The organism is bacterium, assembly GCA_021372615.1.
Classification (GTDB): Bacteria; Armatimonadota; Zipacnadia; order Zipacnadales; family UBA11051; genus JAJFUB01.
Map to the genome: position 1 here is coordinate 1 of JAJFUB010000043.1, position 57,671 is coordinate 57,671.

Sequence of the window (57,671 nt, forward strand, 5' to 3'; positions counted from 1 at the left end):
TCGGAGACCCAGCCCCAGATCAGCCCGCACAGCAGGCTGGCCCACCCCATGACCATGAACAGGCGCCCCGCTCCCACCTGGGTGTACCCACCCTCGGCCATCAGGCCCTTCACGAAGAACGTGACGTAGATGATGTACGAGAAGCCGTAGGCGATGTAGACGAAGCCGAGGTGCCAGACGGCGCCGGAAGCATAGACGGTGCGCCAGGTGGGGCCCGGTGCCGGCGGCGCGGCGGAGGGAGACGCTGTCGGGGGCGCGGCGACCGCCCCGGTGTCGCCAATCGGGCGCAGACCCATCGGGCCCGGGCTGTTGCGCAGCAGCAAGACCGCCAGCACGGCTACCACGAACGCGAAGGCGCCGAAGCCATACCAGCACAGGCGCCAGCCCACGCCGGGGTAGGCGGCCAGGACCAGGGGGACCGTGGGCCCGACCAGGATGAGCCCGATCGAGGAGCCGGTGACGGCGATGCCCGTGCCCAGGCCGCGGCGGCTGGGCGCGAACCAGGCGGAGAGCAGCCCCATCGCCGGCACGTTGGTCGCCCCGGTGCCCACGCCGGTGACGGCCCGCCACAGGGCCGCCGCGGCGAAGCTCTGGGCGTGCCCGGTGGCCAGCAGCCCCACTGCCACCAGGAACAGGCCGGAGGTGATGACGACCCGCGGGCCCAGGTGGGAAGCCAACGCGCCGCCGACTAAGGCCAGCACCAGGTAGGTGGTCAGGTTGGCCGTCGCCAGCAGCCCGGCCTGGGTGTTGTTCATCCCCAGCCCGGTCTGCATGGCCGGGAGGATGATGCCGTAGCCCTGGCGCGCCACCCCCATGGCGCTGACGACGGCGAGCGTCGCCACCCCCAGCAGAACCCAGCCGTAGTGCAGTCGTGTGGTCAACGGTGACCTCCCTTGGCCGACAGCCTGCACGATAGCAGAAATGGCCGCTCGGGTACAGGGCCAAAGGGCCTCAGGGGGCGCTCAGGCTGCCCTGGAACCAGGCCGGGCGTAGTGCGGCGCGGCAAGGTCAACGCCCCTCGCGACGCGAAGGACTCGCATGGCCGCGCGATTCACGCCCCACGTGGAGCAATGACATGAGATCCTCTCTCGGCCAGTTCCCCGCCGTCGCGTTGCTCAGCCTGCTCGTGCTCATGCCCGGCGCCGCCCGGGCGCAGCAGGACACCGACCGAGACGGCCTGCCCGACGCGGTCGAGGAGCAGTTGGCTACCGACCCCCAGTTCGCCGAGCCGCTGCAGGCGGTGGGCACGTTCACCCGCCCGGTCAGTGACAAGGGGGCCATGCAGTTCGCGCAGGTCCAGTTCGGCAACGCGGGCCAGCACCGGTGGCTGTGGGCCATCCACTTCCAGAAGCCTTACTCGTTCGCCAACTCCACGCTCATTCTGTACCTCGACGCTGACAACAACCCCCAGACGGGCCGCACCGGGATGGGCTGCGAGTACATGTTCTCGCACAACGAGGGTCTCGGGGGCGTGACGGCCTTCGCACCCGATGGCGGCCCCGCCGTGGGCAGCAATGCGCGCGTGGCCCTGCACGCCGGTGTGCTCTACATGTGCGTGGACTGCCCGATCAAGCAGGAGCATGGCAAGTCGGTTTTCCGCTACACCGTCCTGTCCGAGTACCGCGAGCCACACACCGGGGCCGACAGTACCGCCTGGGTGAACGCGACCGGCCCGGCCGATAGCGACAAGAAGGTGATCCTCACGATAGATCAGATCGCCTCCGATGAGCACTTCCTGACGACCGAGGGCCTGGACCTGATCTGGAAGCTGCAGGCCGACCCGGCGAACGTGTGCCTCCGCACCCCCGACGCAGAGCTGAAGAACATGCGCTACCACGATACCGAGTACCGCTGGTGGGCCGTGACCGGCGCCAATGGCAGTCTCACCGTGACGGTGCCGAAGGCCGGAACGTTCTTCCCGGCGGTCGTGGCCTACGACAGCGCCGGGGCGGAGACATACCAGGTGTTGCTCGACGGCCAACCACTCGGGCACTTCGTCGCGGCCGAAGATGACCGCCGCCAGCGCATCCACTTCCTGGACAAGCCAGTCGCCTTCAAGGGCGGGGAGAAGCTGACGGTCAAGGTCGGCAGCGTAGGACCACACATCACCGAGGATGTCATGCTGCTGGCCCAGCAGCCGCCGATCCGTGGGCGCAAGTTCGAGATCCAGCAGATCGAGAGCGGCCTCACCCGCGTCGAGGGACAGGACGTGATGCGCCTGACGTGGATCACCACCTGGCCGGCGGCGTGCAAGGTCGAGTATTGGCCCGTAGGGGCGCAATTCACTGCGCCCGGGGAGGGCGCGACGGCGGAGGGCGCGATGAATCGCGCCACTACGGAACCCGTCCCCGTGGCCAACCATCGTGTCTTCCTCTCCGGCCTCCGGCCAGGCACGAAGTACGGCTTCCGCATCCTCGCCCCGAAGCCTGACGGGACACCCGTGCAGAGCCCGGACCAGAGCTTTACCTTCCAACTCCCCAGGCCACTCGTCGGCACAGCCAAGCGCGAGCGCACGCCACTGCGGATCGAGAACCCGTACGACTTCCCGGTCAACGATGCCTGCATCTCGACGGGTGTGCCGTTTGCACAGGGCGAGCTGGGCGATCCCACACAGGTGCGCCTACTGGCCGGCGACGGCACGGAGAAGCCCGTGCAAGTGAAGCCCACCGCGTATTGGCTCGATGGCAGCATCAAGTGGCTGCTGGTGACGTTCCTGGAGAGCGCCGGGCCGAAGCAGATCGTGACCGATCAACTGGAGTACGGGTCGCAGGTCCAGCGCCAGGCGTTCGGCAGCGGCCTGGAGCTGAAGCAGGAGGGGAAGCAACTCACGGTCAACACCGGCCGCCTCCGCGTGTCCTTCGATGCGGGCAAGTCGGCGCTGCCGACGGCGGTCAGCTTCGACACCGACAGTGGCCGGGAGACGGCGACGCAACTGCCCTGGGCGACGATGAAGGACGCGTCCGGCAACCCGTTCGACACGCTGCACGCGCCGGAGCGGATCGAGATCGAGGAAGAGGGACCGATCCGGACGATCGTCAAGGTCGTCGGGCATCATCAGGATGCCGCGGGCAAGCCGTTCATGGCCTACATCATCCGCTACGTCTTCGCCAATGAGCAGACCGCGTTCCGGGTCTACTACACGTTCGGCAACGACGAGGCCAGCGACATGACCGGCTTCAAGGGGCTGACGCTGAGCCTGCCGGTCGGGCCGGACGGAAAGTGGACGACATCCGTGGACGGGCAGGTTCGGGCAGGGACGAAGCATCTGAGTGTGCGGCAGATAGATGATGGCGTCTGCAGCGTCAACGGCGAGGGCGGGGGCAGCCCGACCACCCGACGAGCCGACGGTTGGGTGGATGTCAGTGGCGCGAAGACCGGGCTGACGGTTGCCGTACGCGACTTCTGGCAGCAGTACCCCAAGGGCTTCGAGGTCTTCGAGAACCGGATCGAGGCGCGGCTTTGCCCCGAGTTCGTGTCCGGCACCTACGACCAGCGCGACATGATGGACGAGGTGAAGCTGTACTACTACCTGCGCAACGGGCAGTACACGGTGCGGCAGGGCGTGCAGAAGCAGCATGAGCTGCTCATCGCCCCGCACTCCGGGGGCGTGGCCAAGGAGCTGCGTGATGAGTTGACGGCCTTCCAGGAGCCGCTCATCGCCACGTGTACGCCGGAGCGCTACTGCGGCACGCAGGTCTTCGGGGACATCCTGCCCGCGACGGCCGGCCGCTCGGCGGAGTATGAGCGCATCTGCGAGAATGTGCACCGCGCGTACACGACCAACCGGGATACCTCGCGCAACTTCGGGATGCTCAACTTCGGCGACCAGTTCGGCGAGCGCAGGATCAACTGGGCCAACGGGGAGTACGACCACCACCATGCCTTCCTGATGCAGTACATCCGCACGGGCGACCGCAAGTGGTACTTCCTGGGCGAGAAGGCGGCCCGTCACGCGATTGACGTGGACACGTGCCACTATGGCCCGCGCCTGGGCGGGGAGTGGATCCACGCGATGGGCCACACCGGCGGCTACTACACCAAGGACCCCTTCGGCGGGCTGGGCATCTCGGGCGGGGGGTTCTCACCCAGCCATACCTGGACCGAAGGCTTCTGCGATTGGTTCGCACTCAGCGGCGACGTGACCGCCTCCGAGAACGCGGCCTTGGTGGCCGACCACTATGGCGGGGCGTACCTGAACAACTACGACTACGGCAACTGCCGCGACAACGGCTGGCACCTGCTGCTGACGATGGCCGCCTACCACGCCACGAACGACCCGTACTACTTGAACGCCGCGCGGATCATCGTGCAGCGCACGCTGGAGCGCGTGACGCCGGGCGACAAGCCGGGCACGTCCGTGGGCTGGCACCGACAGATGGTGCCGGGACACTGCCTGGACATGCCGCGCCACCGGGGCGAGGCCAACTTCATGCTCGGGGTGCTGGCGAACGGGCTGGAGGTGTACTACGGCGACCTCCCCGACCCGCGCGTGGCCGAGGCGGTCAAGGGGGGCGCCACCATGGCGGTCAAGGAGATGTGGGTGCCCGAGTGTGACGGCTTCCGCTACACCTCGTGCCCCAACATGAAGGGCTACACCGCCAACAACGACATGACGGCCGAGGTGCTCTTCTTCGCCTACCGGCTGGGTGGCGATCCGCAGTATGGGGAGATCGCCATGCGGGCGATGGCCGCGGCGTTCCGCGACGGCATCGGCTCCATCGCCCATCTGCGCTGGACGCCGCGCATCATCAACAACATGGACCTGCTGCGGCGCGAGGGGCTGTGGTTCGCGCCGACCCAGGGGTCGGTGGCCAGCCGGCCCGCCGTGCGGATCGTCCTGCGCAGTGACAAGGCCCAGAGCTTCAACATCAGCCTGACCGGGCAGAAGCCGGTGCAGTGGAGCAGCCTGGCTACCCTCGCCACGCCCGATGGCAAGACACTGCAAGCCGACGACGACGGCCTGCTGGCGTTGGAGAATGCCCCACCGGGCTACTACACCCTCACGGTCGCCGCCGTGCCGACGGCCTGGCAGATGGACACGACACTGCGGTACTGGGTCGTGGACGCAAGCCAGGGCGTCGTGCTGCAGGTGGGCAAGATGCCCTCCCTGCTGCGCTATCATGGGGGCGCTACGGCCGCGCTCACAGCCAGGCAGGGCAAGCCCACCATCGGCAAGCCGGCAACGACCGGCGGCGTCGCCAGCGTGACGGTCAGCGGCCCCGGGCAGATCGTGGCGAAGCTTGGCGGGCAGCCGTGGCTGTCGCTGGGCTGGGGGGAGTTGATGGACCCCTCCGTCCCTTTAGTGTCCATTGAGGGCCCTCGGGCGTTGCTGCCGGGGGTCCTCAGCGCGGAGTACCGCGCGCAGGTCACGGACCTGGACGATGACGCCGTGAGCTACGTCTGGGACTTCGGTGACGGGCAGACGGTGCAGGGCCAAAGCGTCCGGCACACCTTCGCCGCCATGGGCCGCCAGAGGGTCAGGGTGACTGTCACCGACAAGGCCGGTCACCGGGCCGACGCGGAGATTGGCGTCTCCCTGCCGCCCGCGGAGCTCGCCACCGCGAAGCCCGAGCAGGTCATCGCGCTGGAGGCCGAGGACTTCGCCGACCAGGGCGGGGACAAGGTGCAGGTCTTTGACCGCATCGGCAACAGCGGACGCATGATCAGCTACTGGGACGCGACCAGGGGGCACTGGCTGGAGTGGAAGCTGCCGGTGAGGACGACCGGGGACTACGTGATCTATCTACGGTACTGCTCGGGGGCGCCCCAGGCGCCGCGCCGCGCGCTGACCATTGACGGCAAGTCGCCCGGCGCGCCGTTCGATGAGATGACGCTGCCGCTGACCGGAGGCTTCTGCACCGGCGGGGACAACTGGGTGTACTACGCCGCCGGAGGCGGCCAGACCGTGCGGCTGGAGGCCGGTGAGCATCGTCTGCGCCTGACGAACCTCGGCGATGGCGTGGGACTGGATACCATTCTGTTGGTGCGCCGGTAGGCGCCTACTGCGGCTTGGTCGCCGGTACGTGCTCGCCGATGAATGCCGTCACTTCCTTGACGGCCTCGTCCTGCGGCAGCGTGTGCGTCGTCTCGTACCACACGATGCGCTTCGGCTCGCCGGCCGCGTCGAAGAGGCGTTGGGCCGCCCCGGGTGTGATGAGCGGGTCTTGCTTGCCGTTGAGCATCAGCAGTGGGTGAGGCGCAAAGGCGGCGATGTAGCGCGCCGGGTCAACGGCATCGAAGAATCCGGGCAGCAGGACGCCCAGCGAGCCCCCGAGCAGCAGCACCGCCGCGTCCACGCGGTCGTCCACGCCGCAGAGCACGCCCCCCATGATCGCTCCCATGCTCACCCCCATGTAGCCCACGCGAGACATGTCCAGGTCGTCCCGGCTGGCGCAGTAGTCCAGGCCCCGGCGCATGTCCACGACCGATTGCGCCCAGCCGCCGTTCTGGATCATGCCGATGACGAGCGCAACCATGTTGTTGCCGCCCGGCGCGCCCGCGGCGGCGCGTTCGCCGTGCGAGTGCGCGTCCATGCGCAGCGTTGCGTAGCCCCTCTTCGCTAGCTCCAGCGCCGGCAGGCGCACGTAGTCCACGTTCTTGTCCCCGCCCAGCCCGTGCTGCAGCAGGAGCAGTGGGTAGGGCTTCACGCCGGTCTTGGGGAGGCCGAGCAGCGCGGGCACGCGTTGCCCGCGCGTGCTGTCGTACAACACGTGGAGCACGGTCCAGTCAGCCGTATCCTCAGACGGCTTGACCTCGGCGTTGAGCGGCTGGCTCGCGTCGCGGTCATACAGGTGCACATCGGGAGCCGGTTGGGCCCCGGCGACGCCCGCCGCCAGCAGCACCGCAGCGAGGAAGAGAAGCGTCCTGACAGATCTCATGTGCTTGCACCCGAGCTCAACTGCGGGATGGCGCCTGCCCGGCACAACCGGCGTACGGCAGCGACAGAGGCCCTTTCGACCCGCCGGCGGGCCATTCCTGCGCCCGGCAGCGGAGGGCTGGGCGCGTGCCGGGGGGAATGGGAACGTATCACATGGAGGGTGACACCGTATGGCCCGCTGGCTCGCCGTCATGCTGCTGTTCGCCGCCTCCGCGCTCCACGCGCAGTCGCCTGCCGAGCTCGAACGGGGCTTCGCCAATCCCCCGCCCTCGGCCCGCCCCCAGACCTGGTGGCACTGGGTGGACGGCAACGTCACCCGCGAGGGGATCACGCTCGACCTGGAAGCCATGCAGCGGGTGGGCATCGGCGGAGTGGAGATCTTCAACGTGGGCTGCGGGCTGCCGCCGGGGCCGGTGCGCTTCCTGAGCGACGACTGGCGCCAACTGATCCAGCATGCCATCGGCGAGGCCGACCGCCTCGGGCTGGAGGTGTGCCTGCACAACTGCGCCGGCTGGTCGAGCAGCGGCGGCCCGTGGATCAAGCCCGAGCAGGCCATGCAGATGGTCGTGACCTCCGAGGTGCGGATCGGCGGGACGCGCAGTCAGGCGCGTGGTGGGCCGGATGGTACCCGGCCCCTCCAACTGCCCCAGCCGCCTACCCGCAAGGGCTTCTACCGCGACATCGCCGTGCTCGCCTTCCCCACCCCGCCGGCCGAGCGCGAGGCAATGGCGGACCTCAAGCCGCAGGTCACCTGCAGCATCGCCGGGCTGGACGCCTCGCGGCTGGCGGATGGGCGCGGGGACACGGCGGCGAGTCTGTCCGCCACCCAGGCGCGTCCGGCCACGGTGGACTTCGTCTTCCCGCGCCCCTACACCGTGCGGTCGCTGGTCCTGCAGGCCACGGCCGGGCGGACGCCGATGCGGGTCGAGCTATTGGCCTCGGACGACGGCGCCGCCTGGCGCAAGGTGACCCAAGTCCATATCGGCGAGACGACGTTGCTGCGCCCGCCGATCACGGCCTCCTTCGCGTCCACGACGGCACGGCAGTTCCGCCTGCAGTTGACTTCGGGCGGAGGACGCACGGCCAGTCTCAACATCACCGAGCTGCGCCTGGAGGCAGGGGCGCGTCTGGGCGACATCGGCGGCAAGGCGGGCTACACCCGGGGCGGCCCGGCAGAGCCGGCGACCGGCGACGCCCCGGCCGACGCGGTCATCGCCCGTAAGGACATCGTAGACCTGACCGACCGCCTGCAGCCCGACGGAACGCTCAACTGGAAGCCGCCGGCGGGGGACTGGACGATCATCCGCTGCGGCTACACACTCACCGGCAAGGACAACCACCCCGCGCCGCCGGAGGGCACCGGCCTGGAGTGTGACAAGCTCAGCGCCGAGGCCGCCGACGCTGCCTTCGCCGGCATGATGGGCCTGGTCATTGCCGACGCCGGGCCGCTGGCGGGCAAGGCGCTCAACCAGGCGCTGATTGACAGCTACGAGGTGGACTGCCAGAACTGGACGCCGAAGATGCGCGAGGAGTTCTCGGCGCGGCGCCAGTACGACCTCACGCCGCTGCTGCCGGTGCTGACGGGCCGGGTCGTCGACAGCGTGGACGTCTCCGAGCGCTTCCTGTGGGACTACAGGCGCACCATCGGCGACCTGTACACCGACAACTACTTCGGCCGCTTCGCCGAGCTGTGCCACAAGTCCGGCCTGAAGCTGGGGGCCGAGCCGTACGGCAACGGCAACTTCGACGACCTCGCCTGCGGCGCCAAGGCCGACATCCCCATGAGCGAGTTCTGGGTGGGCCAAGGCCGCGGTGTGTCCAACGCCAAGCTCGCCTCCTCGGCGGCGCACACCAATGGGCGGCAGGTTGTGGGGGCGGAGTCGTTCACCGCCACCGCCGAGGCCGGGCGCTGGCTGAACCACCCGGCGCAGGTCAAGTCGCTGGGCGACCTGATGGAGTGCGGCGGCGTCAACCGCTTCATCTTCCACTGCTACGCCCAGCAGCCGTGGCGCGACCTCGCCCCGGGCATGACCATGGGCCCGTGGGGCACGCACTTCAGCCGCACGAACACCTGGTGGGAGCAGTCCGTGGGCTGGATGCGCTACCTGGCGCGCTGCCAGTATGTGCTGCAGAGCGGACTGTTCGCGGCCGACCTGTGCTATCTGGTCGGCGAGAACGCCCCCAACGGCTCGCCGGGTCGGGGCGGCCTCTCCCCCGCCCCGCCAGTCGGCTATGACTACGACACCTGCAGCGCCGATGTGGTGCTCACGCGCATGAGCGTCCGCGACGGGCGGATTGTCCTGCCGGACGGGATGAGCTATCGCCTGCTGGTGCTGCCGCCACGCCGGACGATGACGCCGGAGCTGCTGCGCAAAGTGGCCGCGCTGGTCAAGGCCGGGGCGACCGTCATCGGCCCGAAGCCCTCGGCCTCGCCCAGCCTGCGCGAGTTTCCGCGGGCCGATGAGACGGTCCGCACGTTGGCCGACGAACTGTGGGGCAAGTGTGACGGCAAGGCAGTGACGGAGAACGCCTACGGCGCGGGGCGGATCATCTGGGGCCGGCCGCTGGACAAGCTGCTCGCGGAGTTGCAACTGCCACCCGACGCGGAGTTCGAGCCGGGGCAGGACATGGTCTACATCCATCGGCGGATCGGCGGCAGCGAGGCGTACTTCGTCTCCAGCCAGAGCGCCCGGCCGCAGGTCGTGCAGGCCACGTTCCGGGTCGAGGGGATGGTCCCCGAGCTATGGCGCCCGGAGACGGGGCAGGCCGAGCCCGCCCCGTTGTGGCGCAAGCTGCCGGGGCGCACACAGGTGACGTTGCAGCTCGACCCGGCCGAGGCGCTCTTCGTGGTCTTCCGGCGGCCCGCCAGCCCGGGGGATACGCTCGTGAGCATGGCGCGCGAGGCCGAGGCCGTACAGGCTGGCCCCCGCCCGACCCACAAGCTCGAGATCACCGGCGCCACCTATGGCGTGTTGAGCCAGGAGATCCCCGACTGTGTGGACGTGACAGCGCAACTGCGGGCCCTGGTGAAGAACGGCAGCCTGACCGTCGCCGCCACCAACTCGCTCGCCGGCGACCCGGCGCAGAATGTCGTCAAGCAGATGCGGGTGGACTACACGTACAACGGCGCGCCGGGGCGGAGGATCGTGGGGGAAGGGGAGACGCTGCGTCTGCCGGAGACGCCTGCCGCCCAACCAGGCGTGCTGGAGATCCGCAGCGCCCTGTATGGCGTGCTGCCCCCGGACGGTCCGCCGCCGCAGAAGCTCACCGTGGATGTGACGCAGGCGCTGGCGGCGCTGGTGAAGGACGGCACGCTGTCCGTGGTGGCCGGGAATGCGCTCGCGGGCGACCCCGCCTCGATGATCTTCAAGCAGTTGCGGGTGGAGTACACGGTGGACGGCAAGCCGCACAGCCGCACTATCGGCGAGAACCAGACGCTGGAGTTGCCCGACAGCCGTGACCTGCCGGATGAGCCCCCCGGCCCGCCCGTCGCGCGCGTCACCGTCGCGACGGACAGCGCGCTGGCGCTGACGGCCTGGGAGAACGGCCGCTATGTCGGCGCGACGGCGAGCGGCAAGCGCGTGTCGGCGGAGGTCACCGGTCTGCCCGCGCCGCAGGTCGTGCCCGGCCCGTGGGAAGTGCGCTTCCCGCCCAGGCTCGGGGCGCCCGAGCGCGTCACCTTCTCGCGCCTGGCGCCATGGACCGAGAGTGACGACCCGGGCGTGAAGTACTTTTCGGGGACGGCCACCTACGTGGGCACGTTCAACCTGCCCGCGCCCGCCCCCGACGCCTCGCGCCGCCTGCTGTTGGACTTGGGGATTGTCCGCGAGATCGCACGCGTGTCGGTCAATGGCAAGGACGTGGGCCTCCTGTGGCACAGCCCGTTCCGGGCGGACATCACGGCCGCAGCGCAGCCCGGCACGAACCGCCTGGAGATCCAGGTGACGAACCTGTGGGTCAACCGCCTGATCGGCGACGAGCAGCTCCCGCCCGAGGCGGAGTACCGTCCCGGCGGGCCGATCAAGGCGTGGCCCGACTGGGTGTACGGCAACATCCCTCGCCCCACGACCGGGAGGGTCGCCTTCCCGGCGTGGAACCACTGGGGCAAGGACGGAGCGCTGCAGGAATCGGGGCTGATCGGGCCGGTGACGCTACGCGTCGGGCAGACAGTGACCTTGAGCCTGCCCAGGGACTGACGGGGCGGTCACAGCCTTGGGACGGGACGTGGGGGGTCATGTGTCAACGCCGAAGCGGCGCCCGCGCATGTGCTCCGCGATGAGCTGGCGCACCTCGGTCTCATAGCCAGGCGCGTGCGCTTGCTCCAGTCGCACGCGGGCCTCCTCGCCGAGTTGACGGTACGCCTCCCGCATCTGGTGGCCCACATGCCGGTCCAGGTGGCGCAGCATGTCGAAGCTGACAGACTGCGCCCCCGCCTGTTCCGCGCCGTCAAGCAGGGCCGGCAGGTCACGCTCGGTGACGTACGGCAGCACCGGGGAGACGAACAACCCGGCCACGATGCCCGCCGCGCGCAGGGACCTGACGGCGGCCAGCCGGCGGGAGGGTGGGGCGGCGCCGGGCTCCAGCAGGGCTGCCATCTCGTCGCGAGGCGTCGTGATCGAGAAGGCGACCTTGAGTTGGCCTGCGGGGAACGCCTGCAACACGTCCACATCCCGCAGCACGAGGTCTGACTTGGTGAGCACGAACGCGGCTAGCTCGCCCTCGCGCTGCGCCGCCAGGGCGAGCACAGACAGGCACTGTCGCGTCAGCCCGTAGCGCGCCTCGAGGGGCTGGTAGACATCGCACGCCGTGGACAGGAAGACCTCCCGGGCGCGCTTGCGCGTCAGCTCCCGCTCCAGCACGCGCGCAATGTTCGTCTTAGCCTGCACCCAACTGCCCCACGGCTCGGTCTGCCCGCGCCAGTGTGTCAGGTAGGTCGCGTAGCAGTACACGCAGGCGTGCGTGCAGCCGCCGTACGGGTTGAGCGTATAGTGTCCGCCCGAGCCCGTCAGAGCGGACCGGCACGTGATCTCCTGGATGGCGGGGCCCATGGTATGCAGCTTTCTGCAGGTCAGCCCCGTGCAGTGACTGTCACGCCAGCCACACCACCAGCCCCTTGCCCTGGTCGGCAGTTCGCTGCACGAACCCCTTGAGCGTACCGAAGTACGACAGCAAGTACGCGAGCGCTTCCTCTCCTTCGTCCCAGATCGAGGGGTAGATGCTTTCCTCTGTCATCGTACCGGGGTCGAACCGCTGCCGCAACTGGGCCTCGGTCACCGCGGCGAGGGCTTCGGCCCAATGGCGCGCGGACAGACTGACTATCTTGTCCCCATTCCCACTACCTGGCATTGCGCCCGGCCCGTCGCTCGGGCTGCGGCGGCGATGTCGGGCACCCCCACGAGCGACTTCGCGCCAAAGAACGTCGCCGCAGGCTGAGGGGCGTCATACCGCTCGCCGGGCTTCAGCGACGTGTTCAGCTCCCGCCACACGTCGGGGTGCTGGCCGCCCTTCTCGCCGGGGTCGCGCCAGAAGTTCATGCGGAAGTCGCCCGGGGTGATGGTGAGGCAGCCCAGCGCTCCGTCGAGCTTCGTGTTGGTCCACGCCACGACCCCGGACGGCAGCTTGGTGGCCGCGATGTCGTTGGCCTGGTCGCCCCCGATGTTGGAGTGGGCGTAGTGGAAGTAGCTGGCCATCAGCCACGGCTCGGTGTCGGTGTTCTCGATCCACAGCAGGCGCGACGTGAAGCAGGGCTGGCCGGGGTACAGGGCGAGGCGGTAGCAGGCGCGGTAGTGGTGCGGGCGGGCACGCTGTGGGGCATAGGTCCCGTCCTGGCCGGCGGCGGTCTTCGTGTCCGCGCCGCCCCCCGTGGCCGCGACGATGAGGTCGGCCGTGAAGCGCACTGGGCCGTTGTGGCAGGTGATCTGCTCGGTCTTGTCGGGCGCCACCCACAACGGCTGGCTCAGTTGCTGGTGCACCAGCGCCCCCAGGCGGCCGAGCAGCAGGTCGCCCGCCGCGATGCTGGACAGCAGATCGCTGCTGCCGGCCTCGTGCTTGATCGTGAGGAGGCCATTGGTGGCTTCGAGGCCACCCTCCGTCACCTGCGTCTGGACCGCTGTCCCCGCCGGAGGTGAGGCCTTGCCGGGGTGCAGGATGAACGTGCGGCAGCCATACGGGGGCAAGGCTCCGGCCTCGAAGGTGAGTTCCGCCTGCTTGCCCTCGACGTCAACCTGGGACACGACGGCTGCCCCGCTCGCGGTCGTGATGGGGCCCGCGGTGAGGCCCGGCAGCATCTGGTTGACGCGGGCCTGCGGCAGGGGCTGTGACGACGGGTTGCTGACCACGATTGGGAGCGGACGCTGCCCGGGGGCATAGCGGCCGTTCGCCGCCGCTGCAGAGACCAGGCGGGTCGCCAGGTTGTCGCTGCGGTCGGTCTCGGCCAGTGTCCCTTCCGGATCGGCCACGGCGGCGATCAGATGCCCCGCGCCCGCGTCGGTCGGCTTGGGCACCGTCACCTTCGCTTTCGCCCCGGCGGCCAGGCTCTGCCGCGTCACCGTCGCCTTCCCATCCACCCACACGTGCAGCGCGAAGTCCGCCTTGGCTCCGCCGGTGTTCTTCAGCGTGAGGCTCCGGCCGTCGTCCGCAATGGCGACGGCGACCTCGGGGGTCTTGCCGGAGTGGATCTCGTACACGCGGGCGTTCACGCGCGTCGCCGTCTGCGTCAGCTCCGGCCACGGGCGGTCGTCCACGTCCACCAGCCCGTAGTTGCTGTCCTCGGGGAAGGTGCTGGAGATGCCCAGGGCGGGCTCATCCACCCACATGAAGTAGTTCGACCCCACCATGAAGGGGAAGCTCATCAGCGCGGTCTGGTAGATCTCGTAGCAACGCGCCTTCTCGGCCTGGGTCGCAACGCGCTGCCCGGCGCCATGCTGGCACGGCAGGCCGCTGTCATAGGCCGGGAAGCTCCATTCGGTGATCATCATGGGGCGCTGGCCGCGGGCCGCGTAGTCGGCGAAGATCTTGGGCATGTCGGTGCTGAGGCCGCGGTCGAGGTCTACGTGGCCGTAGTAGTTGACGGTGACGATGTCGCAGACCTGGCCGCACACCTCGATGACGCCCGGGGGCATGCGCCCGGCGAACCGGCACCCCAGATTGAGGTGGTGGGGGTCGTACTTCTTCATCGCCGCATTCGTGACGGTGAAGTACTTGTCCGCGATCAGGCGGATGAAGTCGAGGCGGTCCCGGTCGGCCTGCTCGGTGCTGCTGTCCAGCGCCGTGCTCTCACTGACGGCCTGCCAACTCGGAAGCTGCGTCTTCCAGGCGGCGTTGAGAGCCGCGATGGTCGGGTAGCGCGCCTGCAAGAAGGCGAGGGCCGCGGCCTTCGCCGTGTGGCCGGCGGGCTTCTTCATCGTCTCATCGAACAGCCCCCACGGCTTGCCGTTCTTGCCGTACCATTCCAGCTCGTTGTCTAGGAAGGTGCCGATGACCCACGGGTCGTCCTTGAAGGACCCGCAGTAGGACTTCGCGCGCTTGTCGCAGTAGATCGGCCACTTGGGGGAGAACACGTTGGGGAAGCCCGTCCAGTGCACCTTCGGGGCGATGTCGTCGACCCCCGCAAAGCCGCTGCCGAAGCTGGCGAACTCGCACCGTGGCAGCCCCTTGCCCTTCATGCCCTTGGACCAGCCGCAGCCCAGGGCATTGAAGTTCCACGCCTGCAGCCGGTCACGCGTGGACCGAGCCCATGCCTCCTCATCGTCGTTGTACTTCGCCACGCAGCTCTTGTGATACGGCGCGTAGCCCAGCTTCTCACACCAGTGGGCATTGTAGTTGGCGTGGTCGGTGCCGAGGGCGTAGAAGCCCTCACCCCGGGGGGTGATGAGCCACCAGCGACCATCCTGCTGCTTGAGGTGGAAGAACCCGGTGGCGGTGTCACGAACGGCAGCCATGCCCTTCACGTCGCAGGGCGCGTAGGTCACGACGGGCTTCGGCCTGGGCGGGGCTGTCTGCGTCACGTTGACCGTGAAGCGGCTGAACTCCGCGCGGAAGCCGCCACAGTCCAGGGCCGCGGTGCCGGTGTTGACCACGAGGGGATTGTCCAGCTTGAGCACAATGCGCCCGCGCAGCGTGCCGTCCAGCTCGCTGAAGGCGCCGGAGATCGTGTCGGCAGCCATCTCCAGCCGCAGCCGGTACGGGTGGTTCTTCTCCCATTCGAAGCTACGGCTCTCAACGGTGGTCAGCTTCGTTTTCGTGGCGCCGCTGGCGAGCCACTGGCCCTCGTAGGACTCCTGCAGCTCGATGTAGTGCTTCGCGCCCTGGGCGTCGGGAGACTCGACGAGGGCCAGGTGCCAGTAGTTGCGCTCATCGTCCTGGATGACGAGCCCGGCGACCTTCCAGTTGTCGCCGACCGAGGCCGTGACGGTCAGCGTGGCCTCGATGACCTGCAGACGGCCCCGCGCCGCCTTCGTGCACAGCGCCACCGACCGGCCCTTCATCTCGGCGGTGAACTTCCCGCCGGGCATGACGGTCCAGCCGAGGCCCTCGGTCTCCCAGGTCGGCGCGCCGTCGCTGTCGGGTGGGTAGGACGAGAAGTCATCCTCGAAGGACGCCTGGGCGAACACGCAGGTCGCGAGCAGCACGGCAACGAGGCAGACAGTACAGCGCATGGCGGCACCTCCTGGTATGGGTCGGACGGCGGACGGCAACGGCGTCCTCACCCCTACCCCTCTCCCTCGCTGCGCTCCGGAGAGGGCAACGTCAACGGCGTTCTCGCCCCCGGTCCCTCTCTCGCGCCCTGCTCCGCAAGGCTCTGGAGAGGGGGGAACATCCTCGGGTGTCACGATGGTGTCTCAGTAGACACACAGTGGCCGAACGAAGCTCCCCTCTCCGGAGCGTAGCGAGGGAGAGGGGTAGGGGTGAGGATGCCGTTGCCGTTCCTCCAGCTACTTGCCCACCTTCTTCAGCTTCAACGCCACGTCGGTCTTCAGCTCCGGCAGCCGCAGCAGGAGCTTGCCCTGCCGCACGGTCATCTTGTCGGTGCGGCTCAGGCTTCCCTTCCACGTCTCCCACCACTCAACAGCGTACTGCCCGTCCGGCAGACCGCTGAGCGTTACCGTCACGGGGTCCACCGGCGGGACCTGGCCCTGACCGTGGTTGAACCAGTCGCTCGTACCGTTCTGCAGCCACAGGATCGCGACGCCCGGCGCCTGCATGCCGGCGGCAATGACGTTCGGCGTCCGCCGCACCTGACAGCCGGTGAAGGTGTAGCGGTCCACCGACACCCAGTCCTTGCCGAAGTTCTCCAGCTTGATCTCATGCGGCCCGGCCGGGATGTCGAAGCTGTAGTCCTGATCGTACGTCGTCTCCCACAGCTTCCACTGCTCGCGCCAGACGCTGGACTTCCCCAGCCCCTCGCCGCAGGGCAGGTCGAGTTCCTTGACTTGCTGCCCATCCAGCCACACCCGCACCAGCCCGGAGTTCGACACGCGCCCGATGTGCATGACGAACTGCCCGGCCTGGGGGAAGGTGACATGGAAGGCCACGGGGGCCTTGAGGTCCTGATGGCCGAGGCCCTGAAGTAACTGCTGGGGGCGCTTGCCGTCGGCGAGGTTGCCGTCATCCTGCAGCGTGAAGTCCACGTCCTCGGGCTTGCCCCAGCGGCTTATGGGAAGGACGGTGGCATCGAGCGTGTCCGGCGGGCGGGTCTTGTCCTGGAACTCTACGAGGGCCTCCAGCGGCGCCCAACGGGCCGTGCCCAGCGGCAGGCCCTTGCTGAAGTTCGCGAGGGCCGTGAAGTGGAAGTACAGGTCGAGGGGGTCAATGTAGTTCTCATGCCACCACGGCATCGGTCCGCCGGCGCAGAAGCTCGTGAGCCCCGCCCACAGGGCATTGTGGAGGCCCCAGCCCTTGGGGTCCTTGTCCACGGTGCTGGCGTGGCTGCGGATGCCGAACTCGCCAAAGATGTGGGGTTTGGCGAACTCCTGCCACTGCTTGAGGCTCATCTGGCGCACCGGCTCGGCCACGTTGCCGTCGTTGTTGGTGTACAGGTGGGTCTGCACGATGTCAATGTTGGGCAGGGCCCAGTATTCCGGCGGGCCGGTGTGGCTCCAGAAGCTCGTCGTGATGAGATGGCGGTACGGGTCCATCCCATTGAGGGTGTCGCTCATCTCGCGCGTCCAGGGTAGCTTGATGGCATCGGTAGAGTCGGCCCAGCCCTCGATCTCGTTGCCGAACTCCCAGCACAGCACGCTGGGGCTGTACCCCCACCGCGCCACCTGGTAGCGCAGGCGCTTCTTGTAGTACGTCCGCGCCTGTTCGTTGGTGAAGAACTCCCCGGCCTTCTCGCACGGGCCGCCGTTCTTGACGTTGAAGGGGTTGCGGTCCCAGCCGCCCTCGCGAAAGTCCTGGTGGGTGTCCAGGCACATCATGTAGTACAGGCCGAGCTGCTTGCCCCAGTCGAGTGCCAGGTCCATCCGCGCCGCGGCGTCCTGCTTGTACCACCCCAGCTTGTCGGTCCACTCGATCCCCAGGTTGTACGAGTAGAGCCACCAGCGGTTGTAGTTCTCCCCGGCGGCGGCGAACTTGTGCATCGCGGTCTCGGCAAGCTGCCGGCTGGCATGGTAGCCGGGCAGGTTGTGTCCGATGGCGAAGAAGCCGCTGCCGTCGTCGAAGGCCAGGTAGTGTGGGTCGGCCTTGCTGACCCGCAGGAAGCCCTGGCTCTTGCCGGCCACGCAGCGGCACGTGCCCTGGCCGCCGCTGACCGTGCCCGTGCGGTCCTTGAGGCGCAGCGTCCAGGTCCACTTCCCCACCTCATTGGGTGCGAATCGCACGCGCCACACGCCGTTGCCCTCGGGGGCCATGACCTCATTCCCGTTGCGGATCTCGCGGCGCATCTGGACCATGAAGAAGCCCGGCACCGTGATCCGCTTGCCCGAGGGGGCGGTGAAGTCGGCGTCCAGGGCCACGTCGTCGGGGTCGAAGGGGTTGTCGTAGGTGGCGCCCAGGTCCACGGCCAGTTCGAGCTTCTCGAAGCGCGGGACGGTCGTCAGGTTGGGCGTGACCTGGCGGATCGCCAGCGGCTGCTGCTGGGGCTTGATCTCGCCGGGGAAGCTCGCGGGCATGGCCGCGAACCCGATGCCCAGGTCGGCGGCCACGCGCCGGCCCTCGGGGAAGTCGCCGCTCACGAGGTTCATGCGCATTACGTAGGCCCCCTTGCTGCCCTCGACGTTGACCTCATGGAAGCCGCCGGGCGTCAGGCAGAGGCTCAGCCCCTCCTGCAACTCGACCAGCAGCCGCTCGGAGGCCCCCAGCGAGGGCGCGCTCAGCTTGCCGTGCCCGGCGGGGTCGGCCCACACGCGTTCGGTCCCGTCGAAGGTCTTGCGGTCGGCGAACAGATGCAGCCACACGCCGCTAGTCAGCTTGAGCGCCGCCGACTTCTCGAACTCAAAGTGCGCGGTGACGCCCTCGGCCGAGGGTGTCGCCTTCAGCCAGTAGCGCAGTGGGGCGGAGCTCTCGCGGGCTGAGAAGGTGCCGTTCATCGTGAGGCTGCCATCGGCCTGGAGGGTCGGCCCTGCCTCGACCTTGCCGCCCTGCAGCGTCTCGTACAGGTAGGCGTCGTGCCACATGAAGGTGTGGAAGCTGAGAGTCTTCCCCCCCTGCACACCGGCCGACCAGCGCCCCTTGTCAAAGCGGACGACGCGGTTGTCTCTCTGCCAGACGAAGGCGCCGTCCTGCTCGACGAAGCCCTGGGCGAAGGCGAGTGTTGGTGCGAGGAGCAGCAGGGCGGCGAGCCGGGCGAGCATGATGGGCCTCCTGGCAGGATCGGGCTTCAGGAGGGTTCGAGGAGCCATGGCGAGGTTCCTCTGTGCGCCGGGCGCGCGGGGGTGAGTCGCGCCTCCGGCGCGCGGGGGGATGCGCATGGGGAGGTGGGTAGGGGCGCGCGGGGGTGACGGGGGCTTCCGCCCCCGCCTAGATTGAGTCGGCCCTCCGGGCCTCAACGGCAACGGCACCCCGGCCTCGACGGTGCCCGGCATGGACCGATGGCGTCGGCAGGGGCGCCCGGCATGGACCGATGGCAACGCTGGCGGTGTGCGGAGGCCGTCAGCGCTGGAGGCGCGGCTCATGCCAGGCGGGGGCGGTAGCCCCCGTCATCGCGGCGCGACCCCCTCCGTTCCCCGCCGAGAGCCCCGGAGGGGCGACTCCGCCGCCCGATTGACACCCGGCAGGCCTGCCGCTACGCTACCGTTACCGGCTTTCCGCGTCACGTCCAGCGAAGGGATGAGCCCCATGCGCCCCACCGTCGCCGTCATGGCCTCACTCATGGCCACCGCACTTGCCCTCGCCGCGGAGATCACCGGCGCCTCGGCGCCGCAGTGGCGTCCCTGCACGGGCTGGGTCACGAAGGCGCCAGCTGAGTACGGCGTCGCGGATGGAAGCGGCGCCCTCGTCTTCACGGCGCGCGGGGCGGGTACGGAGATGCCGTGGATCATCAACGTGGAGCGCGTGGGCGTCTCAGGCGATGAGCGCTACGTGCTGGTGAAGTACCGGGCGCGCGGCCTGGCGGCCGGCCCCGCGATCTACTTCCTCCACGGCGAGGAGGGTAGCTACGGTGGCCGGGCCTATGCCATGGCCGACGAGCTGAAGCCCGATGACCAGTGGCATGTGCTGGCGGTAGACCTGGCGGCCATCAACCCGCTGGAAGCGACGCACAACCTGGCCCTGAAGGTCTTCGTGGATGACAGCGGCAGCGCGCGGTTGGAGGTGCAGCGGCTGTGGTTCGACAACGCCCTGCCCCCCGAGGCGCAACTGGCGCGCGTACCGGGTCAGCGGCCGGAGGAGGTCGTGCCGGTCCCCGCGCAGGCCGACCGGTTCCTGCCGCGCACGGGCTGGACCACCGCCCCGGCCTCCGACTTCGCCGCCGAGCAGGCCGGCGAGGCGGTGGCCTTCCGCGCGGGCGGGCAGGGCCGGGGGATGCGCTGGCTCCTGGCGCTCCCCAAGACCGTGGAGCTGTCGCGCACGCCCTATCTGTCGCTGCGCTATCGGGCCGCCGGCAGCCTCGGCCACACCACGTACGCGGTCTGGCTCGGGGACCAGGAGTCCGGCAGCGGCGGGCACTCGCTGCTCGCCCTGGCCGCGTCTGACCTCAAGACGGACGGCGCCTGGCACAACGTGAGTGTCAAGCTGACCCAGACCTTCCCGGTGACCCACCTCGCGGTGGGCCTGGACTGCGAGGGCCAGGAGGCGCGACTGAGCCTGGAGGGGGTGCAGTTCAGCTCCCGCCCGCACCGCTGGCCCGTGGCGCAGATGCTGCCCTACGAGACACGCGCCGGGGCCTGGCCGCAGGGCCAGGGCGGCTTCACAACCGACCCCGCCGGCGCGACTGGCGGCGCCCCTTCGGCCTTCCTGCAGCAGCGGCTGGGGGCCAGCGATTGGTTCGCGGCGCGTGAGATCACCGTCGGCGGCGTGCCGTTCGCCGTCCCAGGAGAACCCACCGCCGTGAGGCAGACGGCGACCACCGATTTGGGCACCCTCAGTCTGAAGCTACCACCCGGCGTGCGGGAGGTCTACCTGCTGACGGCGGCCATGGCTCCGGCGACGGAACTCTTCGGCATTGACTGGCAGCATCCGCGCCCGGTCGAGCTGCTGGACGTGCCGGAGAAGACATACTTCGAGGTCCGCTATGCCGCCGGCCCGCCCGACCAGGTGCTGCCGCTGGATGCCGAGACCGGGCGCTGGGGGATGCGCCGGGGGCTGGGAGTGTGCGTCGTCCATCCCGACCCTAAGCGCCAGGCCACGGAGCTGGTGCTCCACGATGGGATGCAGACGGCTGCCTTCGCCATTGTGGGAACGACCATGCTCGTGGCGGCCCCGCGCGTGAGTGAACCGACGTGGAAGGGGCTGGCGTATGCGACGCCGCCGGGGAAGGTCCTCCCGCCGTTCCGGGGCGCCGCCAGTGATGTCAACACGGTCTACGCGAACGTGCTGCGCGCTTCCTTTGGCACGGACCACGGACTGACGCTATCGTCGCTCAGTGTGGAGGGACTGGAAGGCGCTCTTCAGTGCCAAGCGGGCCCCATCTTTGAGGTCAGCATCGGAGGGAAGGTGCTACCGGCCGAGGACTGGGTGGCCGACAAGGAGCCGATGGGTGGACCGCCCCCGGAAACTGGATGGCCGCGGTTCGTGCTGCACAACCGCGCTGCGGGCCTGGCCGCCGTGGTAGAGTGTCTGCCTGCCACAGAGGAGGGCGCGGCGCCGAGGGGCGGTCCGGCCGCGCTACGACGCGATCCGCGAGAGCTCCTGCTGCGCATGCGGCTGACCAATGAGGGCAACGCACCAGTCACGGCGACCCTCAAGTTCCCCGTCGTGCGCGGACTGCGTCTCGGCACGGCAGCGGACACCTGGTACCTGAGCGGCAAGCGCGGCGGCATCATCAACGAGGCGGACTTCACGACCCGCGATCCCCTCGGCGAGCGCCACCCGCTGCAGGTGGACGGCTTCTTCGGCCGCGGCCTGGCCCTGGCGTGCCTCACCCATGACACCGAGGCCATGCACCACTTCATCAGCCTGAGCAAGAGCGCGGAGGGCGGGGCGTGGGCGGCCGAATACGTGGAGCGCGATCTGCCCCCCGGCGCGTCGTTCGACACGACCGAAGCGGCCCTGGTGCTGCGCGAGGGCGACTGGCGCGCGATCTTCGCCGCGTACACCGACTGGCTGAAGACGTGGTTCCAGCCCGCCGCCCCGCGCAAGCCGTGGTTCGAGCGGGTCTTCGCCCTCATCAGCGGCAACGGCCACTATGGCGCCTCGCCCGACCCGAAGGTGCGGGGCAATGTCCAGCGCCTCGTGGACACGATGATGAAGCATGTCGGCGTGTGCGACTATGCGCATGTCTTTGGCTGGGGCGCCTCGAAGCAGTACGGCGACTGGGGCGATTACTCCCACTACGAGGAGGTCGGCGGCCGGGAGACCTTCCACGACAACATCGCGGCGTTGCAGCAGCAGGGGATCGCCGTGAGCCTGTATCTCGATGGCTACCTGAGCAGCGAGAAGGGGCAGATCGTCGGCGCGCACGCCCAGGAGTGGGCCATGAAGCGCGCCGATGGCTCCCCGCAGTACGTCAAGGAGTACGACTCGTACAACGAGTGCCCCTACATGGCCGGCTGGCGGCAACACCTGGCTGACACGTACGCGCGGGTCCAGCGCGACGTGCGCCCCAAGATCATGTACATTGACGAGATCGGCGCCACGGACGGCCGGTGGCTCTGTCGCGCCAAGGATCACGGCCACAACGGCTATGAGATCCCGTACGCGGGGGAGGTCGAGCTGCTCAAGGCTATCCGCGGGGCTGTCGGCCCGGACGTGGCGCTGTATACGGAGTATGCCCCGGCCGAGGTGAGCCGCCGCTATCTGGATGGCTCGATCTCCTACCAGGCGCTCTGGAGCGCCGACCAGGAAGCCCTGGCGCCGCACTTCATTGATCTGCCACGTTTCGCCTTCCCGGACTTCAAGCAGTTCCACATCATCTACTATGTCACGACCCGCGCGGGGAACTGGTGGCTGCTCAAGTACCCATTCTTCAACGGCGAAGTCTACCGCATCGGGGAGCCCAACCTGCCGAACATGGATGCCCCCTCGCAGGCCTTCCAGAAGCGCGCGGTACTGGTCCAGTGCGCCCATCGCGAGGCCTTCGCCTCACACAACGTCCGTCCGCTCGTGCCCACGGAAGTCTCCGGCGTGTTCGCCAATCTGTTCATGGGGCCGCGCGAGAACGTGTGGACGCTGTACAACGCCAACGGGCGCAGCGTGCGACAGCCCGTGCTGCGGGTCAAGCATGCGGCGGGGGCGACCTACGAGGATGCCTGGAACGGGACGAAGCTGGCGCCGCAGGTCAAGGACGGGGTGGCGGCGGTGGCGGTGGAGCTGGGGCCCAAGGCCGTGGGTTGTGTGGTGCAGAAGCTGCGGTAGGGCTGAGGTGGGCTATGCCCGCGGGTTGCGCGCGTGGGGACACGCGCGCCCACGCGATAGGGCCGCGCCTACGCGACGAGTACGGTAGTGCGGGCTTCCAGCCCGCTCGAGGCCTGTCCGTGCCGCTCTGGCGGGCTGGAAGCCCGCACTACTGCCCACTTCGTCCTCTCGTCATTCCACCTTCACATACCATCACGGCTCGAACCGGGCGCCGGCGAAGACCGCGTGGTCGCAGCCGATGTCGCCATTGGCGTCGGTGTACAGCCTGATCTCATCGGCATCGCCCAGCGGCACCGTCAGCGCCTGCGGGGCCGTCGAACGCAGCATCAGGTTCGACTTCACGGCCTCGCGCCATTCGCCGCCCTGCTTGCGGAGTTGCACCGAGAAGATGACGCTCCCGGCCTCGGTGTCATCGCAGATGCCGACCATCGCGCGGAACACCCGGAACTTGCCCGGCGGGATGGCGTAGATCGCCTCGCCGTAGTTCACGGGGCCGTTGGTGACCTCCGGGCAGATCATCAGCCCCTTCTGGTACAGCAGTCCCCCCAGCCGCATCTCGCCCCCCAGATACGCTTCATTGCGCTTCACCCCGGCGTGGGCGAAGGCCTTCGTCGGCTCCAGGTCGCTCAGGTAGACCGACCCCTCCGGGATCCGGGGGCTAAGGATGAAGCGGAACGCCAACTGCGTCGCGGCGCCCGTCACGCCGGCGTCGTTGAGGCTGGCGGTGAGGCCGTACGTCGCGCCCTCCTGGCGGTTGGCGAAGTCCAGTAGCTTCGCCGGCTCGATGGTGAGGACGCCCTGTTTCGGGTTGCCCTGGTCGAGGGTCAGCGTCACGCCGGGCTGCCCGGCGCAGACCGTCTGCTCCCCGGCCTGCACGAAGGTGTTCTGCGGGTCGAGACGGTTCAGCTTGTCCGCGATCTTGATCTCGATGCTCCGGGGCGGGTCGGGCAGGAAGAGCTGCCCGATGTCGCCGGCGGCCACGGTCTTGCCGTCGAGCTTGATCTCCGTCACGGCGGGGGGCTCGGTATCGGCCAGGTTCAGGTTTTCGGGAGACTTCAGCGCAATCGTGACAGGCCCGATCAGACCCGCCGGCACCGTCACCTGGGCCCGCTTGGTCTTCGCGTCGTGAGTGCAGGCCAGTACCTGTGCCCGGCCCGAGCCATCGCGGATGATGAGCTTCGTCAGCGCCGTGGCGGAGGGCAGGCTGAGCCGCACCTGCGCCCCCTGGTGGTCGAGTTGCCAGGCCTGGGCGCCCAGCCGCTTGACCGCAACGCTGTTCGTGATGCGGAAGCCAAACCACGGACAGAAGTCGTATACCCACCAGCCGATCTTGCCGTCACTGTTCTTGTCGGTGAAGATGTTGGCGAAGGGCTCCTTGCCCGCCACCTTGATCCACGCCGGCTCGGGCTTCCACCACTCCCGCGCCCGCGAGGGCATTAGCTTGCAATCCTCGATCTCCACGCCCTGCGACAGGTCCTCGTTGAACAGGATGTACCCGCCCAGCACCGGACCGAAGTCATTGCTCCAGATGTAGTCCTTGCCGAAGATGCGCCAGCGGGTGTCGGTGTGGATGATCCGCTTGTCCGCCTCGATGCTGTCCACGTACCCCTTGCCGACCATCGGGCTGATCTCGGTGAGCTGCACCCGGCTGCCCTTGCCCTGCGGTGCGACCGAGGCGATCTCGTAGCAGGTGCTGTGCCGCCCGTTGGAGAGGACCATCCACTCGCCCTTCAGTGCCTCGCCGGGTGGCAGGGCGACATTCACGTCGAGCGTGTTCGCCTTGAAGTCCAGTGCGGTGATGGCGCCCTCCCAGCAGGGGGCCGTCTCGATGCTCACATCGCCCACTCTGAGCTTGCTGCCGCCGATGAGCATCGCCTGCTTTACGCCCTGCTCGTCGCGACGGACCATCCCCCAGCGCCCCTGTATCTCCCCGCCCCCCGGCAGCGCGATCGGCTTCTCGCCCGTCTCGTCGGAGATGACGGTGTCGGTGTAGGCGGCGGTCTTGATCTCGGCGGCCACGGGCTCCGTGCCGCCGGCGACAGCGAGGCGGCGCACTTGCTGCATGGAGCGCGGGGCTCCAGCCCCGCATGTATCAATGATGGCAGCGAAGGCGCTGCTGAGGTTGCCCTCGCCCTTGCGCCGGGCCAGCAGCCACTTCATGTACTGCGGGAGGTTCGCCCTGACGCGCGGGGACTCGTGGTCGCCCACGATGACCTCATCCGCGCAGCCGGAGAGCATCGTCATGCGCAACTCGGGATAGGGTGGGTTGGCTTGCGACAGGAACGTGAACTCCCCGGCCGGCTTACCGCGCTGGGGGTGTGCCAGCCAGTTGAAGCCGTTGTTGGCGTCATGCTTGCCGCCCTCGGGGATGTCCTCGCCGGCCAGCGTGCCCTTGCCCGGTTCCGACAGCGTCACGCCCTCGACGCCCCAGTCGGGCACCGGTGGCAGGTGGAAGCACCAGTCGTGCTGCTTGCCGCCACGCACGCGGAACACGTCGAACAGGTAGCAGCTTTCGGGGGAGATATCCACCAGCGCGGTCTCGCGCCGGTACAGGCTCGTGCCGGGGAAGCAGCGTTCGGCGCGGGCTGACACGACCTGCACGCCGTCGCTGCCCTTGATGAAGTCCAGATAGCCCGCCTTGTAGTCCTTCTCCCCCTGCTCGTCCACCAGCACCGAGTAGTGGCCGATGCTGTTCTGGGTGAACTGCTGGGCCTTGGCGCCCCACTGGTCGGGGTAGCCCAGGTCGGGCATCATGGACTGCCGGTGGTCGAGGAACTCGATGTTGAGCCGGTCGTGGTGGGAATGCCCACCGGCCGGACTGCCGTAGTACAGCGCGACCCCGCGCGGGCTCTGCGGCCCGCCCGACTCCAGGATCGCCAGCCCCATGCCCCCCAAGTTGCGCGTCCGATAGTTCGGCTGGTCACCATACTTCTTGACGGCCTGCTCCAGCTCCGCCGTGCGGTCGGGCGTGTAGGCCGCGTAGCGCACGTTCTTCATCATCCACAGCGCCTGGGCGAACTTCGGATCGTGGGTGTTGTCCCAGGCCAGGTGGAACATCTGGGCGTTCCACGCCCGGCCGGAGCCCAACACGCTCCCGGCGTCGCCGATGGACGGCGTGTGCCCGTCGGCCAGGGACATGTCAATCCAGCAGCCGGCGATCTGCTTGAGGCGCGGGTATTCGCGGAACAGGTCGTAGCCGCAGCGCCGCAGCCGCTCGGCCACCTCCACCAGCCTCCCGGCCACGGCCGAGGAGTAGCCAATGGCGCCCTCGCACGGGAAGCCGTCGCGGTAGGTGCAGTTGAGGATCAGCTCCTCCAGTGAGTTGTCGCCGCCGTTGTTGATGATCCACTCAATGGCCTGCTTGGTCGTGACGCCGTCGGCCGGGTCGTTGTTGTCCCACGCCAGCGCCCAGTCGGCGAAGGCCAACTGGTGGTCGCACTCGTTCGACCAGTACATGTCAGTGCTGAGCTCGGTCCTGGCGATGGTCTGCATGAACCGCTGCTCGATCTGCCGGCGGACGGGAGCGTCCGCACGCGGGGGCAGGTCGGTCTTGGTCTTGATGAAGTCGCGCAGGGCCTGGTCGTTGTCCTGCTTTAGGTACGGGAAGAGGCGATCGTAGGCCGTGGACATCGGCGTGACGACGCTCTGGTTCTCCCAGCACCACGGGAGGATCATCCCCCCGATGTTGCCCTGGGTGCCCTGCTCGCCGTACTTCATCTTCGGGTACTGCTCGGCCAGCGCGCAAAGCAGCACGGCCGCCTTGTGGGCGTACTCCGGCTTGCCGGTGGCGAGATAGGCGTTGCTGAAGCCGGTGATCCCGCGCAGCACGTCATACCAGCGCTGGTGGAAGACCCAGTAGCCGACGAAGAAGAAACGGTTGCCCTTGGCGTCCACCCAGCCCGTGCCGTCGTCGGGGTAGTCGCCGGTCAGCAGCGACTTGTCCTTCATCCCGCCCTTGAGGTACGCGCCGAAGTCGTTGCTGGGATAGGTCTCTCCGCCCACAGGACACTTGACCTGCCAGGGCTTGTCGGCCGAGTACAGCCACGGGTAGAAGCCCCCGCCAACGCGGAAGACCTCCTTGCCGTGGACGGGGCAGCCGACGTCCGTCGGGCCCAGGAACACTGCCCGCCGCAGCGACGCGGGCGGCACGTAGTCCCACAGCTCCTCATCCGTCGCGTTCTCCAGGCCGACAGGGACCTGGGGCGTCTGCGGCAGGGCGGCCTTCACGGCCTCGGCTTCCTGGGGCGTCAGCAGCGACACCCCTTCCTTGGCGCACAGCGGCGTGGCCAGCACGCACAACAGCACGAGCATTGCCCAGGGGTTCATGGTCGTGGACCTCACAAGTCGGCAGTCGGGATGTGTCTTGGCGAGACGGCCGGCCGATTCCTCCCTGGCCCGGGGCGCGGGCTCGGGCAGGTGCACGCGTCGGGGTGGCCGAACAGGGGCGTGTCCGGGGCGGGCTGGAAGCCCGCACTACCAATGGTCCGGGCGGCGTCCGGAGGAGACTGCACATGAAGCTCAGGTTCGTGAAGCTGATCTGCGTCGCGCTGTTGCTCGTGATGGCGGCGGGCTACGCCGGGGCCGCCGAGCCGCTGGTGGCGCTCACGTTCACCCGCGACGGGTGGGATCCGGCCGCCTGGACGCTGTGCAAGAACCCCACGGTCGAGCACCTGGGCAAGTGGGTGCAGCGCGACGACTGCATCGAGAACGAGACACCCGCCGACCCGGCCAAGAAGAGCGCGCTGGACCAGACGCTCACCACGATGATCTACAACACGAAGTTCGCCGGCAACTGGACCGCGACCGCGAACTTCGAGATCGGCGCGGGATCGGCGCCGGGAATCGTGCTTGTCCAGGACTGGGCCCCCGACGCGCAGGGCCGCCCGCAGTACGGCGAGTTCTATGAGGTCATCATCTACGAGAAGGGCCTGAACCTGTGGCACCACTTCGCCACCCCGGAGGGCAAGCGCACCTGGGAGAAGACGTGCTACGGGAGCTTCGCCCTCCAGCCCGACACGCGCTACACGCTGCAGGTGCGCCGCAAAGGCAAGCATGTGGAGATGTCCGTGACGCTGGCCGTAGGACACGTTCCTGAAGAGCGCCCGGAGCGCCACGTGGTCGGTGTGCTCATCAACTCGCTGCCCGAGGAGCTGTTCCTGGGCGTCCTGGGCTGCGAGGGTGTCAGTCGCGTCTATGACTTCGCGGTGGAGCGCTGACCCCGCCATGCTGAGAATCGGCAACATGCTCTGGCGCATCGGCCGTCTGCTGGACGTCGAGCGCCAGATGGCCTGGACGCAGCGCGCGGGCTTCGACGGGGTGGGCCTGCACGCCAGCGCGGGCACGCCGGGGCACTGGCGCGGGGTCGAGCCCGACATCTGCCCACCGGAGGAGCGCGCGCGGCTGCGCGGCCAGCTCGCCGACTTCGCCTTCCTCGAGATCCACTCCCCCTTCGCGATTGACCTGCAGACCGAGAGCCTGGCGGAGGGGGTGGCGGCCCTGGCGCCGGTGCTCGACTTCGCCCGCGATCTCGGCGCCTGTGTCGTGACCGTCCACGCCCATCTGACCGCAGCCGAGGGGCCGGGCTGGCGGCAGGCCATGCAGGAGGTGGACGCCCGGGGCGCCGCCGCCAACACGGTGGTCGCGCTGGAGATCACCGAGGGGTTCGAGGCCGTGCTCGGCTGGGACTTGCCGCACGTCGGCGTGAACCTCGATGTCGGGCACATGGTCCTGCCGGTCAACGGCGTGCCGCTCGGGCGCTACGGGGGTTTCGGCCCGCTCATCGGTCTGCTCGGGCCAAAGCTCGTGCACCTGCACCTCCACGATGTACGCGGCAGCGTGGACCACATCGAGATCGGCACGGGGGAGATCGCGTTCGACCGGATCGTCGGGGGGCTGGCAGACATCGGCTACACCGGCACGGCGACCCTGGAGATGAACCCGGACCGCGTGCCCCCCGCGGGCATCCGTCGCAGCCTGGGCACATTCCGCAGCGCTCTGGGCGCCGGATGGCCCGCGCGATGAAGCGGCTGTGGATTGCCGACGTTCACGCCAACCTGCCGGCCTTCGAGGCTGTGCTGGACGACGCCGGCCCCGTGGATGAGATCATCTTCCTGGGTGACATCATCGGCTACGGCCCGCACCCGGCGGCGTGTGTGGACCTGCTGAGGGACCGGCGCCCGCGGGCAGTGCTGGGCAATCACGATGCTGCAGTGCTGGCCCTGCAGGGCGATGCGCGCGCTCAGGGCGGCGCGTTCCACTGGGACCTGTGGACACTGCGTCAGCTCAGCGAGGCGCAACTCGCGTTCTTGCAGGCGCTGCCTGAGACGGTGGCCCTGTCGGCCTGCGGGCAGGACGGGCTGGCGCGGCACCAACTGCCGGGAGCGCCGTACCTGCACCCGGCGATGCCGGATGACATCCTGGCCGCGCACTGTGGCCCGCTGCCTGCGCCACTGGTGCTGTGTGGGCATTCGCACCGCGCGTTGGACCGCAGCATCGCGGGACGCCGGCTCGTGTGCCTGCCGCCGGTGGGCCAGCCGCGCAACGGGGACCCGCGCGCCGGCTACGCGGTCGAGCAGGCTGGGCGCCTGACGTTCCACTTCACTCCCTACGACGTGGAGCGCGTGGCCGCCGATGTCGCGCGGCTCGGCCTGCCCGAGCCCTTCTGCCAACGCTGGATCAACTTCGTCCGCACTGCCGCGGATGCGCAATGGTCGCGCGAGTACGTGCCTGACAACGACGCGTGAGTGAGGCCGATCATGTCCTGCCCGAACCTGCTGTGGGTGTGCCCGATGCTGGTGGTGCTGCTGCCGCTGACGCTGGCCGCGGCGGCTGAGCTGCCGGCCCCGCCGCCGGAGAAGACGTACCACCTCACCGTGCCGCTGGTGCGCGACGGCCAGCCCGTCTGCGCCATCGTCGCGCCACCGGGCGAGGACTGGGCGGCCCTCGCCCGGCAGATCCAGACGGCGCTGAAGCCGTCCGGCGCGACCGTGCCCATCGTGGCGGCCAAGGGCCTCAAGCCCGAAGAGATCAGCAGCCGCAACCTGATCCTGCTGGGCAACTTCGTCAGCAACCCGGCCATCGTCCCCATCTACCACCAGCACTACCTGATGTCTGATGACATGTGGCCGGGGCCGGGCGGCTATGAGCTGCGCACGGTGCACGATCCCTTCGGCACCGGCACATGCTACGTGGTGGTCGGGGGCAGTGAGGTCGTGGGCGTGGCGGCCGGCGTGCAGGAGCTGGTGGCGCTGCTACCGGCCGGGAAGACCGTGGAGTTGCCCGTCACGATCAAGATCGAGAGCCAGGGCAAGACGCCGGCGCAGGGCGACCGGAGCGCGGTCCCCGCGCTGGTCAAGAAGATGCAGGGGCTGCAGTTCCGCGCGGTGGCGGGCCAACTGTCGGCGGCGGGGCTGAGCTACCACGCCACCGGCGACCTGGCCCAGGCCGAGCTGTTCAAGCAGGGGATGCCCGTCCTCGCGGCGATTGTGGCCAAGATGCCCGCCGTTACCGATGCCCGGGGCTCGGTGCTGCTGCCGACCATCTGGGACCTGGTCGAGGAGGCGCCTGTCTTCACCCCCGCCGACCGCACAGCCATCTTCCGCTTCATGTGGGAGTACGCGAACAAGTGCCCGAACGCCAACAGGACCCACCAGCCGGGCGTCAAGCCCGAGGGTAACAACTGGGACGCCCGCGCCAACTGGTCGGCCGCGCTGTACTTCAAGAAGTACTACCGCCTCGATGTCGCCGGCCTGTGGACCTGGTGCGAGACGTACTTCGGCAAGGACGGGCAGGCCCGTTTCTGGAAGACCGCCGAGGACTGCCCCGGCTACGGCTCCATCACCTACCATGACCTGCTGTACTACGCTCTCAACAAGCCAGACTGGACATGGTTCGAGAACGGCAATCTGCGCCGGACGGCCGACTACGGCCTGGCCATCACCAACAACCTCGGCGCCGTCAGCGGCTTCGGCGATACCAGCGACATGACCGGGGCAGGCCACTGGCCCTCGATCATGCTCGCTGCCGCCTGGTACCACCGCGACGGACGCTACCGCTACCAGTACGACTTCATCCCCCAGAACGGGCTGTCGGCGGGGGAGTACCTGTATACCAACTACCTCGACAACTCCGTCAAGCCTGTCGAGCCAACGGACATGCTCGGCATCAAGGCGGTGCCGCTGGACAAGTGGATCTACGAGCACCCGCAGGAGGCGCTCAGCTCCGGCACGGCCGCGGACACAGTGCTCAATGCCCAGACGACCGTGCCGCCCTACGACAAGTGCTTTGACAAGATCTCCTTCCGCACGGCCTATCGGACCGACGCGCAGTACCTGCTGCTGGGCGGCATCTCACACGGCTACCACTCCCACCCCACCGGTAACTCCATCGTCGGCTACACCGACAACGGCAAGTACATGCTCTTCGACAACGGCTACTTCGTGCCCGACACCATCGAGCACAACACGCTGGCCATCGTCCGCGACGGCCTGTTCGAGCCGGTGCCGCGCTTCACGACGCTGGAGCAGCGTGTGGACTTCGGCCCGATGGGCCTGTGCCAAACCATGGTCAGCGGGTACAACGGCACGGACTGGCGCCGCAACATCTTCTGGGCGAAGGAGAACTGGTTCCTGTGCCTCGATGAGGTCGAGGCGAGGGCCGCGGGCGACTTCGGCCTGACGTGCATCTGGCGCACCATCGGCGACCTGAACCTACAGGCCGACCGCGTCTGCGCCACCCAGCCCGGCGCGCGGTTCTCGCTGCTCAATGCCAGCGGCGCGCACTTCCGCGTCACCGGCACCACACCACCCACTGCGGACCGCCACGCGATCATGCAGTCGCTCAACCCGAGCCTGGCCGCCGGCCAGAAGGCCTGCTTCATCAACCTGTTCTACTCGCCCGAGGGCAAAGAGGACTTCCCCTGCGAGGTTGTGCAGGCCGGACCCGGCGCCGCGCTGGTGCATGGGGCCGATGACATCACGTATGCCGGGGTGAGTAGCGCCGGGGACGGCCTCCCGCAGGTCAAGGCGGCGATGTTCGCGGCCAACTCCCAGGGCTTCACCCTCGCCGGCGGAACGGCGCTCACCTGGGAGACGCCGTGGTTCAGCGCCACCAAGCCCGTGGACATCAGCGCGCAGATGACCGCCGGTAAGGCCACCGTTCATGCCGCCGAGGCCACGACAGTCTCGCTCGCGGCGAAGGCCGGCAAGTGCACTCTCGACGGCCGGGAGATCAGGCCCCAGCGGCAGGGCAACATGGCCGTCTTCGCCGTCCCGGCGGGGACGCACGAACTCACCTTCCCCGCCGACGTGAAGCCGGCCGCTCAGCCCCGTCTGCAGGCCCACTGGCAGCGACTGCTCGCGGCGCACCAGCAGCGGCTCAAGGCCCTCGCCCAGGCGGGCAGCCAGCCCGAGGGGCTCCGGCAGGTGTGGTCCGCGGATAACGCGCTGCAGACCCCGCGCAGCGTCTTCCACCCCGTCGGCGCGCCGGCCGATGCGCAGCACATCGCCCCGGACCTGGCCCGCGCGGGCAAGCCGAACGCCTGGACCGAGGGGAGCCGAGGCTGCAGCCCTGCCGCGGCAATGGATGGCAACCCCGAGTCCTACAGCGCCGTCGGTAGCGGCGCCGCCAACGTCACAGCCCTGCCCAAGGACCTCGGGGTGGAGTGGCAGACGCCCCAGACCGTCGCGCAAGTGCGCGTGACCCACTACGACATGAACTACGTCCCTGCGCCGGACGGCCACGACATCCAGGTCTGGGACGGCAAGGACTGGGTCTCGGTGGATGACACCGTCACCGGAGCGAACACGCCGCTCTGGGTGCACACCTTCGCCCCGGTGAAAACCACGCGCGTGCGCCTGCTGGTCACGAAGTTCGCCTCGATGCGCACCGCCATCCGCAGCTTCGAGGTCTTCTCCGAGCCGGTGGAGCCCGCGCAGGTCACGGTGCGCGAGCCGCAGACCATCTCCGCGCTGCAGGCGGCGGACCTGCGCGGCAATGGCCAGATGCAGGTGCTGGTCGCCGCCGGCAAGCGCGTGCGCTGCCTGGACGGCCAGGGCCAGATCGTGTGGGAGACGACGCTGCCCGATGCCTGCCTGGACCTGGACACCGGCGACCTGAACAAGGACGGAGTGCGGGAGATCGTCGTGGGCGCGGGCAGCAACCTCTATTGCCTGGACGCCGCCGGCAAGCAACTGTGGGTGACTGCCTGCCCCAAGGACAAGTACGTCCCCGAGATCGAGCCCCAGCAGGGCCCGTTCCGCGTCGTGCGCTGCGCCGACATCAACGGCGACGGCTTCGGAGAGGTCATCGCCGGCTCGGGCAACTGGTTCACATACGGCGTCAGCCACGAGGGCAAGGTGCTGTGGGGGACGCTCAACTGGGCGCACCAGCCGACCTCGATTGCCACGGTGGACCTGGACGGGAAGGGCAAGCTGGCGTCCCTGGTGGGCAACACGTACTGCTCGGCGAACCTGTTCTCGCCGGAGGGCAAAGTCATCGGCGACGTGCCGGTCGGCTACCATGGGGCGGCCATGGCGGTCGCGGCGGGGGACATGGACGGGGACGGCAAGGCGGAGCTGATCGCCGGCTCGCGCATCGGGGGCATTCACTGCAAGACGTTCGGGGCCGAGGCGGTCAACTGGAGCCTCGATGCCGGCGCGGAGATCACCGCCACGATCCTGACCGACCTCAACGGCGACGGGCGGCCCGAGCTGCTCGTGGCCAGCCGCAACTCGTACGTCATGGCTCTGGACGCCCAGGGCAAGGCGCTGTGGCGGTGCAACTGCGGCAACCCGGTGCGGGACCTCGCGGTCATGCCGGGCAAGGAGGCGGCCGTCGCGGTGGCGACCGACGCGGGGGCGGTGATCGTGCTGGACGCCAAGGGGGAACGCCGGGGCTTCTTCCCCGTCCCGGCCGATGTCACGAAGGTCGTCGCGGCCGACCTCGATGGCGACGGCCAGCCGGAGATCGTCGCGGGCAGCGCCGACAGCCGCCTGGTCGCGCTCAAGAGCCTGCCGGCGAAGTAGGGCCGACGGGAGGGCATGACGGCGGGGCGCCGGGGCTTCGCGCCGGTTGTCCTACCGTGCTGCTGCGGTCCACGACACCCGCACTTCGCGGACCCGCGGGGTGCCGCAGCCGTCGCGAGCGCCGAGGGCCAGGCGGTACTGCACCCACCGCGCCTGCGCTGTCGGCAACGCGATCGCGTTGTCGTAGCCGCCCCACGACCCTTCCCCCTCCGGTCCCAGCCACGCCGCCTGTGCGAGTGCCTCCTCAGCCTCGGCCACCCGCACCTGTGCCCGCACCCATGTCCCCTCGGGGACATCCGCCTCCCAGCTCACCCGTAGTGTCTCCACCCCGCCCGGCAGCTCATGCGGTGCGGATGCGTACAGCTCTTCGGGGCCCCGATCACGCTGGTTGCCCGAGCCCACGCGCGTCATTCCGTGCGGCCCCTCGGACGGGAGGCAGGTGACGTTGCGCTCGGAGAAGCCCTCCGGACCGTTCCACCACACGGCCGAGTGACCCAGGTGATCGTTCTCGACCTTGTGGTAGGCGATCCCGAGGTCTACCCAGCCGTCGCGGTTGAAGTCCGCCGTCACGGCGCCGGAGGCCGAATGGGCGAACAAGCGTGTCCGGCAATCAGCGCGGAACGTGCCGTCCTCCTGCCCCCAGTAGATGAAGGAGTGGATGTCCCGCTCGCGGCCGTCGTGGTAGTTGGCCACGAAGAGGTCCAGATGTCCGTCATTGTTGAAGTCGGCCACCCCGAGGGCATTGACGCCCTGGGCGGGAAGCTGCATGCGGTTGTCCTCGCGCAGCCCCTCTGGGCCATTCCAATAGATGTACACGAACGAGTCGTGCGGTCCCTGCAGGGACGGCGTGTGGCCGGCGATGATGAGGTCCAGGTATCCATTGCCGGTCAGGTCGGCCGCCTGCGCGCAGGAGGCGTGGATCACCGACAGCAGTTGCTTGCGCTCCATGCTGAAGCCCTCGGGGCCATTCCAGAGGATGAAGCTGCGGTCGCTGCCGATCTGCGGCACGATCAGGTCGAGCCAGCCGTCGCCGTTCAGGTCGGCCAGGCTGATCCAACGCGGCTGATCCCACTTCTCCCCCTCTGTCGCCATGCTGATCCGCTGCGGGTGCCCGATGTCGTAGCCCTCAGGCCCGCCGTAGAAGATCAGGATGTCGCCGAACGAGAACCCCACAAAGACGAGGTCGAGATAGCCATCGTGGTTCAGGTCCGCGCAGCACACGCCATGGGCGCGTGTTGTGGGCAGGATGGTCGCCGGCTCATAGGCATAGTCGCCATCGCGCCCCCGGAAGATGAACGAGCCGGGGTCCAGATGTGTCGCGTTCTCCGAGCAGTTGGCCGTCACGATCTCGGGGAAGCCGTCGTCATCCAGATCGCAACAGACCGCATCCACCGCGTCGCGCCCCTGGAGGGGATGGCGGCGCTCGGGGCTGAAGCCTTCGGGGCCGCCCCAGTAGACCATCGGGTCCACGTCGCCCCCCGCCCGACGCGCCCGGTGGTTGACGAGGATCACCTGCGGGTCGGGCGCCGCGCTCGTACGGGCAATGAGCACCCGCCGCGTGTCATGCCCCTCCAGCGTCAGCGGCTCGGGGGCCACGCCGGTGGGCGTGCCCCGGTACACGAGCGAGTGGTAGGAGTACGACTCGTCGGTGCGGTCCTGGCCCAGCACGATGTCCGCGCAGCCGTCGCCATCCAGATCGCCGACGGCCACATCGCAGGCATTGTGCGAGGGCAGAGCCGTGCGGCGGGTCTCGTCGAAGCCCGCGGGCCCGCCCCAGTACACCCAGGAACACTCCTGGCCCGCGTGGGTTCCTCGCGAGGCCACCACGAGGTGCTCGTGCCCATCGCCGTTCACGTCGCCCGCCGCTACCGCCAGCGCGTGGGCTGCGGCGATGACCAGGGGCTCCCCCAGCGCGCGGTCTGCCCTGACGGGGGCCAGACGGAACTGGTCCTCGCCCGGGAGGAACAGGTGCGGCCTGCCGCCCAGCCGCACGACCTGCGCCAGCGCCCGCGCATCAAAGGGCTGCTCGGTCTCCGGCGTGTCGTCGGAGCGCGGCTCTCCAGAGCCGCCAGTCGTCCCCTCCTGCGGGGCTGGAGCCCCGCGCTCCACGCCTTCCACTGTGGTACAGCGCTCCGGGCTGAGCCCGTCCGCCCCACCCCAGTACACGCGCGCCTGACGCTCCCGCGTCAGCGCCAGCAGGTCCGCGTAGCCGTCGCCGTCCAGATCGTCGGCCACGATCTGCTCGGCTTCGAGGGGCAGGTCCACGAAGCGCTGGGGCTCGAAGCCCAGGTCGGACTGGGCGAAGAGGCGAACGCGGCCGCCGCAGACGAAGGCCAGGTCGGGGCGGCCGTCGCCGTTGAAGTCGCCGCAGGCCACGGCCGAGGCCCCGGGGGCGGGGATCTCGACCCGCCGGTGCGGGCTCAGGCCCGCGGGCCCGCCATAGTAGATGAAGGCATTCAGGTCCGTCCGCGACCCGTTGTAGTCCATCGCCAGCACGAGGTCGTCGTAGCCGTCGCCGTTCAGATCGGCCACGACCCCGGCTACGGAACCGTCCGAAGGCAGCTCCACCCGTGCCCCGCCCGCCAGGGGCGTGGGATACACATAGCACGGCGGGCGCTCCCAGTGGTTCTGGCTGTTGCAGATCAGCAGATCGGGCCAGCCGTCGCCGCTCAGGTCCAGGAAGTGCAGGCGCTGCAGCACGCCCGTCCGCGACACGTAGAGGTTCTGGCCGCCGTTGTCGAAGCTGCCGCGTCGGAAGTCCTCGAAGCCACGGGTGATCCATTCGCTCTGCATGGGCCTCTCCTGTGCGTCCGTGCCTGCAGCCTCGCCAGTTCGCCCCGCTGCCCGCCGCAACCTGTGCGCGGGCCCCAACGCCCCTAGGCCTTGCGCCATTGCCATTTGAAAACCGGGGGCGTAAGGACTATACTTCAGCAGACGTTCGCGCCCCGTGCGGACGATGACCCTGCGATACAAGGTGGTACAGTTATGCCCTTGCAGATCTGGCTCGATGGCCAACTCGTTCCCGAAGCGGAGGCCAAGATATCTGTGTTCGATCACGGCCTGCTGTATGGCGACGGTGTCTTTGAGGGCATCCGGGCCTATCACGGCCGTGTATTCAAGCTGCAGGAGCACCTGCAGCGCATGTTCGATGGCGCGCATTGCCTCAGCCTGCAGATCCCCTACTCCCCCGAGGAGATGAAGCAGGTCGTGCTGGAGACTCTCCGCGCGAATGGCCTGCAGGACGCCTACATCCGCCTTGTGGTCACCCGGGGCAAGGGCGATCTGGGGCTCGATCCGGCCAAGTGCCCGGTCGCCACGGTCTTCTGCATCGCCACCTCGATCTCGCTCTACCCGGAAGAGTCCTACCAGAAGGGCCTGTCGCTGATCACCTGCTCGACGCGGCGGAACACGCCGCAGGCACTGAACATGTCCATCAAGTCGCTCAACTACCTCAACAGCATCCTGGCCAAGCTCGAATGCACGAGCGCCGGCCTGTCTGAGGGCATCATGCTCACCACGGACGGCTATGTGGCCGAATGCACGGGCGACAACATCTTCCTAATCAACGGCAACGAACTGCTGACGCCGCCGGTGCACGTGGGCGCCCTGCCGGGCATCACGCGCCAGGCCGTCATGGACCTGGCCCCCGGGCTGGGGCTGGAGCTGCGTGAGGACATGTTCCGCATCCAGTCGGTCTACACGGCCGGCGAGGTGTTCCTGACCGGCACCGCCGCCGAACTCATTCCGGTGGTGCAGGTGGACGGCCGCAAGGTCGGGGACGGCAAGCCGGGCCCGACCACCCAGCGCCTGCTGGAAGCCTTCCGCAAGCTGGTCCAGACCTGTGGCGAGCCCATCTAGGCTGACGCCCGGGGCCGTCTGCACCCGACGACACCCTCGCTCGCCTCGGCGGGCTTCGCCAAAGATGACCGTGAGGGGCCAAAGGGCTCCCTCCAGGAAACTCCGGTAGACGCCATATTGTTAGTATGATAGGACGAGTTGTGGTGGCGCCTGTGCGCCGCGTCGGGAACGGGTTGGCAGCCCGGAGAAACCAATCCCGTACGGGCACAGTCCAAACAGGCGCTGCACCGCGCTACCGGAAGAGACCTGGCGTCGTCTCGAGCCGCATCGGGACGCCGCGAGGCGGCGTAGCTTCAGTCAGACAGGAGCGTCTGGCCGGGGGCTGGCCGTGTCATTGGAGGCACCGACGCAATGGAAATATGGGAACGTTTCACCAGTCGTGCCCGCCGCGCCGTCCTCATGGCGCATGATGAGGCGGCGCGCATGGGCGCCCAACTGATCTCCACCGAGCACCTGCTGCTCGGGCTGATGCGCCTGCAGGAAGGCAGCGCCGTCGAACTGCTGGAGAGGCTGGACATTGACCTGGAGCGCCTGCAGAGCGACCTGCGCCGCCAGATGGAGGCGGCGCCGCCGGCCGACCTCGCCGGCAAGGAGCCGTCGTTTACCCCGGAAGCCAAGCGCGTGCTGCTGCGGGCCCTCAAGGAAGCCCAGCAACTGGGCGACTACAGCGTGGGCACCGAGCACATCCTCATCGGCCTGCTGCGCGAAGGGCGGGGGGCGGCCTTCCGCCTGCTACACCGCCATGGCGCCGATCTGCCGCTGATCCGCCAGGCTCTGGCCGAGACCGGCCGCCACGCCATGCCGCGCGAGCGCGAGAAGCGCAGCAAGACCCCGACGCTGGATCATTTCAGCCGCGACCTCACGCAGATGGCGCGCGACGGGCAGCTTGACCCGGTCATCGGCCGCGACGAAGAGACCGAGCGCGTCATCCAGATACTCTGCCGCCGCACCAAGAACAACCCCTGCCTCATCGGCGAGGCCGGTGTCGGCAAGACGGCCATCGTCGAGGGCCTGGCCCAGCACATCACCGACGGCGACGTGCCTGCGCTGCTGCGCGACCGGCGCGTCGTCGCCCTCGACCTCGCCAGCCTCGTCGCCGGCACCAAGTACCGCGGCGAGTTCGAGGAGCGCATGAAGCGCGTCATGGAAGAGATCCGCGCCAGCCAGGGCGAGATCATCGTCTTCCTCGACGAGTTGCACACCATCGTCGGCACCGGCGCCGCCGAGGGCGCGATGGACGCCAGCAACATCCTCAAGCCGGCGCTGGCCCGCGGCGAGCTGCAGTGCATCGGCGCCACGACCCTGGACGAGTTCCGCAAGCACATCGAGAAGACGCCCTCCCTGGAGCGCCGCTTCCAGCCCGTCATGGTCCGGGAGCCGGATCGCGACCAGACCCTCGACATCCTCCAGGGCATTAAGGAGCGCTACGAGGAGTACCACGGCGTCTCGTTCACACCCGAGGCGCTGGAGGCGTCGGTGGACCTCTCCACCCGCTACATCGCCGACCGCTCGCTGCCCGACAAGGCCATTGACCTGCTCGACGAGGCCGGCTCGCGCGTGAAGCTCCGGGGCTACCGCCAGGAGGCCCCCGCGGAGGACATCCCGCACACCCACGCCCTGCACCGGCCGCGCCCGGCGTCGCTGCCTAGCGACCTGGATAACTTCGACGACGATGACTACGACGGGCCGGACCTGGCCCCGCCCGGCTTCACCGCTGACTGGGAAGCCGACGAGACCACCGACATGCCCCAGGTCTCCTATGACGACATCGCTCAGATCGTGGCGACGTGGACCGGCATTCCGGTGGTCTCGCTGACCGAGGCCGAGTCCCAGCGGCTCCTGCGCATGGAGGCCGCCCTGCACGAGGATATCGTGGCCCAGGACGAGGCCATCCGCACCATCGCCCGGGCCGTCCGCCGCTCGCGGGCGGGCATCAAGGACCCGAACCGCCCCACCGGCTCGTTCATCTTCCTGGGGCCGACCGGCGTGGGCAAGACCTACCTGGCGCGGATGCTGGCCAAGTTCCTGTTCGGCAACGAGGACGCTCTGGTCCGCATTGACATGTCCGAGTACATGGAGAAGTTCGCGGTCAGCCGTCTCGTGGGCGCGCCCCCTGGCTACGTCGGCTACGAGGAGAGCGGGCAGCTCACTGAGGCCGTCCGCCGCCGCCCCTACTCCGTCGTGCTCTTTGACGAGATCGAGAAGGCCCACCCGGAGGTCTTCAGCATCCTGCTGCAGATCATGGAGGATGGGCGCCTGACCGACGCCCAGGGCCGCGTGGTGGACTTCAAGAACTGCATCGTCATCATGACGAGCAACGTGGGCGCCCGGCTCATCACCAACACGTCGGCCGTGGGCTTTGTGACCGACAAGGCTGCCCGCACCGCCCAGGAGCACCGCCGCGACTATGCCCGCATGCGCACGAAGGTCATAGACGAACTCAAGAAGACCTTCAGCCCCGAGTTCCTCAACCGCGTGGATGACATCCTGGTTTTCCATGCGCTGACCCAGGAGGAGATTGCGGCCATCGTGGACATGGAGATCGACAAGGTCACCCGGCAGTTGCGGGGACGGGGCCTGGCCCTGACGATCACGGACGAGGTCCGCGACCTGCTCGTGCGGGAGGGCTACGACCCGGACATGGGCGCCCGACCCCTGCGGCGAGCGATACGCAAGTACGTCGAGGACCCCCTGTCTGAGTACCTGCTCCGCCTGGACCAGGAGGTTAGCGGCGAGATCACCGTCAGCCTGGACGAGGAAGGCAACACGCGCTTCGTCCTGCAGCAGACGGCAGACGCGCTGCCCACAACCTGAGCGCCATTCTGAGCCGCGTGGGGCCGGACGTCCCGGATGGCCGGATGGTTGCGCGTCCGGGACGTCCGCAGCCACGCACGGGGGAGAGCTACCCATGAGCGACCTCACCATCCAGGTCAACCGCGCCCCGGTGTTGACCCTGTGGGCCGCCATCGTGGCGGAGCGGCTCGGCCATGACTGGCCGGCGGCCCTGAGCATCGGTAAGGTCCTGGCTGGTCTGAACGCCCAGAGCAAGGGGCGGCGGCTGGGGATCTTCGGCCCGCCCAAGGGCGGGGAGGGGCAGCAGCCCAAGAAGACGGGCCTGGGCGAGGACTGCTGGGTGGAGGTGTGCGGGCGGAGCGTGCCCTGCAAGCACACGGCAGACGGTCTACGGGGGGTCGTCGAGGACAAGCCCGTTGCTCCGGAGACGGTGGAGAAGTACCTGCGCAGCAAGTTCGGCGAGGGTCTGCCCGAGGTGCTGGTGGCGCTGCGGGAACTGGCCGCGGCCTACGAGCCGGCGGCGCTCGCTGACGAGGCCTTCGGGCTGTACGAGCACTTCCGCCCCCGCATTGACCCCGGCCAGCCCGGCTGGGGCCAGAAGGGCACGCTGGACCTGGGCGTCGTCACCTCCCTGACGCAGCGCGCCCGGTCGTAGCCAACCAACCCAACCCCAACAGCCAGAGCGTTCGACCCATGTTCACAGTCACTGTCACGCCGCGCTTCGGCGACGTGGACGGCCTCCGCCACGTCAACAACACCCGCTTGCCCGAGTGGTTCGAGCTGGGCCGCGGGCCCTTCTACCGGTTCTTCTGCCCGGAGCTGGACTTCGAGCGCTGGAACCTCATCCTGGCTCACCTCGGCGTGGACTTCCAGGCCCCGATGATCCTGGGGCACAACGTGGAGATCCGGACGTACGTCCAGCGCGTCGGTAACTCGTCGTTCACGACGGTGCAGGAAGCCTGGCAGCGCGGGGAACTGTGTGCCACCGGGGAGACCGTCATCGTCCACTACGACTTCGCGGCGAAGCGCTCGCTGCCCATCCCGGACGACACGCGCACCGCCCTCCTGGCGCACGCCCGCCCGGAGCCGTAGCGGCGCACTTCATCGCGCCCGCAGGCGCCTACTGCCTGCCCACGTTCGCCACCAATGCCCGCGCGTTGTCGTTCATCACGCGCGACACTTCAATTCTCCCCCACCCCATCCGCTGCGCAGCCTGCTTGAAGGCCCGCAGCTCCTCGTACAGGTAGAGCGTGTAGCCTGCCTCGACTTCCGGCGGCTGGCGGCGGTCGGGAGTGTTCCAGCGGTAGTCGCCATCGCTGTAGTTGATGTACTCATCGCCCTGGTGCCGCCGCATCCCGCGCATCAGCGCGATCGGCAGGTCGCTGCCATACAGGAGCCGCTCCGGGCCGACCATCTGCATGGCCAGCTTGAGCACGTCGGCGTTCAGGTTCATCGCGAAGTCCCAATGGACGGGCAGGTCGTGCAGCGCCTGCAGGCCCGGCTCAGCGAAGCTCATGGTGTAGGCGCGGCCGATGTGCGCGATGATGAGCCGCAGGTTCGGGTAGGTCCCGACCATGCGGCGCACCTCGGCCTGGTTGCGCGGGTCGCGCAGCCGCTCGGGGCGGGGCAGGTGCAGCACCACGATCAGGCCCAGCTTGTCGGCCAGCGCCTGGTGCGCGGGCGGGAGGAAGTCGTCCAGCGCCACGTTCTCATCGAAGCGCCCGCCGACCAGCCCGGGGTACGGCTTGAAGCCGATGAACCCGCCGTCCTCCAGCAGCCGCTGTACCGCATCGGCGGGCCACTCGGGCCGAGTGACCAGCAGGGCATCGGACTCACCGGCCGCGACGGTTCCTGCCACGTACGCATTGGCTGCCGGGATGTCGGCCCACTTGCTGGGGTTGGCGAAGACCAGGCTGCGTGTGCGCCGGCCGGGGAACAGGAAACGCTGCACCTCGGCCAGTTGCTCACGGCTCAGCGCGTGCGGGGCCTCGGAGGCCCACGACTCCGCAATGGCCTCGGCGCTGGGCACACCGTTCCCGGGTATGTGCAGGTGCACGTGCGCGTCGTACACCTCGGCGGGCAGGAACTCCTCGAACTCGTCGGCGAAGACGCGCCGGTCCACGCGCTCGTACCGCTGCGGGTCAATCAACTGGGTCATCGCTTCAGCTCCATGACGTAGGTGACCGACTGGTGGAACGGCTCGAAGCCACAGCGCTCGTACACGCGCCGTGCAGCGGCATGGCCCTCATCCAGCCCGGTGATGACCACCGCAAGCGGCATCCCGGCCTCGCGCAGCTTGGCCAGGGCCATCTGCACCAGGGTCGTGCCGAGGCCATGGCCGCGGAACTCCGGGGCCACCCCGTTGTAGCCGATCTGCCCCTGGTTGCGGTCGCGGTTGATGATCCAGGTGACCCATCCGGCCACTTGCCCGTCCACTTCAGCGACCAGACAGGTGGCCAGCCGCGCCCGGACGGCACCGCCGATGTCGTCGGCGGTCCACTCGTCCCAGCTCTTCCCGCCCTGGACGCCGAAGCGGTCTTCCAGGCGCTTACTCATCCCCATCGTCCAGATGCGCCGGGCGATGGCGACGATGGGCTCCAGATCGGCCTCGGTGGCGGGACGGTAGGTGATCTCCGGCATGGCTCACTCCCAGGCGGCGAGGATGGCCTCGACCAGCGGGGGCAGGATCTCGCCGGCGGCGCCCCGCAGCGACACCGCCGCCGTGCCCGTCAGGATCGTGGCCTCGGGGTTGATCTCGACGACAAGCGCCCCGTGCTCCCGCGCCACGAAGGGCAGCGAGGCAGCCGGCTGGACGTTGACCGAGGTGCCCACCACGAGCATCACATCACACGTCTCAGCCAGGGCGAAGGCCTCCTCCAGGTCGTCGGCCGGCAAGGCCTCGCCGAACAGCACGATGTCGGGCCGCAGCAGCCGCCCGCATTCGCAGACCGGCGGCAATTCGGGGGCCGGCACGGGGTAGTTGTCATCGGCGAACCCGCAGCGCGGGCAGACGACCCGGATGATGTCGCCGTGCAGGTGGATGACGTCCGTGCTGCCGGCTTCCTCGTGGAGGCGGTCTATGTTCTGGGTGATGAGGCGCACCTGAGCGCGCGGGGGCAGCTTCTGCTGCAACTCGGCGAGGGCCACATGCCCCGCGTGGGGCGACGCCTGGTGGATGAGCTGGCGCAGGTGGTCGTTGAACTCCCAGAAGAGGCGGGGATGGTGGCGGAAGGCCTCCGGGGTGGCGACGTCCTCGGCGCGGTAGGTGCGCCAGACGCCCTCCTCCCCGCGGAAGGTCGGGATGCCGCTCTCGCGCGACATCCCGGCCCCGGTGGAAACGGTGAGCAGAGCGTGGTCGGTGAGACGTGCGACAATGGCCTCGGCCAGAGCGGAGAGATCAGGGGACATGGGCAGTCAGGGCCGGCCTAGCCCAGCACCCGCCTCATCCGCGGCCGCAGTTGCCGCACGACCACCACTGCCGCTGCCGTCTTCAGCGCGTCCCCCGGCAGGAACGGCAGGGCGCCCAGTTGCAGGGCTCTCACCCAGTCCTGCCCGGTATAGGCGCTCAGCCAGAGCGATCCGCACAGCAGGATGACCAGGCTGCCGCCGGCCGCCCCCGCGACGAGCCAGAGCGCCGTCCCGCCCCGTTCCGCAAGGCGCACCGCCAGGCCCATGACCACCGCTGCCAGCACAAAGCCCAGCACGTAGCCGCCGGTTGGTCCGACGAAGCTCGGGCCGGCCATCACCGACAGTCCCAGCAGGCTGAGCAGCAGGTAGCCTGTCGCCGACACAAAGCCCAGCCGCGCCCCCAACAGGCCGCCGGCCAGCAACGCCACCAGCGTCTGCAGCGTGAGCGGCACCGGGGTGAAGGGCAGGGGAATCTTCAGGTGCGCGCCGGCGACCATCGCTACCGTGAACGTCGCCGCCAGCCCCACCTCCAGCGCGATCTGCGTCGTCAGCGGCCGGTCGGCGGCCATCGTGTCGGTCATCTCACGTTCGTGCATCGGGTTCGCTCCAGACTGCCGGCGTGTGGGACAGGACGACGCCGCTCCGGCGGCGAAACGTCAGGCCATGAACATCGTGCAGCAGTCACTTGTCTTCGACAACCTGCCCGGTCGTCCGTCGAGCCACTGCGCTACGCTGACGGAGACGGCCGACGGCTCGGTTCTGGCGGCCTGGTACAGCGGTACCCATGAGGGGCACACGGATGTCGCCATCATGGCCGCCCACTACGGCTCGGAGGGCTGGTCAAGCCCTGTCTGTTGGCATGACACGCCGGGCCTGTCGGACGGCAACCCCCTGCTCTACACCTTGCCCGACGGCACGGTCATCCTCTGGTTCGTCACCATCCAGGGCCAGGGCTGGGACACGGCACGACCCTACTGGCAGCGCTCGCACGATGGCGGCCGTACGTGGACCGCGCCGGAACGCTTCAGCGACCGCGACGGGCTCATGTTCCGGTGCCGCCCCCTGCAGCTTTCGTCGGGCCGGACCATCGTGCCGGCCTACGACGAGATCACCTGGGAGGGCCTGCCGCTGCTGTCCGATGACGATGGGCAGAACTGGCGGGAGGCTGGCCGCATGGTCGCCCCGCCCGGCTGCATCCAGCCGGCGATCGTGGAACTGGACGACGGCTCGCTGCTGGCGGTCCTGCGCACCGGCGGCGACGGCGGCTGCCTGTGGGAGAGCCGCTCGGCGGACGGTGGTGAGACCTGGTCGCCCGGCGTGGCCATGGACCTGCCGAATCCCAATGCGGGCGTGGACCTGGTGCGCCTGGTGGACGGCCGACTGCTTCTGGCGTACAATCCCCTGTCGAGGGGACGCCATCGCTTGGCCCTCGCCGTAGCCAATGGACAGGCCCGCCACTGGCGCAGCCTGGACCTGGAGAACGAGCCGGGCCAGGAGTTCTCCTATCCCGCTCTCGTGCAGGCCCGGTCGGGATTGTGTCATCTACTATACACGTACCGCCGCGAGAGTATCAAGCACGTCATCATTGACCCGGAGTAGATGCCGGCTAGGGGACTTGGCCTGATGAACGTCACCGACAGCCAGGACTTCACGCGGCAGGAGCGCCTGACGTTCCTGCACCGCTGCTACCAGCAGATGGACGAGCAGGTACGCTACTCGAACCAGAAGGCCTCGTACATCCTGACTACCGTCGGCGCGGTCTTCGTGGGCTGTGGCGCAGCCCTCCTGGGCCCCAAGATTGGCAACCCCATGGACATCGCGCTGCTGATCTCCGGGCTGGTGCTGTGCGGCGCTGCCGGAGCCGCCTCGTGTGTCGCCATCTTCCCCATCATCCGCCACCGCCAGGGCTCCACGGCCCGCTCGCTGATGTTCTTCGGCAGCATCTCGCGCATGTCGGTCCACGAGTATGTGGAGGCCGTGCGCGGGTTGACCGAGGGGCAGATCGAGGAGGAGCTGGCCCGGCAGATCCACACCCTCTCGTGCCTGGCACAGGAGAAGTACCACTGGGTGCGCATCTCGACGGCCATCCTCGCCCCGAGCATGCTCCTGCTCTTCGGCGCCTTCATCGGCATCTTCACACGCTAGACCAGACCGCGTTCGACAGACAGCACAACGGCGGGCCCATGGTGGGCCCGCCGTTGCCGGTTCTCATGCTCGCGACCTGGCGTCCTCACTTGCGCAGGGGCGTGATGAAGCTGGCGCTGTTCCCGGAAGCGTCCCGGGCCCGCACGCGCACCAGGTACTGACCGGCCGGGGTGGACAGGCCCGAGTTGCTCTTGCCGTTCCACAGCAAGGTGCTGACTCCGGCCTCAGCGTCCACCGGCGCCAGGACACGGATTACCCGTCCGGCGATGTTCGTGATGACGGCCTCAACGTTCGCCGCCGTGGACAGGTTCAGTCTGATCTCGGCTCCGCCGGACACGGACTGCGCCACAGCCGTCACCACCAGCGGTCGGGCGATCGCCGCCGTGCCGCCGGTCCGGAAGGTGAACTTGTCCCCATACCACTTGACCCCGCCGGTGTTCAGCACCAGACCGGGCGCCACCTCGACCGTGTACAGGCTATCCGCCCGCAGGGCGGAGGTGGGATTGAAGCACATGACCATGTTGGGGGTCGGCCAGGTGAAGGCGCCGGGCACCGCATTTCCGGCCGGGTCCTTGAGCTTGAACAGGCTCTCGGCGCTCGCCTGGTTCACCGTCCACGTCCAGGTGATCGTCAGATCAGCCGTCTGGTTCACACCGGTGGCCCCGCGCGCGGGCACCGTCGCACTCATCAGGGGAACCAGGTCGGCGAACTCCAGCTCGTTGGGGTACCCGTCCCACATGTCCACCGTCTGGTACGGGTCCACCCGTGGTCGCACGTAGGTGTACAGCTCCTCGGCCGACACGAAACCGTTCTGGTTCAGGTCCGCGTACGAGTTGCTGAGGCCCTCCACCAGGTAGTACGTGAAGAGGCCGTTCTGCAGGGCGTCGAACTCGTAGGAGTACTCATAGTCGCGACAGGCGGTGACCACGACGCCACCGTTGAGGTCATCCAGGTCGCGCGCCTGCACCTCCTCCTGGCCCTCCGGAGCGAAGTCGAAGAACTGGTGGGAGCCGCCCTGGACCCCGACGCCGCGGATCTGTCCGCCCGAGAAGCACGTGTCCAGCAGCACCACGTACTTGCGGGTCCTCAGGGCGCGGAACCACAGGCTCAGTTCGTCGTCCCGGATGAATCTGTTACTCGTCAGCTCATAGGTACACAGGGACTCGTCAATGCCGTCGTATAGCTCATCATACGGAGGCAGATCCCACTCAGTCGTACCGTGGCTGCTCTGGTAGAACAGCACGATGTCATCGGCGTCGGCCGACGTGACCAGCCAGGTGATCCCTGCCATGATCGCCGCCTTGGTCGCCTGGGAGTTCAGCAAGACGCGGATATTCGCCGATGACCAGCCACAGGCCGTCAGCCAGTTGTGCACGTCCGCGGCGTCGTCGTCGCAATACGACAGATTGGCGCCGGGGTCATCATACTCCGAGATGCCCACCACCAGGGCATAGCGGTTGACCACCCCATCTCCGGTACGGTACCTCGCCAAGAAGCTCGCGATCACGTTGCCCCCCGGGGTGATCGTGACGGACTTCGAGGCGGGCGTGAAGGTGTAGCCAGGCATGTGGGGAGCGACCACGTACGTCCCAACGGGGAGAATCTTGCTGTAGTTGCCGTCCCCCTTCGTGTACATCTCGGTCGCCGCGTAGACCAGGTTCTGGGTGAAAGTCAGACAGGCGCCGTGCAGGGGGCGGCCAGCGGGGCCCATGAGGCGACCGCGCACCACCCCGCCCTGCGCCCCGCTGATCGTGACGTCGTCCACGTATGAGCCCACATCCGTGACGCTGCTGTCCGACTGGAACACCAGCGCGAACCAGACCTGGCTCTTGCCGGTGTAGTCACCGATGTTCGGGTCTGTCATGGAGACCGTCTTCTGCTCCCAGCCCGCCGTGTCCGCGTCGAAGTACGTCCCCCAGAAGTTCAGCCCGTCGGTGCTGAACCCGGCGAACGTGTAGTCCCAGTAGTCCTCAATCTGGCTCTGGAGCTGGAACACCGCCTGGCCGCTGACCAGGTCCGCCGTACTGAAGGGACCAAGAATCAGCCACTCGTTTGAGTCGTTCGGGTACGGCCCCGTGTCCGGCGCGACATCCTGCACGCAGTACGCACTATACGTGCCGGTCTTGGCCTGAGAGCTGGTCCGCCCCCAGTAGTCAGTGTCGCTCCACTCGCCCGGCCAGGTGGCCTCGAAACCATCGGTGAACGGAAGGGTGGCCTTGGTGGCGCGATGCACGGCGTGGGCCGGCGCCTTCAACTGGCCGTACCGGGGCCCCTTGTGCACCACCGGCGGCTTGCCCTTCGCGGCAGATGCAGCCGACCAGACCCCCACCATCAATACGGCGCACGACAGAACCAGCGCGACACAGCGTCTCCCTGACATGCGACAACCTCCCTTTGTGGCGTCGCTTGCGACGCCCGTTGTCGGTCCCGCACCGGCGCAGGCCGGTGCGGCAGTAGCCCAAGCAGAAGACTCAGCGCGTCAGACTGTCCTACAGGTGCTCGTGAGGAGTGTGTGTTGCTGTGGTGTCGAAACGTCGTACCTTGCCGCAGCGTCCCGCCCGAGGGTCCAGTGAGGCCTGACCGGAGCGGGATGAGTCCGGACCCGGTGCTCTGGCACAACTGGCGCCCGCCGCGCCCCGGGCAGTCGGTACTTCGGGGCCAGGGGGCTCAGCTTCGACCGGAGTATAACAGGTGAGCGCGCCGCCGTCAACAGCGCAGCGCCGTAGGGGGGAGCCTGCGGCTATCGCCGGGAGACCGGCGCTGTCAGAGGGGGCGGTACGGCAGGAACCGGTGCTCGCACGGCGACCCGTAGGCCACCCACAGCGTCTGCTTCGCCACATCCGCCACGAACGACAGCAGCGTCATGCTGGGCTTGTCGTAGACCGTGTGGACGCACACGCCGGTATCCGCCCCGGGGAAGTGCGCGCGCTGGGCGACGTAGATGTCCGCGCGCTGCAGCGGCATGCCCCGCTCCCGGAGGATCTGCCGCGCCAGGTACGCCCGCGGGTCGCTCGTCTTCTGCTGCTCCTCGGTCAGGCCGTCCAGCTTCGGTGAGTGGTACGAGTTGGCGTGGACCAGGAAGCCCTCTGTCGGCTTGAGGACAGCCATCTCATGCGGTAGCGCCTCGACGCAGGCGATGCGGCCCTGGCTGTCGCCAATCGTGTAGTTCAGGCACAGCATCCGCGGCACGCGCTCCAGCAGCTTCAGTGCGTCAGGGGTGCTCGTCTGCTGCAGCAGCATCCGCGTCATGTAGTTGTAGGGCACGCCCGGCCCCGCCCAGTCGGACCGGCCCGAGGGGATGCTTGCGGCCGCCCGGTAGGGCAGGTAGTTGGCCGACACGCCGATCCGCTCGGAAATCCCCGGCCGCCCGACGCAGCCGGCGAAGGCGACACAGCGGAAGCGCGGCCCCTGCGCCGGCTGGCCATGCAGCAGCACCAGGAAGGGCTGCCAAATCCGCCACCAATCCATGTTCCAGGCCACCAGCGAGCTGCCCTCATGCTCCACGGCGAAGCTCGTGCAGCCATCGGGGACGGTCGTCACGGCCTCCAGGTCCTTGCAGCCGCGCCAGGCGTGCACTTCGGAGGCGCAGTTGAGCCGGAAGATGTCCTCCACGCTCATCCCAGCCCCCGCCGCGATGCCCTCGGTCTCCTCATACAGGTCCGGCGCCTCGCGCTGGACGATGGGCATGGCCCCGCGCACGACCTCCCGCCCGGCCTCGTGGTACGCGGCAGGCATCATCATGTCATCGAACTTGCGCACGAGTCGCTTGATGAGCGCCTGGCACCGCTTGCCGTGCGCCAGTCCCATCTCATACGGCGTGCCCGACATCTCGACGACGGCAAAGCGTGTGGCGGTGAGCATGTCTTTCATCTCCCGTGACGCGGTCGCGACGTCTGTGTGCAGCCTGAGCGTAGCCCGGCCCGGCGGGTCTCGTCAACCCCAAAGCAACGACGGCCCGGCGAGGATCGCCGGGCCGTCTTGATCGCCTGTACGAGGTCTAGTTGAGATCGAAGTAGGTGTTGGCACCACCCGCGTACAGCGTGTCGTACTTCATCGCCTTGGCATGGCCGTCGGCGAAGCTGGCATTGCCCATCTCGTTGTGGCGCACGCAGAAGTTGAAGTACACATAGCTCTGCGTGTTGGGCGTCGTGCCGCTACCCCAGCCGCTTGGGAAGTCGGAGCCATCCAGCTTGTCCGGCCGTCGCCCCCGCGAGGGATAGTACATGTCCCAGCAGCCCATGTACGTGTTCACGGTCCCATCGGCCATCATGACCGTCTCGGCGGGCGTCTGGACGCCGGCCAGGGGCTGTCCCCACAGCAGGGAGTTGAAGGGGTAGCTGCGGCAACCGTTGTAACCGACATAGGACCTGATCGAGCAACTCGGGCAGTCGAACACCTGGGCATTCTTCACATAAGGCGCCAGTTGCTGGATGAAGCTGAAGTAGGGCGGTCCCTGCCCCCAGTCCGGGATGCGGCCCTTGATGAAACGCTCGTCGAAGTCCTGAACGTACTGCAGGTTGGCCAGGGCGAGCTGCTTGAGGTTCGACAGACAGCTCGACTGCCGGGCCTTCTCCCGGGCCTTGGCGAACACCGGGAAGAGGATCGCCGCCAGGATGGCGATGATCGCGATCACGACCAGCAATTCGATGAGGGTGAAGCCACGTCTCTGCATTGCACTTGCCTCCTGTCGAGATATGTCTCAACGCCGGCCCTGAGGCCTGGCGCTCTGTCCCTGCTCTCCCCACTGGAGGTCGCCGCACGACACCTGCGGGCGTCGTGCCGACGCGGCCATTGCCCGGCTAGTTGCTGTCAAACCAGGTGTTCGCGCCGCCCGCATAGAGCGTCTCGTACTTCATGGTCTTGGCATGCCCGTCCATGAAGCTCGCATTGCCCATGTCGTTGTGGCGCTCGCAGAAGTTCATGTAGACCCAGGCCTGCGTGTTCACCGGGGTGGTGCCACCCCACGTGGCGTAGTCGCCGCCGTTGAGCTTGTCTATGCGGTGCCCGTTGGAGGCGCGGAACAGCGACCACGCGCCATTGTAGGTGTTCACCGTCGCGTCGCCCATCATGATGGTCTCGGCCGGGGAGTTGATGGTGCCGATGGCGGCGCCGAACTGCATGTTGTTGAAGGCATAGCTGCGGCAGCCGTTGTAGATCACAGTTGACCGCACACTCTGGCTCGGACAGTCGAAGACCTGCGCGTTCTTCACGTACGGCTCAAGCTCGGTGATGAAGCTGTAGCGGGGCGTGGTAGCCATGTAGGCCAGCGGCCACCGCTCGTCATAGTCCTGCGAGTACTGCATGCAGGCCAGCGCAAGCTGCTTGAGGTTCGACAGGCAGCTTGACTGGCGCGCCTTCTCGCGTGCCTTGGCGAATACCGGAAACAGGATCGCCGCCAGAATGGCGATGATCGCGATGACAACCAACAACTCGATAAGGGTGAAGCCACGCCTCTGCATGATGTTCTCTCCTCGGGACATGGACTGGCAGGCACACACTCCGTGTGCCGCTCTGTGGAACGCCCCCTCGACCTCCGCGACTGTGGTTGCTCAACACCACCTTTCATTTCTGTCGCTACGCCCCATCTGCCTATGACGCCCCCGCACGCTTCGCGGTAGACGCCCGCAAGAAGCTCCGGGGTCTCGCGTCCTGTCGCGCCGCGCAACATCGGCCGCCCGGCCATGCCCGTCAGGGCAGGCTCGGGTTGGACAGCGTACTCCAGTTCCCCACGATGTCAGTGTTCCGCATCCACTTGGCGTGCCCGTCGCAGAAGTTGAGGTTGGAGCCGCCGTTGTGGCGTGAGTGCTCGTCGGTAGCCATGGAGGGGGTGCCGGTAGGACCGGCGTTGAAGTACCCGTCCGACCCGTTGCCGGCATAGGCCGTCCAGTACTGGCTGCCAAACCAGTGCACGGAGTCGCCGATGAAGTACACCCGCGCCGGCGCGAGGATGGAGCCCATGGCGAAGCCGGTGGCGGTGAAGACGCTGCCGTTGATCCCGTAGTTGACGCACAACTGCGAGTAGGGGCTACTGAAGTCGTAGGAACCGCGACCGGAGGGGCACTGGAAGATCTGCCAGTTCTTGATATACGGGTACAGGAGATAGCGCCACTGGTTCGCGCCGCCGACCACCACGACCCCGGTGACGAGGTAGTCAATGGGGAATCTCTCGTCATAGTCCTGACAGTAGGACATGGCGGCGGTGCCCAGTTGGCGCAGGTTCGACAGGCAACTGGTCTGGCGCGCCTTCTCACGGGCCTTGGCGAACACGGGGAAGAGAATGGCCGCCAGAATGGCAATGATGGCGATGACCACGAGCAGCTCGATGAGCGTGAAACCGCGCTTCTGCATGACACTCTCCTCATAACGAGATCCGGAGGGCACGCGGTTTGCATGCCCTCCGGTGGAACACTGCACAACCCATCTAGGGGTGGTGTACCACTACTGTTATTCTTCTTCGCCGTCGGCCTGCTTTCTCCTGCCGCGCCTCCCCGCCAATCTTCGCGCCAGACATGCGCCTGGCGCCGGGGCGTCGCTGCCTCCACTGCTCCACGCCGCTGGCCGCGAGCACGCACGGTTGGGGGCCTGCCGCAGTCGGGCGTCGGAAGGGGCGTGCTCTTCCGCTCGCGGCCCAGACGGCGGGCGTCCGTGCGAGGCTATCCGCCCATCAGGGCGATGACGCGATCCACCGTGGCCTCGTCGGCGAAGCCGAACGCCGCGCCAAAGCTGCCTCCAGCGCCGATGGCCATGACCTTGCCGACGTTGATGCCGGCTGCGCTGGTCTGCTCCAGAAAGCCGACCAGCGCCCCGGTCTCATCGGCGCCCTCCAGCCACACCATCGGGACCTCCTCGATGGTCAGGCCCGCCTCGGCAGCCAGCTTGCGCAGCTCCTCGACCTTCTCGGGGATGCAGACCATCGTGCTCATCCCCCCGCCCGCGGACCAGCCCCACATGGCCTTCAGCGCAATACCCCGGTCGCGCAACGCCGCCGCCATCTTGGCCCCGGTGCCCGGCTGGTCCGGCGCCTGCGTCTTTACGGCAATGACCTTCATCACTTTCTGAGCCATCGTGACTCCTCCTCACATCCCTGGCATCACTGCGGCCCAACGGCCGGTCAGACTAGCGGTACCCTCGCTCCCGCTCCACCTCCGCAATGCTCTCCTCAATGATGTCCATCGCCTTGAGCGCCACGTCGTCCTCCATGATCAGCGGCGGCGAGAGGCGCAGGACGTTCCCCGCCGGCACCCATGCCAGGCCCTTGGCGAAGCCCTTCTGGTACACCAGTGTGCCCTCCTCGGTCGCCTCTTCCTTCGTCTCGCGGTCCTTGACCAGCTCGATCGCCAGCAGACACCCGAGCCCGCGCACATCGCCCACCAGCGGGTGGCGGTCCTTGATCTGCTGCAGCCGCGCCGTCAGCACCTCGCCCAGGTGGGCCGCCCGCGCGATGATGTCTTCCTCCTCGATGACCTCCAGGCTCGCCAGCGCCGCCGCGCAGGCCATCGGGTTGCCCCCGTAGCTCGTGCTCGCGCTGATCTTCTCCACCTGGTCCTTGTACTTGTCCCGCACCACCATCGCCGTGACCGGGAAACCGTTGCCGAAGCCCTTGCCGAGGGTCAGCACATCGGGCACGAGGTTCCAGTGATCCACGCAGAACATCTTCCCCGTGCGGCCCATGCAGGTGAGCACCTCATCGGCAAACAGCAGGATGCCGTGCTTGTCGCAGAACTGCCGCAGGCCCGGCATGAAGCCCTCGGGCGGCACGGTCGAGCCCGCCCAGCCCTGCACCGGCTCCATCACAATCGCCGCGACCCGCCCGGCGGTCTCTTCCTTGAGCACCGTGCCGATGTACTTCAGGCAGTGCAGGTTGCACTGGGGGTGGGTCAGGCCGAAGGCGCAGCGGTAGCAGAACGGCCGGGGGACGAGGTGGAACCCCGGCGCGCGCAGGCCCTGCGTCGGGTCCAGCCGCGCCAGCGACACGGCCCCGAGCGTCTTGCCGTGGAAGTCCTTGTGGAAGGAGATGAACTCCAGGTTCGGGTGGTTGGCCGCCCGGCAGATGCGCAGCCCGGCCTCGACGGCGGTGGTGCCGGAGTCATAGAGCTGCACGCCGCCGAGGTCTCCCGGCGTCATGGAGGCCAGCTTCTCCAGCAGCTTCGCCTTCAGCGGCGTGGTGAAGTCATGGCAGTTCATCAGCGTCTTGGCCGCCTGCGCGACGGCCTCGCTGATCTTGGGGTGGCAGTGCCCCAGCGACGTGACATAGATGCCGCTGGAGAAGTCGAGGTAGACATTGCCATCCACATCGGTGAGGGTCACGCCATGGCCGCTCTCAAAGGCGACCGGGAAGAGCCGCACCTGCGACGAGTAGCCCTTCATGTGGGCCGACGCGCGCTGGTGCCACTCGACGGAGAGCGGCCCGGGAGGGGTGCACTTGAGGTTGGGGACGGTGGCTACGTCTACGTGGGACCAGTTGGACATATGCTACAACTCCTTCGTCTCTGTCACGACCACGAGGCGGGCGTGAGGACACGCGCGCCCACGGCACTCAGCGTACCCCCATCTCCCGCGCCACCGCCTCCGGGTCCGCCTCCTCTTGCACGACCTTCTTCAGCGCCCGCAGGAACCGCGCCGGGCTGCTGGCCTGGATGACGTTGCGGCCGAAGACTACCCCTCGCGCGCCGGACTTGACTGCCCGGTACGCCAGGGTCAGGGCGTCAATCTCCCGCGGCGTCTTCTCGGCCCCCAGGCAGAAGATCGGCACCGGGCAGGCCTCCACGATCTCCCGGAACGCCTCACCCGTGTAGAAGGTCTTGATCGCGTCCGCGCCCATCTCCGCCAGGATGCGGCAGGCGATGAACACCAGGTTGTGCAGGTCCTCGGGGAGCAGGTTCTCGGGGGCGATGGGGTAGAACTCGCCGATCAGCGGGATGCCCGCCTGGCGCTTGCCCGACACCATCTCGGCAAACAGCGCCACGTTGTCCCGGTCCATGACCTGGTCGGTGCCCGACAGCGTCAGCGACGCGAGGGCGATGTCGGCGCCCATGGCCAGCGCTTCCTGCGGTGACACCACCTTGGCCGACCGCGCCTGGTCATAGCCCCACTGGTTGCAGTACACCGTGCTCCAGTTCAGGCGCACGATGGCCTGCGGGGCGTTGCGGCGCGAGAAGACATGGCCGCAGTGGGCGATCATGCCCGGCGACAGCAGGATGCCATCGGCCTCCTGAAGCTGCGTGATGACCTCCGGCAGGTCAATGATGCCGGGCGTGGGGCCGAAGAACTCGCCATGGTCCACGGCCACGATCACCGCCCGCCCTGCGGAGAAGAGCCGGTTCAGCCGAATCCAATGTCCTTCCATCATATGCCTCGTTTCGCGTGCCCGGCGCGGGCATGGGCCGCCCCAGCGCCGCCGGGGTCCTGTGATGCTGGACTTCGGTTCGCCATCACAAGGAGAAATGCCTCCGCGAGGCGAAAACTACCATAGCTAACGGGAACATAGCAACGATGCGCACCCTCTGACGCTGTGTGGGGCGCAGCGGTTGATGTTGTTCGCGGGCACGATGGCGACGAGGTGAGGCTGATGAGCAATCTGAAACGCGTGCTAATCCCTGCTTTGCTGGCGCTGCTGGCTCTGAGCCTGCTGGTGGGCTGCGACGAGGACGACATCGAGCGCAGCCTGGGCAAGCAGACCTCGGCGGCGGTCGAGAAGGAGTTCGGGCTCAACAACGACCCGGTGCTGGGCGCCTGGGTCAACACCATGGGGCACTCACTGGTCGGCCAGTCCAAGCGCCAGGGCATCCCCTACCATTTCCGCGTCGTCAACACGGACATGGTCAACGCCTTCGCCGCGCCCTGGGGCTACGTCTACGTCACCCAGGGCATGCTGCGCTTCGCCCAGAGCGAGGACGAGTTGGCCTTCGTGGTGGGGCATGAGGTCGGGCATGTCGCCAACCGCGACTCGATCAAGAGCTTCAAGAACAGCGTCCTGTTCAACATCGGCGTGGCCCTGCTGGGGACGCAGAGCGAGACGCTGGCCAACATCGGCGGCATCGGCGCGGGCCTGCTGATGCTGTCGTACTCGCGCGACGACGAGAACGATGCTGACCTGTCCGGCTCGGCGTTCGCCTATGCGTCCGGCTACGACCCGGCCGGCAGCACGGCCTTCTTCCAGCGGCTGATGACGGAGATCGAGAAGGACCGCCCGTCCAGCTTCGAGCACATCTTCATGACCCACCCGCCGACGGACAAGCGGCTGGCGGCTGAGAAGAAGCGCCCGGAGATGAACCTGGGCGATCCGGCCGTGGCCTCGCGCATTGGTCGCTGCTACGCGCGCCGCTATGCCTACGGCACCGCCTGCACGTTCTACCAGATGGCCCTGGACAAGAAGCCTGAGGCCATCCCGACGCGCCTGCGATATGCCGAGGCCCTGCAGGCCCAGGGCCTGCGCGAGCGGGCGGCGACCGAATACCAGGCCATCTTGCTGCGCGATCCCCAGAACGCCCGGGTCGGCACGGCGCTGGCTGCGCTGCAGGCGCCACCGTCGGGTCAGACGTTGGCGACGGCCGCCGAGCAGCAGCAGGCGGGCGCACTGCTGACCGCGGCCAACAGCGCCAGCAGCGACGCCAGCGCGCTCGCGACGGCCTCGAGCAACTACACCTTCACCATGCAGGCGCCTACCGCCGGCGTGTCCGGCATTGCGCGCAGCAGCATCAGCAGCATGCGGGAGATCAGCAACCGCGAGGCGGAACTGCCGGACGCGGTGCAGCAGGCCTTCCTGGGCGCCAACTCGGCCATCAGTGACGCCAACGAGACGGTGTTCGCCCTGGAGACGACCAACAAGGCCGTGGCCCAGACGAGCGGTCTGCTCCGTCGCGACGCCGAGGGGCTCCGCAACGCCGTGGCGCAGGTGCAGGCCGGGCGCGCCCCGGCCGGGGACCTGGCAGTGTACCGCCGCGCCCTGCGCGAGATGCAGCTCGCCGGGGCGAACCTGCGGCAGGCCATGACCGTGGCCGCGGCGGTGGAGCCAGTGGTGCGCCGTGCGGGGCAGTCCGCCAACGACACGGTTAGCCTCGTCGGCACGATGGTGGGCTCCAAGGAGCCGGCACGCTACATCTACAACGTCAACGCCGCCGCGCAGAACACGGTGTCCAAGACCGCGGCGGCCGCCGAGGCCGTCAACCGCATCAAGTCGGCCACGACCGACGCGGAGGCCCGCGCCTTGCTGGCCAAGCTGAACCTAGCCGCCTTCGGCGCCTCGCCGGAGCTGCGCGCGACCTATGACGGCATGACGGCCTACTACTGCCACGTGTCTCCGCGCGAGGTGGCGGCGTTGCGCGAGCAGGGACTGGGCTTCGGTGACGCTTCCTTCTTGCTCATCGCCGCCGGCACGCGCGACGTGGCGCCTTCCACGCTGCTGCCCCTCGCCCAGAGCCCCGACAGCCTCATCGACTCCCTGCGCGGCCAGGGCCTCGCGATGGCGGGCCCGGTGGCGCTGCTCCGGTTCCTGAGCAACGCCATTGACCGCGAGGTCGCAGCTCGCCAGAAGGCGCAGGGGTAGGGGCCAGGGTCAAGGGTAACGGCGAACGACCCGCGACCGACCCATGGCCGGCAAGCACGAACGACAGGGG

General features: G+C 68.4%; 34 protein-coding genes. 14 read left to right on the forward strand and 20 right to left on the reverse strand.

Features of this window, described 5'->3' with window-relative positions:
- Positions 1-881: MFS transporter (locus LLH23_07060; GenBank protein ID MCE5238236.1), on the reverse strand; the 881-nt coding region annotated here is incomplete at its 3' end.
- 194 nt (positions 882-1,075) lie between these two features.
- Here LLH23_07060 and LLH23_07065 point away from each other — a divergent pair.
- Positions 1,076-5,995 carry a PKD domain-containing protein gene (locus LLH23_07065; GenBank protein ID MCE5238237.1) on the forward strand — a complete coding sequence of 1,640 codons (4,920 nt, stop codon included), beginning with the start codon at positions 1,076-1,078 and terminating at the stop codon, positions 5,993-5,995.
- Between the two features lie 4 nt (positions 5,996-5,999).
- Here LLH23_07065 and LLH23_07070 read toward each other — a convergent pair whose 3' ends face one another.
- Entirely contained in the window at positions 6,000-6,878 is an 879-nt protein-coding gene (locus LLH23_07070; protein MCE5238238.1) for an acetylxylan esterase, read from the reverse strand.
- A 169-nt stretch (positions 6,879-7,047) separates the two neighbouring features.
- Between LLH23_07070 and LLH23_07075 the strand changes: the two genes are divergently transcribed.
- Positions 7,048-11,073 (forward strand): DUF3395 domain-containing protein, encoded by a 4,026-nt coding sequence (locus LLH23_07075; protein ID MCE5238239.1) that lies wholly within the window; start codon positions 7,048-7,050, stop codon positions 11,071-11,073.
- Positions 11,074-11,109: 36 nt separating this feature from the next.
- On the opposite strand, the gene LLH23_07080 is transcribed toward LLH23_07075, so the two are convergent.
- The 4 genes from LLH23_07080 to LLH23_07095 form a co-directional block, all read right to left on the reverse strand.
- Positions 11,110-11,925, reverse strand: coding sequence for a radical SAM protein (locus LLH23_07080; GenBank protein MCE5238240.1), 816 nt, complete (start codon positions 11,923-11,925; stop codon positions 11,110-11,112).
- 40 nt (positions 11,926-11,965) lie between these two features.
- Positions 11,966-12,223: a YfbM family protein gene (locus tag LLH23_07085; GenBank protein MCE5238241.1), complete on the reverse strand. Its 258-nt coding sequence runs from the start codon at positions 12,221-12,223 to the stop codon at positions 11,966-11,968.
- A complete protein-coding gene (locus tag LLH23_07090) occupies positions 12,193-15,534 on the reverse strand; it encodes a hypothetical protein (GenBank protein ID MCE5238242.1) in 3,342 nt (1,113 codons plus the stop codon). The genes LLH23_07085 and LLH23_07090 overlap by 31 nt, the downstream gene beginning before the upstream one ends.
- Positions 15,535-15,810: 276 nt before the next feature.
- Positions 15,811-18,669: a DUF5060 domain-containing protein gene (locus tag LLH23_07095; protein ID MCE5238243.1), complete on the reverse strand. Its 2,859-nt coding sequence runs from the start codon at positions 18,667-18,669 to the stop codon at positions 15,811-15,813.
- 484 nt (positions 18,670-19,153) lie between these two features.
- On the opposite strand from LLH23_07095, the gene LLH23_07100 reads away from it, so the two are divergent.
- The gene (locus LLH23_07100) at positions 19,154-22,828 is read left to right on the forward strand and encodes a DUF6259 domain-containing protein (GenBank protein MCE5238244.1); all 3,675 of its coding nucleotides are present in this window, start codon (positions 19,154-19,156) and stop codon (positions 22,826-22,828) included.
- A 192-nt stretch (positions 22,829-23,020) separates the two neighbouring features.
- Here LLH23_07100 and LLH23_07105 read toward each other — a convergent pair whose 3' ends face one another.
- Positions 23,021-27,154 carry an NPCBM/NEW2 domain-containing protein gene (locus LLH23_07105; protein MCE5238245.1) on the reverse strand — a complete coding sequence of 1,378 codons (4,134 nt, stop codon included), beginning with the start codon at positions 27,152-27,154 and terminating at the stop codon, positions 23,021-23,023.
- Between the two features lie 185 nt (positions 27,155-27,339).
- On the opposite strand from LLH23_07105, the gene LLH23_07110 reads away from it, so the two are divergent.
- Genes LLH23_07110 through LLH23_07125 form a run of 4 tightly spaced genes read left to right on the forward strand, consistent with a single transcriptional unit; the run spans position 27,340 to position 33,852 of the window.
- The gene (locus LLH23_07110; protein ID MCE5238246.1) at positions 27,340-28,044 is read left to right on the forward strand and encodes a hypothetical protein; all 705 of its coding nucleotides are present in this window, start codon (positions 27,340-27,342) and stop codon (positions 28,042-28,044) included.
- Between the two features lie 7 nt (positions 28,045-28,051).
- Entirely contained in the window at positions 28,052-28,849 is a 798-nt protein-coding gene (locus LLH23_07115) for a sugar phosphate isomerase/epimerase (protein ID MCE5238247.1), read from the forward strand.
- Positions 28,846-29,571, forward strand: a complete 726-nt coding sequence (locus LLH23_07120; GenBank protein ID MCE5238248.1) for a metallophosphatase family protein — start codon at positions 28,846-28,848, stop codon at positions 29,569-29,571. The genes LLH23_07115 and LLH23_07120 overlap by 4 nt, the downstream gene beginning before the upstream one ends.
- Positions 29,572-29,583: 12 nt before the next feature.
- Positions 29,584-33,852 carry a hypothetical protein gene (locus LLH23_07125; GenBank protein ID MCE5238249.1) on the forward strand — a complete coding sequence of 1,423 codons (4,269 nt, stop codon included), beginning with the start codon at positions 29,584-29,586 and terminating at the stop codon, positions 33,850-33,852.
- 51 nt (positions 33,853-33,903) lie between these two features.
- On the opposite strand, the gene LLH23_07130 is transcribed toward LLH23_07125, so the two are convergent.
- Positions 33,904-36,645, reverse strand: coding sequence for a VCBS repeat-containing protein (locus tag LLH23_07130; protein MCE5238250.1), 2,742 nt, complete (start codon positions 36,643-36,645; stop codon positions 33,904-33,906).
- Positions 36,646-36,837: 192 nt separating this feature from the next.
- Between LLH23_07130 and ilvE the strand changes: the two genes are divergently transcribed.
- From ilvE to LLH23_07150, 4 genes are all read left to right on the forward strand, one after another.
- A complete protein-coding gene (ilvE, locus tag LLH23_07135; protein ID MCE5238251.1) occupies positions 36,838-37,710 on the forward strand; it encodes a branched-chain-amino-acid transaminase in 873 nt (290 codons plus the stop codon).
- A 399-nt stretch (positions 37,711-38,109) separates the two neighbouring features.
- Positions 38,110-40,524: an ATP-dependent Clp protease ATP-binding subunit gene (locus tag LLH23_07140; protein MCE5238252.1), complete on the forward strand. Its 2,415-nt coding sequence runs from the start codon at positions 38,110-38,112 to the stop codon at positions 40,522-40,524.
- Between the two features lie 94 nt (positions 40,525-40,618).
- Complete coding sequence (locus LLH23_07145) at positions 40,619-41,158, forward strand: hypothetical protein (GenBank protein MCE5238253.1); 540 nt, start codon at positions 40,619-40,621, stop codon at positions 41,156-41,158.
- A gap of 38 nt (positions 41,159-41,196) precedes the next feature.
- Positions 41,197-41,595, forward strand: coding sequence for an acyl-CoA thioesterase (locus tag LLH23_07150; protein MCE5238254.1), 399 nt, complete (start codon positions 41,197-41,199; stop codon positions 41,593-41,595).
- 28 nt (positions 41,596-41,623) lie between these two features.
- Here LLH23_07150 and LLH23_07155 read toward each other — a convergent pair whose 3' ends face one another.
- From LLH23_07155 to LLH23_07170, 4 genes are read right to left on the reverse strand one after another with little or no spacing between them, the layout of a single operon-like run.
- Positions 41,624-42,661, reverse strand: coding sequence for an amidohydrolase (locus LLH23_07155; protein MCE5238255.1), 1,038 nt, complete (start codon positions 42,659-42,661; stop codon positions 41,624-41,626).
- Positions 42,658-43,143, reverse strand: coding sequence for a GNAT family N-acetyltransferase (locus LLH23_07160; GenBank protein MCE5238256.1), 486 nt, complete (start codon positions 43,141-43,143; stop codon positions 42,658-42,660). The genes LLH23_07155 and LLH23_07160 overlap by 4 nt, the downstream gene beginning before the upstream one ends.
- 3 nt (positions 43,144-43,146) lie before the next feature.
- Entirely contained in the window at positions 43,147-43,911 is a 765-nt protein-coding gene (locus LLH23_07165; GenBank protein MCE5238257.1) for an NAD-dependent deacylase, read from the reverse strand.
- Between the two features lie 17 nt (positions 43,912-43,928).
- Positions 43,929-44,507, reverse strand: coding sequence for a biotin transporter BioY (locus LLH23_07170; protein ID MCE5238258.1), 579 nt, complete (start codon positions 44,505-44,507; stop codon positions 43,929-43,931).
- A 67-nt stretch (positions 44,508-44,574) separates the two neighbouring features.
- Between LLH23_07170 and LLH23_07175 the strand changes: the two genes are divergently transcribed.
- Positions 44,575-45,510, forward strand: a complete 936-nt coding sequence (locus tag LLH23_07175) for an exo-alpha-sialidase (GenBank protein ID MCE5238259.1) — start codon at positions 44,575-44,577, stop codon at positions 45,508-45,510.
- 24 nt (positions 45,511-45,534) lie between these two features.
- Positions 45,535-46,056, forward strand: a complete 522-nt coding sequence (locus LLH23_07180; protein ID MCE5238260.1) for a DUF5706 domain-containing protein — start codon at positions 45,535-45,537, stop codon at positions 46,054-46,056.
- An 85-nt stretch (positions 46,057-46,141) separates the two neighbouring features.
- Here the strand turns inward: LLH23_07180 and LLH23_07185 are convergent, their stop codons facing one another.
- The 8 genes from LLH23_07185 to LLH23_07220 form a co-directional block, all read right to left on the reverse strand.
- Entirely contained in the window at positions 46,142-48,436 is a 2,295-nt protein-coding gene (locus tag LLH23_07185; GenBank protein MCE5238261.1) for a caspase family protein, read from the reverse strand.
- 383 nt (positions 48,437-48,819) lie between these two features.
- On the reverse strand, positions 48,820-49,917 hold the full coding sequence (locus LLH23_07190) for a C45 family autoproteolytic acyltransferase/hydrolase (GenBank protein ID MCE5238262.1): 1,098 nt from the start codon (positions 49,915-49,917) through the stop codon (positions 48,820-48,822).
- 136 nt (positions 49,918-50,053) lie between these two features.
- Positions 50,054-50,728, reverse strand: a complete 675-nt coding sequence (locus tag LLH23_07195; protein ID MCE5238263.1) for a DUF1559 domain-containing protein — start codon at positions 50,726-50,728, stop codon at positions 50,054-50,056.
- A gap of 127 nt (positions 50,729-50,855) precedes the next feature.
- A complete protein-coding gene (locus LLH23_07200) occupies positions 50,856-51,515 on the reverse strand; it encodes a DUF1559 domain-containing protein (GenBank protein MCE5238264.1) in 660 nt (219 codons plus the stop codon).
- 229 nt (positions 51,516-51,744) lie between these two features.
- The gene (locus LLH23_07205; protein MCE5238265.1) at positions 51,745-52,404 is read right to left on the reverse strand and encodes a DUF1559 domain-containing protein; all 660 of its coding nucleotides are present in this window, start codon (positions 52,402-52,404) and stop codon (positions 51,745-51,747) included.
- Between the two features lie 305 nt (positions 52,405-52,709).
- Entirely contained in the window at positions 52,710-53,120 is a 411-nt protein-coding gene (locus tag LLH23_07210) for a hypothetical protein (protein MCE5238266.1), read from the reverse strand.
- 52 nt (positions 53,121-53,172) lie between these two features.
- A complete protein-coding gene (locus LLH23_07215) occupies positions 53,173-54,525 on the reverse strand; it encodes an aspartate aminotransferase family protein (protein ID MCE5238267.1) in 1,353 nt (450 codons plus the stop codon).
- Between the two features lie 67 nt (positions 54,526-54,592).
- Positions 54,593-55,402 (reverse strand): hypothetical protein, encoded by an 810-nt coding sequence (locus LLH23_07220; GenBank protein MCE5238268.1) that lies wholly within the window; start codon positions 55,400-55,402, stop codon positions 54,593-54,595.
- 222 nt (positions 55,403-55,624) lie between these two features.
- Between LLH23_07220 and LLH23_07225 the strand changes: the two genes are divergently transcribed.
- On the forward strand, positions 55,625-57,601 hold the full coding sequence (locus tag LLH23_07225) for a M48 family metalloprotease (protein ID MCE5238269.1): 1,977 nt from the start codon (positions 55,625-55,627) through the stop codon (positions 57,599-57,601).
- The last annotated feature ends 70 nt before the right edge of the window (positions 57,602-57,671 follow it).

Bases quoted from the DNA above. Each gene is read 5' to 3' on its own strand.
- LLH23_07190 (MCE5238262.1), bottom strand. From the start codon at position 49,917: ATGCTCACCGCCACACGCTTTGCCGTCGTCGAGATGTCGGGCACGCCG.
- LLH23_07110 (MCE5238246.1), top strand. From the start codon at position 27,340: ATGAAGCTCAGGTTCGTGAAGCTGATCTGCGTCGCGCTGTTGCTCGTG.
- LLH23_07210 (MCE5238266.1), bottom strand. From the start codon at position 53,120: ATGGCTCAGAAAGTGATGAAGGTCATTGCCGTAAAGACGCAGGCGCCG.
- LLH23_07065 (MCE5238237.1), top strand. From the start codon at position 1,076: ATGAGATCCTCTCTCGGCCAGTTCCCCGCCGTCGCGTTGCTCAGCCTG.
- LLH23_07160 (MCE5238256.1), bottom strand. From the start codon at position 43,143: ATGCCGGAGATCACCTACCGTCCCGCCACCGAGGCCGATCTGGAGCCC.
- LLH23_07155 (MCE5238255.1), bottom strand. From the start codon at position 42,661: ATGACCCAGTTGATTGACCCGCAGCGGTACGAGCGCGTGGACCGGCGC.
- LLH23_07150 (MCE5238254.1), top strand. From the start codon at position 41,197: ATGTTCACAGTCACTGTCACGCCGCGCTTCGGCGACGTGGACGGCCTC.
- LLH23_07175 (MCE5238259.1), top strand. From the start codon at position 44,575: ATGAACATCGTGCAGCAGTCACTTGTCTTCGACAACCTGCCCGGTCGT.
- LLH23_07115 (MCE5238247.1), top strand. From the start codon at position 28,052: ATGCTGAGAATCGGCAACATGCTCTGGCGCATCGGCCGTCTGCTGGAC.
- LLH23_07220 (MCE5238268.1), bottom strand. From the start codon at position 55,402: ATGGAAGGACATTGGATTCGGCTGAACCGGCTCTTCTCCGCAGGGCGG.
- LLH23_07120 (MCE5238248.1), top strand. From the start codon at position 28,846: ATGAAGCGGCTGTGGATTGCCGACGTTCACGCCAACCTGCCGGCCTTC.
- LLH23_07185 (MCE5238261.1), bottom strand. From the start codon at position 48,436: ATGTCAGGGAGACGCTGTGTCGCGCTGGTTCTGTCGTGCGCCGTATTG.
- LLH23_07095 (MCE5238243.1), bottom strand. From the start codon at position 18,669: ATGCTCGCCCGGCTCGCCGCCCTGCTGCTCCTCGCACCAACACTCGCC.
- LLH23_07205 (MCE5238265.1), bottom strand. From the start codon at position 52,404: ATGCAGAAGCGCGGTTTCACGCTCATCGAGCTGCTCGTGGTCATCGCC.
- LLH23_07125 (MCE5238249.1), top strand. From the start codon at position 29,584: ATGTCCTGCCCGAACCTGCTGTGGGTGTGCCCGATGCTGGTGGTGCTG.
- LLH23_07090 (MCE5238242.1), bottom strand. From the start codon at position 15,534: ATGCGCTGTACTGTCTGCCTCGTTGCCGTGCTGCTCGCGACCTGCGTG.
- LLH23_07105 (MCE5238245.1), bottom strand. From the start codon at position 27,154: ATGAACCCCTGGGCAATGCTCGTGCTGTTGTGCGTGCTGGCCACGCCG.
- LLH23_07145 (MCE5238253.1), top strand. From the start codon at position 40,619: ATGAGCGACCTCACCATCCAGGTCAACCGCGCCCCGGTGTTGACCCTG.
- LLH23_07215 (MCE5238267.1), bottom strand. From the start codon at position 54,525: ATGTCCAACTGGTCCCACGTAGACGTAGCCACCGTCCCCAACCTCAAG.
- LLH23_07080 (MCE5238240.1), bottom strand. From the start codon at position 11,925: ATGGGCCCCGCCATCCAGGAGATCACGTGCCGGTCCGCTCTGACGGGC.
- LLH23_07225 (MCE5238269.1), top strand. From the start codon at position 55,625: ATGAGCAATCTGAAACGCGTGCTAATCCCTGCTTTGCTGGCGCTGCTG.
- LLH23_07075 (MCE5238239.1), top strand. From the start codon at position 7,048: ATGGCCCGCTGGCTCGCCGTCATGCTGCTGTTCGCCGCCTCCGCGCTC.
- LLH23_07070 (MCE5238238.1), bottom strand. From the start codon at position 6,878: ATGAGATCTGTCAGGACGCTTCTCTTCCTCGCTGCGGTGCTGCTGGCG.
- LLH23_07130 (MCE5238250.1), bottom strand. From the start codon at position 36,645: ATGCAGAGCGAATGGATCACCCGTGGCTTCGAGGACTTCCGACGCGGC.
- LLH23_07165 (MCE5238257.1), bottom strand. From the start codon at position 43,911: ATGTCCCCTGATCTCTCCGCTCTGGCCGAGGCCATTGTCGCACGTCTC.
- LLH23_07170 (MCE5238258.1), bottom strand. From the start codon at position 44,507: ATGCACGAACGTGAGATGACCGACACGATGGCCGCCGACCGGCCGCTG.
- LLH23_07140 (MCE5238252.1), top strand. From the start codon at position 38,110: ATGGCGCATGATGAGGCGGCGCGCATGGGCGCCCAACTGATCTCCACC.
- LLH23_07200 (MCE5238264.1), bottom strand. From the start codon at position 51,515: ATGCAGAGGCGTGGCTTCACCCTTATCGAGTTGTTGGTTGTCATCGCG.
- LLH23_07100 (MCE5238244.1), top strand. From the start codon at position 19,154: ATGCGCCCCACCGTCGCCGTCATGGCCTCACTCATGGCCACCGCACTT.
- ilvE (MCE5238251.1), top strand. From the start codon at position 36,838: ATGCCCTTGCAGATCTGGCTCGATGGCCAACTCGTTCCCGAAGCGGAG.
- LLH23_07195 (MCE5238263.1), bottom strand. From the start codon at position 50,728: ATGCAGAGACGTGGCTTCACCCTCATCGAATTGCTGGTCGTGATCGCG.
- LLH23_07085 (MCE5238241.1), bottom strand. From the start codon at position 12,223: ATGCCAGGTAGTGGGAATGGGGACAAGATAGTCAGTCTGTCCGCGCGC.
- LLH23_07180 (MCE5238260.1), top strand. From the start codon at position 45,535: ATGAACGTCACCGACAGCCAGGACTTCACGCGGCAGGAGCGCCTGACG.